The organism is Skermanella rosea, assembly GCF_016806835.2.
GTDB classification, from domain to species: Bacteria; Pseudomonadota; Alphaproteobacteria; order Azospirillales; family Azospirillaceae; genus Skermanella; species Skermanella rosea.
Genome location: NZ_CP086111.1, coordinates 2,821,254 through 2,876,772 on the forward strand (window position 1 = coordinate 2,821,254; position 55,519 = coordinate 2,876,772).

General features: G+C 67.2%; 55 protein-coding genes, 1 pseudogene and 2 CRISPR repeat arrays (2 of these 58 only partly in view). Of the genes and pseudogenes, 35 read left to right on the forward strand and 21 right to left on the reverse strand.

Annotation, left to right across the window (positions count from 1 at the left end):
* Positions 1–88 carry the 5' end (the start) of a DUF5335 family protein gene (locus JL101_RS12995; protein WP_203095456.1) on the reverse strand. The gene continues 230 nt to the left of window position 1, outside the view, so 88 of the gene's 318 nt are visible here — the first part of the coding sequence; it begins with the start codon at positions 86–88; its stop codon lies off the left edge, out of view.
* Positions 89–443: 355 nt separating this feature from the next.
* On the opposite strand from JL101_RS12995, the gene JL101_RS13000 reads away from it, so the two are divergent.
* Complete coding sequence (locus tag JL101_RS13000; protein WP_203095457.1) at positions 444–2,402, forward strand: site-specific integrase; 1,959 nt, start codon at positions 444–446, stop codon at positions 2,400–2,402.
* 252 nt (positions 2,403–2,654) lie between these two features.
* Here JL101_RS13000 and JL101_RS13005 read toward each other — a convergent pair whose 3' ends face one another.
* Entirely contained in the window at positions 2,655–3,275 is a 621-nt protein-coding gene (locus JL101_RS13005) for a GIY-YIG nuclease family protein (RefSeq protein ID WP_203095458.1), read from the reverse strand.
* A 389-nt stretch (positions 3,276–3,664) separates the two neighbouring features.
* Here JL101_RS13005 and JL101_RS13010 point away from each other — a divergent pair, with 389 nt between their 5' ends.
* From JL101_RS13010 to JL101_RS13025, 4 genes are read left to right on the forward strand one after another with little or no spacing between them, the layout of a single operon-like run.
* On the forward strand, positions 3,665–3,892 hold the full coding sequence (locus tag JL101_RS13010) for an NnrS family protein (protein WP_228435432.1): 228 nt from the start codon (positions 3,665–3,667) through the stop codon (positions 3,890–3,892).
* Positions 3,893–3,908: 16 nt separating this feature from the next.
* Complete coding sequence (locus JL101_RS13015) at positions 3,909–5,036, forward strand: MFS transporter (RefSeq protein ID WP_323374728.1); 1,128 nt, start codon at positions 3,909–3,911, stop codon at positions 5,034–5,036.
* 26 nt (positions 5,037–5,062) lie between these two features.
* Entirely contained in the window at positions 5,063–5,308 is a 246-nt protein-coding gene (locus JL101_RS13020) for a type II toxin-antitoxin system Phd/YefM family antitoxin (RefSeq protein ID WP_203095460.1), read from the forward strand.
* Positions 5,305–5,694: a type II toxin-antitoxin system VapC family toxin gene (locus tag JL101_RS13025; protein ID WP_228435433.1), complete on the forward strand. Its 390-nt coding sequence runs from the start codon at positions 5,305–5,307 to the stop codon at positions 5,692–5,694. The genes JL101_RS13020 and JL101_RS13025 overlap by 4 nt, the downstream gene beginning before the upstream one ends.
* Before the next feature lie 69 nt (positions 5,695–5,763).
* On the opposite strand, the gene JL101_RS13030 is transcribed toward JL101_RS13025, so the two are convergent.
* The 4 genes from JL101_RS13030 to JL101_RS13045 all read right to left on the reverse strand — a co-directional run bounded on the left by JL101_RS13030 (position 5,764) and on the right by JL101_RS13045 (position 8,966).
* Complete coding sequence (locus JL101_RS13030; protein ID WP_203095461.1) at positions 5,764–6,096, reverse strand: metal-sulfur cluster assembly factor; 333 nt, start codon at positions 6,094–6,096, stop codon at positions 5,764–5,766.
* Positions 6,093–7,400 carry a hypothetical protein gene (locus JL101_RS13035; RefSeq protein WP_203095462.1) on the reverse strand — a complete coding sequence of 436 codons (1,308 nt, stop codon included), beginning with the start codon at positions 7,398–7,400 and terminating at the stop codon, positions 6,093–6,095. Before JL101_RS13035 ends, JL101_RS13030 begins: the two co-directional genes overlap by 4 nt.
* Positions 7,397–8,227, reverse strand: a complete 831-nt coding sequence (locus tag JL101_RS13040; protein WP_203095463.1) for a DUF2249 domain-containing protein — start codon at positions 8,225–8,227, stop codon at positions 7,397–7,399. Before JL101_RS13040 ends, JL101_RS13035 begins: the two co-directional genes overlap by 4 nt.
* A 106-nt stretch (positions 8,228–8,333) precedes the next feature.
* Positions 8,334–8,966, reverse strand: a complete 633-nt coding sequence (locus tag JL101_RS13045; RefSeq protein ID WP_203095464.1) for an NnrU family protein — start codon at positions 8,964–8,966, stop codon at positions 8,334–8,336.
* 141 nt (positions 8,967–9,107) lie between these two features.
* On the opposite strand from JL101_RS13045, the gene JL101_RS13050 reads away from it, so the two are divergent.
* Complete coding sequence (locus JL101_RS13050) at positions 9,108–9,374, forward strand: hypothetical protein (protein WP_203095465.1); 267 nt, start codon at positions 9,108–9,110, stop codon at positions 9,372–9,374.
* 4 nt (positions 9,375–9,378) lie between these two features.
* The gene (mog, locus tag JL101_RS13055) at positions 9,379–9,915 is read left to right on the forward strand and encodes a molybdopterin adenylyltransferase (protein WP_203095466.1); all 537 of its coding nucleotides are present in this window, start codon (positions 9,379–9,381) and stop codon (positions 9,913–9,915) included.
* 12 nt (positions 9,916–9,927) lie between these two features.
* On the opposite strand, the gene JL101_RS13060 is transcribed toward mog, so the two are convergent.
* The 4 genes from JL101_RS13060 to JL101_RS13075 are packed head-to-tail and all read right to left on the reverse strand — an operon-like array spanning position 9,928 to position 14,524.
* Positions 9,928–11,865: a nitric oxide reductase activation protein NorD gene (locus JL101_RS13060; RefSeq protein WP_203095467.1), complete on the reverse strand. Its 1,938-nt coding sequence runs from the start codon at positions 11,863–11,865 to the stop codon at positions 9,928–9,930.
* A gap of 7 nt (positions 11,866–11,872) precedes the next feature.
* The gene (locus JL101_RS13065; protein WP_203095468.1) at positions 11,873–12,679 is read right to left on the reverse strand and encodes a CbbQ/NirQ/NorQ/GpvN family protein; all 807 of its coding nucleotides are present in this window, start codon (positions 12,677–12,679) and stop codon (positions 11,873–11,875) included.
* A 28-nt stretch (positions 12,680–12,707) separates the two neighbouring features.
* Positions 12,708–14,057: a cbb3-type cytochrome c oxidase subunit I gene (locus tag JL101_RS13070; RefSeq protein ID WP_203095469.1), complete on the reverse strand. Its 1,350-nt coding sequence runs from the start codon at positions 14,055–14,057 to the stop codon at positions 12,708–12,710.
* Between the two features lie 14 nt (positions 14,058–14,071).
* The gene (locus JL101_RS13075; protein ID WP_203095470.1) at positions 14,072–14,524 is read right to left on the reverse strand and encodes a c-type cytochrome; all 453 of its coding nucleotides are present in this window, start codon (positions 14,522–14,524) and stop codon (positions 14,072–14,074) included.
* A gap of 211 nt (positions 14,525–14,735) precedes the next feature.
* Between JL101_RS13075 and JL101_RS13080 the strand changes: the two genes are divergently transcribed.
* Both JL101_RS13080 and JL101_RS13085 read left to right on the forward strand, forming a co-directional pair.
* Positions 14,736–15,428: a Crp/Fnr family transcriptional regulator gene (locus tag JL101_RS13080; protein ID WP_203095471.1), complete on the forward strand. Its 693-nt coding sequence runs from the start codon at positions 14,736–14,738 to the stop codon at positions 15,426–15,428.
* 151 nt (positions 15,429–15,579) lie between these two features.
* Complete coding sequence (locus JL101_RS13085; RefSeq protein WP_203095472.1) at positions 15,580–16,278, forward strand: cyclic nucleotide-binding domain-containing protein; 699 nt, start codon at positions 15,580–15,582, stop codon at positions 16,276–16,278.
* On the opposite strand, the gene ubiV is transcribed toward JL101_RS13085, so the two are convergent.
* The 5 genes from ubiV to JL101_RS13110 all read right to left on the reverse strand — a co-directional run bounded on the left by ubiV (position 16,265) and on the right by JL101_RS13110 (position 21,229).
* Positions 16,265–17,167 carry a ubiquinone anaerobic biosynthesis protein UbiV gene (ubiV, locus tag JL101_RS13090; protein WP_407697427.1) on the reverse strand — a complete coding sequence of 301 codons (903 nt, stop codon included), beginning with the start codon at positions 17,165–17,167 and terminating at the stop codon, positions 16,265–16,267. The genes JL101_RS13085 and ubiV overlap by 14 nt on opposite strands.
* Positions 17,164–18,153, reverse strand: coding sequence for a ubiquinone anaerobic biosynthesis protein UbiU (ubiU, locus tag JL101_RS13095; protein WP_203095474.1), 990 nt, complete (start codon positions 18,151–18,153; stop codon positions 17,164–17,166). Before ubiU ends, ubiV begins: the two co-directional genes overlap by 4 nt.
* Before the next feature lies 1 nt (position 18,154).
* Entirely contained in the window at positions 18,155–18,760 is a 606-nt protein-coding gene (gene ubiT / locus JL101_RS13100; protein WP_203095475.1) for a ubiquinone anaerobic biosynthesis accessory factor UbiT, read from the reverse strand.
* A 124-nt stretch (positions 18,761–18,884) separates the two neighbouring features.
* A complete protein-coding gene (locus tag JL101_RS13105; RefSeq protein ID WP_203095476.1) occupies positions 18,885–20,927 on the reverse strand; it encodes a methyl-accepting chemotaxis protein in 2,043 nt (680 codons plus the stop codon).
* Entirely contained in the window at positions 20,924–21,229 is a 306-nt protein-coding gene (locus JL101_RS13110; protein WP_203095477.1) for a hypothetical protein, read from the reverse strand. Before JL101_RS13110 ends, JL101_RS13105 begins: the two co-directional genes overlap by 4 nt.
* Before the next feature lie 165 nt (positions 21,230–21,394).
* Here JL101_RS13110 and JL101_RS13115 point away from each other — a divergent pair, with 165 nt between their 5' ends.
* From JL101_RS13115 to JL101_RS13165, 11 genes are all read left to right on the forward strand, one after another.
* A complete protein-coding gene (locus JL101_RS13115) occupies positions 21,395–23,041 on the forward strand; it encodes a nitrite reductase (RefSeq protein ID WP_203095478.1) in 1,647 nt (548 codons plus the stop codon).
* 84 nt (positions 23,042–23,125) lie between these two features.
* Positions 23,126–23,890 (forward strand): uroporphyrinogen-III C-methyltransferase, encoded by a 765-nt coding sequence (cobA, locus tag JL101_RS13120; RefSeq protein ID WP_228435434.1) that lies wholly within the window; start codon positions 23,126–23,128, stop codon positions 23,888–23,890.
* The gene (locus JL101_RS13125) at positions 23,883–24,206 is read left to right on the forward strand and encodes a c-type cytochrome (protein WP_203095480.1); all 324 of its coding nucleotides are present in this window, start codon (positions 23,883–23,885) and stop codon (positions 24,204–24,206) included. The genes cobA and JL101_RS13125 overlap by 8 nt, the downstream gene beginning before the upstream one ends.
* A complete protein-coding gene (locus JL101_RS13130; RefSeq protein WP_323374730.1) occupies positions 24,203–25,369 on the forward strand; it encodes a cytochrome D1 domain-containing protein in 1,167 nt (388 codons plus the stop codon). The genes JL101_RS13125 and JL101_RS13130 overlap by 4 nt, the downstream gene beginning before the upstream one ends.
* A 12-nt stretch (positions 25,370–25,381) precedes the next feature.
* The gene (locus tag JL101_RS13135) at positions 25,382–25,828 is read left to right on the forward strand and encodes an AsnC family transcriptional regulator (protein ID WP_203095481.1); all 447 of its coding nucleotides are present in this window, start codon (positions 25,382–25,384) and stop codon (positions 25,826–25,828) included.
* The gene (gene ahbB, locus JL101_RS13140) at positions 25,819–26,322 is read left to right on the forward strand and encodes a siroheme decarboxylase subunit beta (protein WP_203095482.1); all 504 of its coding nucleotides are present in this window, start codon (positions 25,819–25,821) and stop codon (positions 26,320–26,322) included. The genes JL101_RS13135 and ahbB (JL101_RS13140) overlap by 10 nt, the downstream gene beginning before the upstream one ends.
* A 4-nt stretch (positions 26,323–26,326) precedes the next feature.
* Positions 26,327–26,770, forward strand: a complete 444-nt coding sequence (locus tag JL101_RS13145; RefSeq protein WP_203095483.1) for an Lrp/AsnC family transcriptional regulator — start codon at positions 26,327–26,329, stop codon at positions 26,768–26,770.
* Positions 26,767–27,267, forward strand: coding sequence for a siroheme decarboxylase subunit beta (gene ahbB / locus JL101_RS13150; RefSeq protein WP_203095484.1), 501 nt, complete (start codon positions 26,767–26,769; stop codon positions 27,265–27,267). The genes JL101_RS13145 and ahbB (JL101_RS13150) overlap by 4 nt, the downstream gene beginning before the upstream one ends.
* A 14-nt stretch (positions 27,268–27,281) precedes the next feature.
* Entirely contained in the window at positions 27,282–28,481 is a 1,200-nt protein-coding gene (gene nirJ, locus JL101_RS13155) for a heme d1 biosynthesis radical SAM protein NirJ (RefSeq protein WP_203095485.1), read from the forward strand.
* Complete coding sequence (locus JL101_RS13160) at positions 28,471–30,027, forward strand: cytochrome D1 domain-containing protein (protein WP_203095486.1); 1,557 nt, start codon at positions 28,471–28,473, stop codon at positions 30,025–30,027. The genes nirJ and JL101_RS13160 overlap by 11 nt, the downstream gene beginning before the upstream one ends.
* Entirely contained in the window at positions 29,984–30,793 is an 810-nt protein-coding gene (locus JL101_RS13165; RefSeq protein ID WP_203095487.1) for a CbiX/SirB N-terminal domain-containing protein, read from the forward strand. Before JL101_RS13160 ends, JL101_RS13165 begins: the two co-directional genes overlap by 44 nt.
* Before the next feature lie 43 nt (positions 30,794–30,836).
* Here the strand turns inward: JL101_RS13165 and JL101_RS13170 are convergent, their stop codons facing one another.
* Positions 30,837–31,724: a ferritin-like domain-containing protein gene (locus JL101_RS13170; protein ID WP_228435435.1), complete on the reverse strand. Its 888-nt coding sequence runs from the start codon at positions 31,722–31,724 to the stop codon at positions 30,837–30,839.
* A gap of 234 nt (positions 31,725–31,958) precedes the next feature.
* On the opposite strand from JL101_RS13170, the gene JL101_RS13175 reads away from it, so the two are divergent.
* Genes JL101_RS13175 through JL101_RS13205 form a run of 7 tightly spaced genes read left to right on the forward strand, consistent with a single transcriptional unit; the run spans position 31,959 to position 40,730 of the window.
* Entirely contained in the window at positions 31,959–34,082 is a 2,124-nt protein-coding gene (locus JL101_RS13175) for a NosR/NirI family protein (protein ID WP_228435436.1), read from the forward strand.
* Between the two features lie 12 nt (positions 34,083–34,094).
* Positions 34,095–36,038 carry a TAT-dependent nitrous-oxide reductase gene (gene nosZ, locus JL101_RS13180; protein WP_203095490.1) on the forward strand — a complete coding sequence of 648 codons (1,944 nt, stop codon included), beginning with the start codon at positions 34,095–34,097 and terminating at the stop codon, positions 36,036–36,038.
* Positions 36,039–36,048: 10 nt separating this feature from the next.
* Positions 36,049–37,407 carry a nitrous oxide reductase family maturation protein NosD gene (locus tag JL101_RS13185; protein ID WP_203095491.1) on the forward strand — a complete coding sequence of 453 codons (1,359 nt, stop codon included), beginning with the start codon at positions 36,049–36,051 and terminating at the stop codon, positions 37,405–37,407.
* Positions 37,404–38,342 carry an ABC transporter ATP-binding protein gene (locus tag JL101_RS13190; RefSeq protein WP_203095492.1) on the forward strand — a complete coding sequence of 313 codons (939 nt, stop codon included), beginning with the start codon at positions 37,404–37,406 and terminating at the stop codon, positions 38,340–38,342. The genes JL101_RS13185 and JL101_RS13190 overlap by 4 nt, the downstream gene beginning before the upstream one ends.
* Complete coding sequence (locus JL101_RS13195; protein WP_203095493.1) at positions 38,339–39,169, forward strand: ABC transporter permease subunit; 831 nt, start codon at positions 38,339–38,341, stop codon at positions 39,167–39,169. The genes JL101_RS13190 and JL101_RS13195 overlap by 4 nt, the downstream gene beginning before the upstream one ends.
* On the forward strand, positions 39,169–39,750 hold the full coding sequence (locus JL101_RS13200; protein ID WP_203095494.1) for a nitrous oxide reductase accessory protein NosL: 582 nt from the start codon (positions 39,169–39,171) through the stop codon (positions 39,748–39,750). Before JL101_RS13195 ends, JL101_RS13200 begins: the two co-directional genes overlap by 1 nt.
* On the forward strand, positions 39,747–40,730 hold the full coding sequence (locus JL101_RS13205; RefSeq protein ID WP_203095495.1) for an FAD:protein FMN transferase: 984 nt from the start codon (positions 39,747–39,749) through the stop codon (positions 40,728–40,730). Before JL101_RS13200 ends, JL101_RS13205 begins: the two co-directional genes overlap by 4 nt.
* A gap of 90 nt (positions 40,731–40,820) precedes the next feature.
* On the opposite strand, the gene JL101_RS13210 is transcribed toward JL101_RS13205, so the two are convergent.
* Positions 40,821–41,009: a hypothetical protein gene (locus JL101_RS13210; RefSeq protein ID WP_203095496.1), complete on the reverse strand. Its 189-nt coding sequence runs from the start codon at positions 41,007–41,009 to the stop codon at positions 40,821–40,823.
* Positions 41,010–41,285: 276 nt separating this feature from the next.
* Between JL101_RS13210 and tnpC the strand changes: the two are divergent.
* The 3 genes and pseudogenes from tnpC to JL101_RS36505 all read left to right on the forward strand — a co-directional run bounded on the left by tnpC (position 41,286) and on the right by JL101_RS36505 (position 44,902).
* Positions 41,286–42,618 (forward strand): annotated as a pseudogene (tnpC, locus tag JL101_RS13215) (IS66 family transposase).
* Positions 42,619–43,030: 412 nt separating this feature from the next.
* Positions 43,031–44,287, forward strand: coding sequence for a tyrosine-type recombinase/integrase (locus JL101_RS13220; RefSeq protein ID WP_228435437.1), 1,257 nt, complete (start codon positions 43,031–43,033; stop codon positions 44,285–44,287).
* 483 nt (positions 44,288–44,770) lie between these two features.
* Positions 44,771–44,902, forward strand: a complete 132-nt coding sequence (locus tag JL101_RS36505) for a hypothetical protein (protein ID WP_267133558.1) — start codon at positions 44,771–44,773, stop codon at positions 44,900–44,902.
* 283 nt (positions 44,903–45,185) lie between these two features.
* Here the strand turns inward: JL101_RS36505 and JL101_RS13225 are convergent, their stop codons facing one another.
* Positions 45,186–45,824 (reverse strand): hypothetical protein, encoded by a 639-nt coding sequence (locus JL101_RS13225; RefSeq protein ID WP_203095498.1) that lies wholly within the window; start codon positions 45,822–45,824, stop codon positions 45,186–45,188.
* Between the two features lie 1,523 nt (positions 45,825–47,347).
* On the opposite strand from JL101_RS13225, the gene JL101_RS13230 reads away from it, so the two are divergent.
* From JL101_RS13230 to JL101_RS13250, 5 genes are all read left to right on the forward strand, one after another.
* The gene (locus JL101_RS13230; RefSeq protein ID WP_203095499.1) at positions 47,348–48,079 is read left to right on the forward strand and encodes a hypothetical protein; all 732 of its coding nucleotides are present in this window, start codon (positions 47,348–47,350) and stop codon (positions 48,077–48,079) included.
* A gap of 501 nt (positions 48,080–48,580) precedes the next feature.
* Positions 48,581–49,105: a hypothetical protein gene (locus JL101_RS13235; protein ID WP_203095500.1), complete on the forward strand. Its 525-nt coding sequence runs from the start codon at positions 48,581–48,583 to the stop codon at positions 49,103–49,105.
* Positions 49,102–49,470, forward strand: a complete 369-nt coding sequence (locus JL101_RS13240; protein WP_203095501.1) for a hypothetical protein — start codon at positions 49,102–49,104, stop codon at positions 49,468–49,470. Before JL101_RS13235 ends, JL101_RS13240 begins: the two co-directional genes overlap by 4 nt.
* The gene (locus tag JL101_RS13245; protein WP_203095502.1) at positions 49,467–51,788 is read left to right on the forward strand and encodes an AAA family ATPase; all 2,322 of its coding nucleotides are present in this window, start codon (positions 49,467–49,469) and stop codon (positions 51,786–51,788) included. Before JL101_RS13240 ends, JL101_RS13245 begins: the two co-directional genes overlap by 4 nt.
* Before the next feature lie 608 nt (positions 51,789–52,396).
* Positions 52,397–52,744, forward strand: coding sequence for a hypothetical protein (locus tag JL101_RS13250; RefSeq protein ID WP_203095503.1), 348 nt, complete (start codon positions 52,397–52,399; stop codon positions 52,742–52,744).
* A gap of 19 nt (positions 52,745–52,763) precedes the next feature.
* Positions 52,764–53,221: a CRISPR direct-repeat array (repeat unit 29 nt; unit sequence GGGTCTATCCCCGCCTGCACGGGGGAGCC).
* A 91-nt stretch (positions 53,222–53,312) separates the two neighbouring features.
* A CRISPR array of direct repeats spans positions 53,313–53,890; the repeat unit is 29 nt; unit sequence GGGTCTATCCCCGCCTGCACGGGGGAGCC.
* Between the two features lie 64 nt (positions 53,891–53,954).
* Here the strand turns inward: JL101_RS13250 and cas2e are convergent.
* The 3 genes in view from cas2e to cas6e are tightly spaced (at most 11 nt apart) and all read right to left on the reverse strand, a layout consistent with a single transcriptional unit that may run on beyond the window.
* A complete protein-coding gene (gene cas2e / locus JL101_RS13255; RefSeq protein ID WP_203095504.1) occupies positions 53,955–54,248 on the reverse strand; it encodes a type I-E CRISPR-associated endoribonuclease Cas2e in 294 nt (97 codons plus the stop codon).
* On the reverse strand, positions 54,220–55,104 hold the full coding sequence (cas1e, locus tag JL101_RS13260; protein ID WP_203095505.1) for a type I-E CRISPR-associated endonuclease Cas1e: 885 nt from the start codon (positions 55,102–55,104) through the stop codon (positions 54,220–54,222). Before cas1e ends, cas2e begins: the two co-directional genes overlap by 29 nt.
* Positions 55,105–55,115: 11 nt before the next feature.
* On the reverse strand, positions 55,116–55,519 hold the 3' portion of the coding sequence (gene cas6e, locus JL101_RS13265) for a type I-E CRISPR-associated protein Cas6/Cse3/CasE (protein WP_203095506.1). It continues 385 nt past the right edge of the window; 404 of the gene's 789 nt are visible here — the last part of the coding sequence; the start codon falls outside the window, past its right edge — the gene reads right to left on this strand; its stop codon occupies positions 55,116–55,118.

The following is a 55,519-nucleotide window of genomic DNA, read 5'->3' on the forward strand; positions in this document are numbered from 1 at the left end:
GGACCGTTGCCTTCCGGCCATGCAGCGCACCGCCGTTGGTGTCGAAGTACCGGCGCCACTCCACCTGCTCGATCTTCTTCGTGGCCATAGTCCCGACCTCCCTCCTTCCCGCACCTCCCGGTGCCAGATCCCGGGCCGGTAACCATAGGCGAACTACGATTTCCGTGCGTTGATGCAGGTTAAGTCCCAGGGACGGAAGGGGCTCGATCGGCGACGGCGGAACGCCACCGCAATTTTCTCGGTGGGGCAGTTGACGAGCTGTGTCATGGGAAAGTGGCGGATAGGGTGGGACTCTCCGCCACTTCGCCCCGCAGAACCGCCGGAATCCCTGCAAATCCGCGGCCCGCCGGGCGGCCGCCCCGCTGGACTGGTACACACGGCCGGTACACACCGGGGCTCCGGCCCGGCACCGGCCGCCGGCAGGGGAGCGGTTTTCGAAAGCGATGGGACGACCGACTTATCTGACGCGCCGCGGCGCACGGTACTACATCCGCGTCCGGGTACCCCGCGACCTCGCGGCACGGCTCGGCCGGGCTGAACTCAAGCGCGCCCTCGGCACCGCCGAGCGCGCGACGGCCGTCGCCAGGATGCAGGTCGCGGGGCACCTCGCCCGCAACCTGTTCGCCGTCCTCCGTGCCCACCCGATGCTGCCGCAGACCGACATCGACAACTTGGCCCGCGCGTTCTACGCCGCGCGGCTCGACGAGGACCGGCGGTCACGCTGGGCCTTCGGGCGGAGCCACGGCGTCGACGACGGCGTGCCCTACCCGGTGGACTGGGACCAGGTCCTGCGGCGGCGCCGGGCACAGCTGGCGATCGGCGACTACCGCGAGATCAGGGTGAACGCCGAGGACCTGCTGGCGCGGCACGGGCTGGCGGAGGCCGCCGACCAGGACGACATGGACGCCGTCTGCGAAACCCTGATGCGCGCCGAGATCGAGGCCGCGGCCCGCTGCGCCGAGCGCAGCCGCGCCGTGTTTCACGGCGAGCCGGCCGATCCGCTGTTCCGGGGACAGCCCCTCCCGGGCGCCGGCCCGGCTCCCGTCCCCGCGTCCGCGGCGGCGCCCCCGCCGGCCGGACCGGTGACCACGGATCCCGCCCCTGCCGTTTCGGCCGGTGCCGCGCCCGCGCCGCGCCGTCCCGAGCAGGCGCCCGACCACGCCGACGAGAGCCCCGTCGCCTACGTCGAGCGGATCATCCGGGAGAAAGACCTGAAACCGAAAACCGCCGAGAAGTACAGGGTCGCGGCGCGGACGCTCGAAGACATGTGCGGCGCAAAGAAGATGTGGCAGTACACGATTCGCGACGCCATCCTGTACAAGGACCGCATGCAGGAGGTCCCCGCCCGGGCCACCTCGATGCGCGGTCCCGAGACCAGGGCGTTGCGCGGGGCGCGCCGCGCCAATGCCCGACTTCCCGCGGACCAGCAGGTACCCGTCCCGGAACACGCGAGGCCAAGCATGCGGCAGGCGCGCGAGGACAACCTGCGGCGACCCGAGCCTGAGCGGCTGCCGGTCCTCAAGCGCGAAACGATCAACGACGGCTACATCACCTTCCTGCGCCAGCTGTGGGACTTCGCCGTCGGCAACCGCGGAGCCGAAGTGAACATCTTCAAGGATGTCAGGGTGGTTTCCAAAAAAACTGCGCGGGCGCGCGGGAACCGGCGGAAAAGGCGACCGTTCAGCATCGCCGAAGTCAATCTCATCCTGTCCATGCCCCTGTTCACCGGCTCCCGGTCCGCGGCGCGTCCCAACATGCCGGGGATTTACCGCGACACGGGATGGCGGTTCTGGCTTCCTTTGCTGATGCTGTTCACCGGGATGCGGCCGGAGGAAGCCGGGCAGCTGCTGGTCACCGACCTCAAGGAGCAGAACGGCTGGCCCTGCCTCCACGTCACCACCGTCGATACGCTCAACGAATCCGACTCGGATTTCGACGACCGGCCCGACGACAAGCACATCAAGACACCGGCCGCTGATCGATTGATCCCGCTGCATCCGGTTCTGATCGACTGCGGCTTCGTGCATCACGTCCAGGCAGCGCGGGCGCGCGGCGACGCCCGGATCTTTTCGGACTGGCGGAAGGGCTCGGACGGGACCTACTCGGGCACCTCGTCGAAGTTCTTCAATCGTGAACACGGGTTCCTCGATCGGGCCAAAGTCAAGACGGCGGTGACGGCGCTCTACTCGCTGCGGCACACCTTCAAGGATGCGATCAGGCGCGCGGGCCTCAATGACCAGGAGCAGGACCTGCTCATGGGACCCGCCAGCGAGGGGGTGCGCGGGATCTACGGCTCCCGGGAGCTCTACCCCGCCCTGGTCGGGAAGCTCAAGGCCGTCGCGTACGAGGGGGTCGATTTTACGCCGCTGCGCCTTCGGTGTTGCCAGGAGATGATTGTCTGACAGGGCGGCGAATCCTAGTCCCCCAACCAGTTTCCTTCCCAAAGCCTTGTTTTCCCAGCACTCCCGGCCGGCACCAGCACCGGATCGTTTGCTGTGCCGCTGGCGACGCCCCGTTCCGCGGAGCGGACCATGGCACCTGCCGTCGCTTTTCGGCAGCGGCATGCACCGCCCGGGACGGGTGATTGGCGAGGTAATCGCCCGTGCCGGGCGATCAATCTGACGGTGCCGTTCCTCAGGATTCTTGGAAGGTCCCTAGGAAACGATGCGGTCGTACAGGCTTCTGACCTCATCACGCGTGGTAATGAACCATTCCGCGCCGGCTCCGGTGACATGCCTGCCTTTGAAGCGGAGGATATGGTGCAACGCCCTTTCCAGGGCTCTGCAATCGTGGGTCCTGATCGTCAGCATCAGGCGCGGCCGGTCAGGCGTGCCGGTGCCGATCTGGGCAGTAACGCGCGCGGTCACGTCGGAAACCGTGCTCCCGATCTTGAGGCGGTCCGGTGCGCATCGATAGCCGTAGGCATAGACGAACTCCGCGCCTTCGCCGATCTCGACGACATCGGTGACGTCGATGTTCCTGGCCAGAGACGCCACGGCCTGATCGTCGCTTTCGCCGGTCTCAGGTTCGAGATCGAGCGCGACAGGATCGAACTTGAGCACCTCTCTCGGGATTTCCGCACCCTGGGTAACCTCGTCCTCCGAGAAACCGGCCTTCGGGGCGTGCGCCAGGACCTCCGCCATGAGCCTGACGGCCCGCAGGCGCTGGCTGTCGTCGTCTGCGGTATAGAACAGGGCCCTCCCCCTGCTGAACTTTGCGCGCTGACCTGCAAGCTTGTTGGCCAATGTTTGAAAGTCTCCCTGGTAGATCTTCACTCCGGAGCGGCCACTCCTGTATCGTCCCCCGATTCCCCGTAAGTTTGTCACATCTGACAGTCCTTTGATCAGATCAAGAGGCATTATCGCTGGAACCGTATCTCTCTGACAGCAGTGACGATGATCTGCCTGGATGCCGGTCGTGTCGGAGCCTCCGCCCGCCGACCAGATTCCCATGACCATGCCCTTGCGAGTTGCTGTCAACGCGGACTTGGCCGGCGGTTCCCTTGACCGTGGTCAAGCCGAGGCGGGCACGGGGAAGAGATCATGATCTCATGCGGCGGCTTCGAGTTCAGGATTTTCGGCATAGTCGTTTCCGGCTTCGGCGGCTCTAGCGATCGCTCCAGGCGCCTCGTCCTCTTCTCCCTCGGCTTCCGTCCCTCCTTTTTTTGGCCGCCGGCCTGACGGTGTCCTGGATTCCCTTGTGGATCGGCATCTGGCACGGGCACCTCGATCTTCCCGGAAGGCTCGCTCCGTCGGCCTGGCACGCCCACGAGATGCTGTTCGGCTTCACCTCGGCGGTCGAGCTGGCCGAAGGCGTGACGATGGCCTCCGTCCATGCGCCCGCCGATGTCCCGGTCTCCCGCGGCCCGCTCCCCCACGGCCGCACCGCCTGAAACGAGGATCCCCATCATGACAGACCAAACCGCGGTCCGGACTCCGGGCCACGTGCTCACCGACTGGCGTCCGGAGGACGCCTCCTTCTGGGCGGAAAGCGGCAAGCGGGCCGCCCGGCGCAACCTGTGGATCTCGATCCCGGCCCTGCTGCTGTCCTTCGCCGTCTGGATGGTTTGGAGCGTCGTCGTCGTGAACCTCCCGGCCATCGGCTTCGCCTTCGACACCGGCCAGCTCTTCTGGCTGGCGGCCCTGCCGGGCCTGTCCGGCGCCACGCTTCGGCTGTTCTACAGCTTCATGGTGCCGATCTTCGGCGGCCGCGCCTGGACCACGCTGAGCACCGCCAGCCTGCTGCTGCCGGCCCTCGGCATCGGCATCGCGGTCCAGGACCCGGCGACGCCCTACTCCGTCTTCCTGGTGCTGGCGCTGCTGTGCGGCTTCGGCGGAGGAAACTTCGCCTCCAGCATGTCCAACATCAGCTTCTTCTTCCCGAAGGCGCAGAAGGGCATGGCGCTGGGGCTGAACGCCGGCCTGGGCAACCTGGGCGTCAGCGTCGTGCAGTTCGTCGTGCCGCTGGTGATCACAGCTCCCCGACAAGTCCGTCGGGTTCTGGGGCTTCCTCGCGATGTTCATGGTCCTGTTCGCGGCGTCCGGGGTCGGCAACTCCTCAACCTTCCAGATGATCCCGGCGATCTTCCTGACGCTGCGCCGGCGCGCCAACGGCACGGACGGCGTGGCGGCGGTCAAGGCGGCGGCGGAAGCGTCGCGCGAGGCGGCGGCGGTCCTGGGCTTCACCTCGGCTATCGCGGCCTTCGGCGCCTTCTTCATTCCCAAGCTGTTCGGCACCTCGATCTCGCTGACCGGCAGCCCGGTCCTGGCGCTGGAGATCTTCATCGCCTTCTATCTGAGCTGCATCGTCTGCACCTGGTGGTTCTACACCCGCCAGGGCGCGGAGGTGCGGTGCTGAGGCGGGGACGCAAACGCGACCGGAGCGGCGGGGTCCGGGGTTCTGCCGCGCGCCTCGATCCGCAGTTCGGTTTCGGGGCGCCGATGAGAACCGGCCATGCCCCCGCCGAAGGGATGGCGCGGTGCGATCTGAAACGCCGCGATCCCGATTGCATGACGCACCGGCCTGAACTAAACTAAGGCAACTAAGTTCAACGGGCACCATCATGCGCACCGTCAACATCCATGAGGCGAAGACACACCTGTCACGGCTGGTCGAGCAAGTGACGCGGGGTGAGTCATTCGTGATCGCGAAAGCCGGAAAGCCACTGGCGAAGGTAGTCCCCCTGGAAGCCGGCGATCTCGCTGTTACCCCGCGGGTCGGCTTCATGGCGGGAGAGATCACGGTGCCGGACGACTTCGATCGAATGGGCCGGGACCGGATCGAGGAAATGTTCGAGGACGGGGCGTGACCCTGTTGCTGCTCGATACCCATCTCTTGCTTTGGGCGGCGGGACATCCGGGGAAGCTGTCGGCCGAGGCGCGAGGCCTGATCGAGGACTCCGGCAATATCCTGGCCTTCAGCGCAGCGTCCCTTTGGGAAATCGTCATCAAGGGCGGCTTGGGTCGAGACGATTTCCAGGTCGAACCGCGGCGTTTGCGACGTGGCCTGCTTGATGCCGGCTACCGCGAGATCGCCATCACCGGTGAACATGCCCTCGCGGTTCGCCGCTTGCCGCCACTGCACAAGGATCCATTCGATCGAATGCTGATCGCCCAAGCTGACACGGAAGGCGCAACTCTCCTGACCGCCGACCGCATGGTTGCTCAGTATCCGGGAGCGATCAGGGTCGTCTGAGCAGGAAAGCATGGGCAGGCGCAAGCTTTCAGCACAAAGCGGAGGCATGACGGCGCCCGGCCCTCGCCGTCAGCATCCCCCGGCCAACCGGCGCCGGCCGTCCTCCGTGATCCGGTGGGGGGTCCAGGGCGGCTCGAAGGTCAGTTCGATCCGGGCCGGGCGGCCGGGCGCCGCGATGCCGGCCAGGGCCGCTTCCGCCTGCTCCACGATCAGCCCGCCCATGGGACAGCTCGGATGGGTCAGGCTGAGCAGCACCAGCAGGCCGTCCGCCGTGTCCTCGACCCCGTAGACGAGGCCCATCTCGACGATGCTGAGATCGGTTTCGGGATCGAACACCCGGTCCAATGCCTGCCATGCGGCGGCGACCGGGGTGTCGGATGAAGTCGGGATGTCGGTGCTCATGAGCCGGCCTTTCCGGAACTGGTCCTGGCGATCGGGGCGGAGGCCCGGGCGCGCGGCAGGTCGCCGATGCGCAGGTACAGGTCGATCGCGTAGAGGATGAAGGCGCCCGCCCCCGCCGCCCCGGCCAGCGCCCCCGTCCGGATCGCAACTTCCAGGTCGAGCACGATGCCCGCCCCGACGCCGGCGAGAGCCGCGGCGTGGAGGGCCGCCTGGACATGCAGGACCGGACCGGCGCCGAGTTCCGACACCTTGGGGATGCGCCGGCCGGCGCGGGCGGCGTGGATCGCAGCCAGGAAGGGCAGGATGCGCTGGAGCATGCCGAGCACGAGGCTCAGCAGCCACCCGCCCACCAGCGTCAGCGTGAAGAGCGCCGGACCCCAGGCCGGAAGCAGGTCGAGCCCCAGCAGCAGGCCCAGCACCAGGCTGGCGGGAAGCAGGGCCCAGGACAGCCGGATCAGCAGGAACGACGACCCCAGATCGCGCCGCGTCCGCCGGCGCATCAGGCCGGCCATGCCGTGGACATGCAGGCAAGCCGCGACGAGACCGATGGCGGCCGCGGCGGCGAAGAACCCCGCGCCGGCCAGCAGCAGCCCCGCGACGGCAAGCCCGAGCACGAGGTTGACCCGGCCTTCGGGCTGCGGCCCGACCAGGGCGAACATGGGCACCAGCACCTGGACGAAGCCGGCGGCCAGCAGGCCTAGGAAGCCGTAGCAGGCGACGGCGAGATGGATCGCCGCGACGGTCCGGTGATCGTCCAGGTAGCCGTGCGCGAAATCGCCGAGCAGCGCCAGGCCCAGCACCGCCAGCGCCGCGACGCAGGCCAGCGACGCCCAGAGGTGGCGCACGACCGGCCGGACCTGCGGCCTGGAGCAATCGGCGCGCCGCAGCGCCATGCCGACCACCACGGCGAACACCGCCAGCGCCAGGGCGACGGCGCTTCCGCCGATCCCCAGCAGCAGGAGATCGCCCGTCGCCATGCCCCAGCCCAGCGCCGCGACCCCCGGCAGCAGCAGCCAGCCCGCCAGCCGGCACGGCCAAACGGCGGGCAGGTCGGCCTGGATCGCCACCGGCAGCAACTGGAACCCGGCGCCCATCGCGGCGGCGGTCAGCACGCCGAGCGTCATCAGGTGAAGGCCCGCGACCTCCAGGCCCAGCCCGCCGTTGGCTCCCGCGAGGACCGGTGCCGCGGCGGCGATCGCGGTCCACCCGACGAGGTGGAACAGCAACGCCGCCGCCAGGAAACGGAACGGGATCGAGGCCGGGAGCAGCCGGGACCCCGGTGCGAGCCCGCCCGGCGCGATCACGACTCCTCCCGCGCCAGCGTGACCCGGACCTCGCCCTCCAGGTGCTCGACCGTCAGGCAGGACCAGCCGCGCTCGGCCAGCATGGGGAAGAGGAATACCGGTTCGCGGTCATGGTGCAGGACGAGGCGCTCGGCGGTGCCCGCGTCGATCAGGTCGAGCACCCGCGTCATGGGCTCCGGCGGCTGGAGACCGCGCACGTCCAGGTGGGTGCCGTCCGCCGCCTGCCACGGCTCCGGCCCCCGGCGCGGCTGCGGCACCGACGGCTGCGCCTCGTTTTCGAGCCCGGCCGGTTCCTCGCGGCGCCAGCAGATGCGCCAGTGCCCCGCGCCCAGTTGCCGGCCTAGAGAGGTGAAGCCCTTGCCGGCGAGCACCCGGCGCAGCGGGGCCGGGTCGAACGGCGCGTCCACCACCATGAAGCCCCCGGGCGGTACCCGCGCCGCGGTCGACATGACGTGGGCGAAGGGATCCTGGCCGGACGCCAGCAGCGGCCGCACGTCCAGGTGGGGAGCGGACCGGCGCTCGGCCTGCTCGAACCAGTCTCCGTCCGGTGCGGCGGGATCGGCATCGCCGGAAGTGTCGGGACGGCCGATCTCGGCTGCGGACAGCCGGCCCTCGAGCACGGCACAGAGGATGTCGAACGGCACCTCCGCGATGCGGGCCGCCTCGCCCAACCGGATCTGGCCGGCCATGGCGTTCCTGTGCTCCGGCTCCAGCAGGACGGCGAAGACGGGGTTGAGCCCGGCCAGCCGGCCTATCGCCTCGCCGTCCCCGGCGATCACTTCGGCCAGCAGCATGTCGGTGGTAAGGGGGAAGGACGTCACGCTCATCGTCAACTCCGGGTGATCTCGCCGCCATCATGCGGCATCGGCGCCGGCGTCCCTTGACAGCGGTCAAGCGCCCGGCGTTTTCATCGGCGGCGGGCGCCCGGAGATGTCAGAGATAGGCCAGCGGGTCGGGGCCGATCACCACGGGATGTAGCAGCAGCAGCGCCACCCAAAGAACGACGGCCAAGAGCGGCCGTGCCCAGCCGATCTCGCTCCAGGCGAGCCTCTCGCGCCCCAGCAGGATGCCGGCGAAGGGCACGATGCCGGCCCGGCGCCGCGCGGAGCCGGCGGCATGCCAGTTCCTGCCCAGGGAGAACTGGGCGATGGCGCCCATGCCGGCGAAGACGACCACCTGCCGCGCCTCTCCCAGCGACGCCAGGTGAAGCAGCGCCCAGAGAAGGACCGAGAGGCTTCCGGGAACCGCGGTGATCCGGTAGATGCCGGCAGGCTCCGCCGTTCGGGCCGGAGTCGTCAGCCTGCCGACCAGCAGGAAAAGAGCGGCCGACATCGCCGCGACCGTGAAGACCTTCACCCCGGCCGGCGGAACGTAAAGCCACGCGTCCACGCCCGCGGCGGCGTAGCTCCGGACCAGCAGCGCGAGCGCCGCCAGAGAAACCGCCGAGTAGGCCGTGAGAAACACTGGGCGACCCAGCGCCGCGACGAGGGAAGAGCGGACCCCGGGCAGGCCGGGGACCACGTGGCTGCCGACCAAGAGCAGGGTGGAAAGGATCAGGAGTTCCATTGCGCTTTTTCCAGGTGACGGAACCGAGCCCCGTTATCTACCCGCGCCGGCGTCCGGAGCGCATGACCGAAGTCAAGTCGCGCCCGCTCGCCCTGTGGTCGAGTGGCCATCTCATCGACCGATTCAATGGGAAAGAACTTCATGACCTCACGCGACGACACCACCCGGATCATCAGCATCGACCGCAAGGGCCGGGCGACCATCGCCCGCAGCGACGCCGTTCCCGGCCCGTCCGCCGACGGCACCGCCGTCTTCGAGATCCTCAACTGCCCGCCGGCGGCCGATGACGCCGATGTGGCGGCCCTCGCCCAGGGGATCGTCCCGCCGCTGGGGATCTACTCGATCGATTACGCGCACCTCGCCGCCCGCCGGGGCGGCGCGTGCTGCGGCGGATGCTGCGGCGGCTGAACCCATGACCGCCTCCTCCATTCCCATCGGCATCCTCACCGTGTCGGACCGTGCCAGCCGGGGCGTCTACGAGGATCTGGGCGGCCCCGCGATCGAGCGGGAGCTGGCGCGCCTGCTGGTCACGCCCTGGCGCGCGGTCAGGCGCCTCGTCCCCGACGAGCGGCCGGAGATCGAGGGCAGGCTCGTCGAGCTGTGCGATGCCGAGGGCTGCTCCCTGGTGGTCACCACCGGGGGCACCGGCCCCGCCCCGCGCGACGTGACCCCGGAAGCGACGGAGGCGGTCTGCCAGCGGATGATGCCCGGTTTCGGGGAGCTGATGCGCGCCGTCAGCCTGCGGGTCGTGCCGACCGCGATCCTGTCGCGGCAGACCGCCGGCATCCGGGAGCGCAGCCTGATCGTCAACCTGCCGGGCAAGCCCTCGGCCATCGCCGACTGCCTGGAAGCGGTGTTTCCGGCCGTCCCCTACTGCATCGACCTGATCGGCGGTCCCCGGCTGGAAACCGATCCGGCGGTCTGCAAGGCCTTCCGCCCGAAAGCCTGACCCGGCACGGCCTCAGCCGCAGGAGATCTGGCGGTAGATCGCGGGCAGCATCGACGGCAGCCGGGCCACGTGGGGGAAGATCGCGAAGGAGCCCTGGCCGAACAGGTAAGGGAAATAGTCCCGCGCCTGTTCGTCGACCGTCACCCCGAACACCTTCAGCCCGGCGCGGCGGGCCTCGCGGATCGCCATGCGGGTGTCCTCGATCGCGTAGCGGCCCTCGTAATGGTCCATGTCGTTGGGCTTGCCGTCCGAGAGCAGCAGGAGCAGCCGGTGATGGTGCGGACGCTCGGCCAGCCGTTTCGCCACGTGGCGCACGGCGGCGCCGATCCGGGTATAGTGGCCGGGCTTCAGCGCGCCGATGCGCCGGTCCACCAGGTCGCCCATAGGTTCGTCGAAGTCCTTGACCGTGCGGACATGCACCTGCTCGCGCCGGCGCGACGTGAAGGTGAAGATGCCGTGCTCGTCCTGGCACGCGGCCAGTCCGTGGCTGAGCGCCAGCAGCGCCTCCTTCTCCACGTCCAGGACGCGGTGACCGTCGATCCAGCCGTCGGTGGACAGCGAAACGTCCACCAGCACCGCCACCGAGAGGTCGCGCGCCAACGGTCGCACCGCGGTGTAGAGCCGGTCGCTGCCGGGACCGCCCGCCCGGCGGTCGGCGACCGACCGGACCAGGGATGACAGGTCCAGCTCGTCGCCGTCGGGCTGGGCGGAGAGGCGCTGGCGGCGGGGCCGCAGGGCCTCGAACTGGCGCCGCACCAGGCGGATGCGGCGCCGCGCCGCGGCGTCGGGCCGCCACGTCTCCGGCGCGTCCGGGTCGCCCGCCGGGGCCGGCCCGGCGATCACCCGGCAATGGCCGGGCAGCAGCACGCCGCGGACATGGTCCCATTCCGGGTAGGTCAGGCCGGAGTCCAGAGACGACGGATCGACCGCTTCCGCCGCCAGGTCAAGTTCCATGCGCAGCTTGGTCGCGGCGCGCCGGTCGTGCTCGCCGACGCTCAGCTCGTCCAGGTCCTCGGCCGCCTTGCGGGCCCCGTCCTCATCGTCGTCCTCGACCGCGCGGTTGATGTTCACCATCTCGGACAGGCCGATGATCTTCTCGAATCGGTTGAGCATCAGCGGATCGTTGCGCCGGGTCTGGTCGCTGTCGCGCCGGGCGGCGCGCCGGCGCTTGCCGTCGGCGGGCGACGCAGGGTCGCCACCCTCGCCGTCCTGCCGGGCGGCGCGCGGCGTCGCGGCCCGGGGAGGCACCGTCTCGCCCCAAAGCGGAACGGGCAGGAAGCGCCGGTAGCCGCGCCCGGCCGTCCACTCCTCCAGCGGTACCGTCGGGTCGAGGATGCGGGCGATCGCGTAGCACCCGCCCTGCCCGGCCGCCGGCCCGCCCAGCAGCGCCGTCACGGCGGAGTCGACAGCAGCCTCCGGTGGCGGCAGCCGGCGCACCGGGCGGGCATCCAGCATGGCCCGGCACAGCCGCCCGTGCAGCTTCCCCAGGCCGGGCCAGGCGGCGAGCGCGAACGAGGTCGTGGCGGCCGCGGCGCGCAGCCGGGCGACATCGGCTTGCAGGGGATCCTCCGGGACGGGCACCGGCTCGGCGCAGGCGAACCAGACGACCAGCCACTCGTACAGCGCCTCGTTGTCGGCGCGGTCGGGGAAGCAGTCGATCCGGGCCGGCAGTTCCAGGGTCGCCCCGTCGAACCGGGCCATGTCCACCTTCTCCGTGCCCAGGCCGATCCGCTGAAGCAGGCCGAGCCGATGGCCGGAGGCGGCAGGCCCGCAAGCCGCCAGGCGGACTCCGCCGGCGCCGCCCAGCGCCCGGAACATCAAGCCCAGGCCGGCCCGGATCCCGTCCAGCTCGACGGCGGCATCGGCATGGCGGCGGTAGCTGCCGGAGCCGCCGACCAGCCGGTGCCATGCCTGGCCGACCGTTTCTTCCGGTTCGAAGAGAGAAACCATGGCGCCCTCAGCCGAGCGTGATGTCGACGACCCGCAGCAGCGCCCTGCGGATATCGGGATCGTCGGTCAGCGGCTCGATCAGCGCCGCCAGGACCGCGCGCTCCAGGCGCATGCCCGACGATATCAGGGTGGCGCAATAGACCAGCAGGCGGGTCGAGACGCCCTCCTCCAGGTCCTGCCCCTTGAGCTCGCGCAGCGCCCCGGCGAGGCGGACCAGCGGCCGGCAGCGATCGACCGCCAAGCCGCTCTCCCGCGACACGATCTCCGCCTCGCGCTCCGGCGGGGGAAAGTCGAACTCCACCGCGAGGAAACGCTGCCGGGTGCTCGGCTTCAGGCTCTTCAGGATGTTCTGGTAGCCCGGATTGTACGAGACCACCAGCATGAAGCCGGGCGGCGCCTGGAGGGTCTCGCCGGTACGCTCCAGCGGCAGGACGCGGCGATCGTCGGTCAGGGGATGCAGCACCACGGTGACGTCCTTGCGCGCCTCGACCACCTCGTCCAAGTAGCAGATGGCACCCTCGCGGACGGCCCGGGTCAGCGGGCCGTCGACCCACACCGTGTCGCCGCCCTTCAGCAGGTAGCGGCCCGTCAGGTCGGCGGCGGTCAGGTCGTCGTGGCAGGAGACGGTGTGGAGCGGGCGGCCCAGGCGGGCCGCCATATGGGCCACGAACCGCGTCTTGCCGCACCCGGTCGGCCCCTTCAGGAGAAGGGGCAGGTTGTGGGCATGGGCATGGGCGAAAAGCTCGCACTCGTCGCCGGTGGCCTCGTAGTATGGGATGTCGGCCACGATGTCGGCGGACAGGCTGTCGGGCATGGTCGCAACTCCTGGGGCGGCCTCGGGGTCATTCGGCGGGTTGCAGGGAGCGCGGCCGTCCGGCCGGGCTCTCCCGGCGGACCGGGCCGAACATCGAGTAGACGAACATCAGCGCCGCGATCAGAACCACCACGCCGGAGCCGAGGCGCATCCAGTAGAACAGGGCGAGCTGGTCCTGGACCTCCATGTAGCCCATGCCGAGCACGCGCTGCAGATGGACCTGCACGACGCCGGCGAAGGTCAGCGAGAAGGTCATGAAGGCCATGGCCGAGGTCATCAGCCAGAAGCTCCACACGTTGAGCACCTGGTGATAGGGCTGGCGGTTGCGCAGGTAAGGCATGGCGTAAGACATGATCGCCAGGTTCAGCATCACGTAGGCGCCGAAGAAGGCGAGATGGCCGTGGGCCGCGGTCACCTGGGTGCCGTGGGTGTAGTAGTTGATCGGCGCCAGGGTGTGCAGGAAGCCCCAGACGCCGGCGCCGAAGAACGCCATGACGGCGCAGCCCAGCGCCCACAGCAGCGCCGCCCGGTTCGGGTGGTCGCGCCCGCCCTTCCACACCATGGCGAAGGCGAACACGACCATGGCGAAGAAGGGCGCCACCTCCAGCGTCGAGAACAGGCTGCCGATCCACTGCCAGTAGCCCGGCGTGCCGATCCAGTAATAGTGGTGGCCGGTGCCCAGCAGGCCGCTGAACAGCGCCAGGCCGACGATGGCGTAAAGCCACTTCTCGACCACCTCGCGGTCGACGCCGGTCAGCTTGATCATCATGAAGGCCAGGACCGAGGCCATCACCAGTTCCCACACCCCCTCGACCCAGAGATGGACGATGTACCACCAGTACATCTTGTCCAGCGCCAGGTTGCTGGGATTGTAGAAGGCGAACAGGAAGAAGACCGCGATGCCCCACAGGCCCAGCATCAGCACGTTGGTGACGGCGGTGCGCCGGCCCCTGAGCACGGTCATGGACAGGTTGAACAGGTAGATCAGGGCGACCACGACGATGGCCATCTTGATCCACAGCGGCTGTTCCAGGAACTCCCGCCCCTCGTGGATGCCGAACAGGTAGCTGCCCACCGCGGCCAGCGCGCCGAACATGAACAGGCCGAACTGGACATAGGCCAGCGCCGGGCTGAACAGCTCCGTCTCGGCCTCCTCCGGCACCAGGTAGTAGCCGGCGCCGAAGAAGCCCATCAGCAGCCAGACGATCAGCGCGTTGGTGTGGATCATGCGGATGATGTTGAAGGGCAGCAGCTCCGACAGGGTATTGGGCAGGACATAGACCAGCCCGCCCAGCGTCCCGACCAGGACCTGCACGACGAAGAGAAGCAGGGCGCCGGCGAAATAGACGTGGGCGACCTTCTGGGATTGGTATCTCATGGCGGGAGCTCTCCTCAGCCTGCCTTGTTGGGCGGCCAGCCCTGGGTATTGATCGTGCCGGTCCAGCGCAGGAAGTCGGAGAGATCCCGGATCTCCTGGTCGGTCAGGTGGAACTGCGGCATCTGGCGCCGGCCCTCGATGCCGGTCGGCTGGGCCTCCATCCAGGCCTTCAGGGTGTCGAAGGCGGCCTCCGGGTCGCCCTGGACCTCCCAGCGATGCATGACGTTGCCCAGCTCGGGCGCGAAATAGGCGCCCTCGCCCAGGATGGTGTGGCAGTTGATGCAGGAGTTCTTCTCCCACACCGCCTTGCCGCGGGCGACGCCGTCGGTCAGGGTTTCGGCATCGGTCCCGGTATCGAGGATGTAGCCGTGGCTCATCGCCGTCAGTCCGACGAAGACCAGGAAAAAGAAGGCCGAGCCGCCGTAGAAGATGTTGCGTGCCGCGGCCTTGGTCAGGCGCTCGCTCATGGCTTGCCGCGTCCGACGTGTGTCATGGGAAGTCTCCTCGGGTTTGCCGCCGCGTTCCGGAGCCGGTCCCGGGGTTCTGTCCGGGAAACGTCGGGGTGCGGCGGCGAATGGCGTGACCACAAACTTGACCGCGCCGGTCGGAGATTCCTTGACCGAGGTCAAGCGGTGCGCATTTGCCGGGCCTTACCGTCCGCCCATGAGCGATTCACCCTTGCTTGCCGCCTTTCGGCAAAACCCGCTGCTCTCCGGCCTGGGGGTCGCCGAGCACGCCGCCCTGGCCTCCCTCGGGACGGTCGATACCTTTCCCGTCGGCACCGTCCTTTATGCGCGCGGCGATCCGGCCAGCCGCCTGTTCCTGGTGGTCGAGGGCACGGTCGGGCTGGAGATGCCCGACGACGGGGGGGCCATGATCCCGCTGGACATGCTGGCCCCGGGAGACTGCGCCGGGGAGGAGTCGCTCGCCGTTTCCGCCTGCTACGATACGGTGGCCCGGGCGGTGACCGACGCCGTCGCCTTCTCGATCGACAGCCGCCGCCTGGTCAGGGTGCTTGAGCAGCGGTTCGATCTGGTTCTCGGGATGCTGGTCGGCATGTCAGCCCGGCTGCGCGGCATCGTCCAGGAGATCACCGCGCTCAAGATGGCATCCACGGCGGAGCGCCTGGGCGCCTTCCTGCTGGAACTGACCGACCAGGGCGGCCCTCCGGCCGGGGCCGGGCCGGTCACGGTCACGCTGCCGCTTTCCAAGCAGATGCTCGCCCGGAAGCTGGGGATGAAGCCCGAAAGCCTGTCGCGCGCCTTCGGCAAGCTGAGGCGGCTCGGCGTCCGCAGCGACGGCAGGTCACGGGTGATCCTGTCCGACCCCGAGAGGCTGCGCGACTTCTGCAAGTCCGACTCGTTCCACTGACCCCTGCTTTCCCGCCCCGCCACCGGAGACCACCGCCATGGCCTGTTGCCCCGTCGGATGCACCGTCCCACGCCCCGCCTGCGCCGCCCGATCCGATGGCCGCCGGACGCGCCATACCAGATGGACCGGTCGATCCCTGGATCCCGCTGGCGTGGCCGCCCTGCCGCTCTTCCAGCGGCTCGATGCGCATGTCCTGACTGACCTGCTGTCGGGCAGCACCGTGGCCAGGATGCCGGCGCGGACCGTCCTGTTCGCCGCCGGCGACGAAGCCGACTGCTTCTATGTCGTGCTGGAAGGCAAGGTGAAGCTGTTCGCCCTCAACGAGGGGGGAGAGGACAGCGTGGTGGAGGTGTTCGAGCCTGTCTCCTCCTTCGCGGAAGCCGCCATGTTCGCCAGCGGCAGCTTCCCGCTATCGGCGGAGGTGCTGGAGGAGGCCACCCTCGCCCGCATCCCCGCTGCACCATTCCTGCGCAAGCTCCGGCAGGACCGCGGGGTCGCCTTCACCATGCTGTCCAACCTGTCGCTCTGGCATCGCCGGCTGATGCGGGAGAAGGCGGCCCTCAAGCTGAAGACGCCGGTGCAGCGGGTCGGCGGGTTCCTGCTGTCGCTGACACCGGCGGACACCGGACCGGCGGTCGTCAGCCTGCCCTTCCGCAAGAACCTGGTGGCGAGCCGCCTGGGAATCGAGCCGGAAAGCTTCTCCCGCGTCCTCGCGCGCCTGCGCTCGCATGGGGTCGACACGGCGGGAATGGAGATCAGGATCGCGGAGGTGGCAGCGCTCCGAGACCTGTGCGGGGGCCGTGACGCCGGAACCGCCGCGACGAATCCGGCGTCGGTCAGGACAGGGTGAAGCCCGGCTTCGCGTGGTGGAAGCCGTTCTCCAGCGCCGCAGGGGCCACCATGCCGGCAAGCTCGGCGGTGACGGCGCCCGGATCGGAGCGACCCGCGAGCACGGCGCGGAACAGATCCGCGACCCGCACCATGTCCACCGAATGCGGCGATAGCCGGAACCGGCCGACTCCGGCGCGCCCGAGTCCGTCCAGCTCGGCGACCAGCGCCACATAGCCGTGGGACAGCGTCTGGGTGCCGTTGACCGCCAGGAACTTCTCGCCGTCCAAGGTGCGGACCTCCATGCCGTCGGCGTCCCTGCCGCAGACGAACTGGCAGCCGTCCTTGTGCAACCCATGGGCTCGGGCATGGTAGCAGCGCGCCGAGATGGCCAGAGGCGATCGCCCGAACGCCTGCACCTCGAGCGCCACGCCAAATTCGGCCGCGGCTTCACCCAGCGCCCGGACCGCCGTCGCCGACAGCTCGGGGGCCAGGCAAACCCGACGGGCGCCGCGCCGGACCAACCAGGCCAGGGTGGCCTCGTTGTAAACATTGACCAGCGGTCCGACCGCATGGGGGCGCCCGGCCAGCAGCGCGACGGCGCCCATATCGTTCGCCTCGACCATCACCGGGGCGCCGGCGACCAGATCGGCGGTGGCCCGGCGGTCCCGCTCGTCGGCGATCAGCGCCTGCGTGGCCAGCAGAATCTCCTTTCCCGCGGCGGCCAGCCGGTCGATCACGGCGGGCAGGTGGTCCGCGACGAAACCGGTCTGCTTGCCGCAGACCACCTCGCCCAGTATCACCGTGTCGACATCCGCCTCGTCGGCGATGCGGAAATGGAAGTCCCGCCAGGTTTCGGCCGGCCAGTTGAACAGAACCGGCCCGAGGGTGAGTTTGGGTTCCAAAATCATCTCCACCTCTTGTCATAGGCGCCGGTCGTGGCGCTCCCCCCCTCTGTCAAGGCGGCGAGCGAGGCCGCCGGAGTCGCGGCGCGTCCCCGCTCGAACGCGTCCAGCGCCGCGCGGTGGCTCGCCACCACTTGCGCAATGTAGGCGCGGCCGCGCTGCCGGCCTTCGATCTTGAGCCCGAGCACGCCGGCATCGCGCAGGTCGGGAAGCAGCGCCAGCGCGTTGAGGCTGGTGGGCTCCTCGAACAGGTACGAGGTGGAGCCGGCCGCGCGGAACCGCCCCTTGCACAGGGTGGGATAGCCGGCCTGCTCGTCCGCCGCGAACCGGTTGATCGTGAAGGGTCCGAGGCGCGACACCATCTCCGCGCCGCGGGTTTCGTAGCGGACGCTCGACGCCGGCGAACAGACACCGTTGAGGTTCGGGCTCTCGCCCGTGGCATAGGACGACAGCGAGCAGCGCCCCTCCGCCATCGGGCACATGCCGCCGAACACGAAGACCTCGGTTTCCACGCCCAGCGCGCCGTTCAACCGCTTGATCTCCGGCACGGTGAGGACCCTGGGAAGCACCACGCGCCGGATCCCGAATTCGCGCTGATACAACCCGATGGCGTCGGCGTTGGCAGCCGATGCCTGGACCGAGAGGTGCAGCCGCAGGCCGGAATGCTGCCGCGCCGCATAGTCGAGCAGCCCGATGTCGGCGAGGATCACGGCGTCGGCGCCGATTCGGGCCGCGTCGTCCACCGCCTGCCGCCAGGGTCCCGGGGCGCCGGCCCGGGGATAGGTGTTGATCGCGACGAACACCTTGACGCCGCGCGCGTGAGCCATGCGGACGGCGTCGCGCGCCTCGTCCCGGCTGAAGTTCAGACCGGGGAAATTGCGGGCGTTCGTCTCGTCGCGGAACCCGAGATAGACCGCGTCGGCGCCCGCCTCGACAGCGGCCCGCAGGGCGCCGGGCGTGCCGGCCGGGCAGATCAGTTCGAACCCCGCCATGTCAGCCCCGTCCCACGCGCAGGCCGGCACGCAACAGGTCCTCGATCAGCGGCACCGCGCGCCGCGCCAGCATCGCTCCCGGGCGCAGGATCGGCGCCAGATGGCCGGAAAGCGCGAGAAGATCCTCCATCAGGTCGATCTCCGCACCGTCCAGGGTGTTGCGCACGGCGAGCACCAGCGCGGTATCGCCCTCGACCGCGAGTCGGCGGCCGAAGAACAGGGCGTCCCCGTCGGTGTGGCCCTGAAGCAGGTCCAGCAGCAGTTGGAACCGGCCGCGGATCACCGCCTGCGCCGGTGCGCCGCGCCCGGTCAGCCCGAGCCGGGGGCGCGGCCCGACACGGAGGAGGAATGCCTGCGGAAGATCCACCGGATCGATCAGCAGCTCCGCGGGCGTCAGTTCGCAAAGCCGCCGGAACGCCTCTGGATGACGCCGCCCGAGGACGGCGATCAGCCGGTCGAATGCTGCCTGGACCAGCCAGTGCGGGAGGGGTCCGCTGGCGATCAGGGCGGCGCGGGCGAGCGCAGCCGACGCATCGGCGGTTCCTGCCGGCTCCAGGGCGGGGTCGAGCGAACCCGATGCCGACCGTGAGGAGGTATGTATGGACATGGGTTGCGGGTGTCTCCGTCGTGGAAAGGCGGGCACCCTGAAGGCAACATGGCCCGGCGGCCTTGACTCCGGTTAAGTGGCGGTCGCCGGGCGGGTCCGATGCGCCCGGCTCCCCGCCAGGCCGTCACGCGGCCCGGATGCCCGCGAGGAAGCGCTCGATGTTGCGGCGCAGGTCGCCGGCTTGGCTGCCGAGGACCCCGGCCGCCGCGAGCACTTGGGCGGCAGCGCTGCCGGTTTCGGCGGCGGCCCGCGTGACCCCGCCGAGGTTGCCGGAAACCTGGCGGGTACCCACGGCCGCCTGACCGACGTTCCGGCTGATCTCGGACGTGGTCGCGTTCTGCTCCTCCACCGCCGCCGAGATGGCCGCGCAGACCCCGTTGATCGTCCCGATGGTCGCCGTCACGGTCCGGATCGCCGACACCGCCTCCTCCGTGGCGTTCTGCATTGCGGAGATCTGGGTCGATATCTCCTCCGTCGCCGTCGCGGTCTGGCTGGCAAGGCTCTTCACCTCCGCGGCGACGACGGCGAAGCCCTTGCCGGCATCACCCGCACGGGCCGCTTCGATGGTGGCGTTGAGCGCCAGCAGGTTGGTCTGACCCGCGATATCCTGGATGAGCTGGGTCACGGTGCCGATCCGGGCGGCGGCGTCCGCGAGCATGCGGACGGTGCCGTCCGTACGCTCGGCATCGCCGACGGCCCGCTCGGCGATTTCGGTGGACATCGAAACCTGGCGCGCGATCTCCGAGATGGAGCAGCTCATCTCCTCGGCCGCGGAGGCGACCGTCTGGACGTTCACCGAGGTCTGCTCCGCCGCCGCGGCCGAGGCGGCGATCTGCCCTTCCGTCCTTGCCGCGGTCGCCGACATGCCCTGCGCGGTGGCGTCGAGCTGCGCCGCGGCGCTGCCCAGCGCCTCCAGGATGCCGGCGACGGTGCCGCCGAACTCGTCGATCAGGCTCTCCATCGTGGCTGCGCGCCGCTGCTTGGCGGCCTGCTCGTCGGCCTGCGCCGCGGCGAGCCGGTCGGCCTCGACGGCGTTCCGCTTGAAGACCTCCAAGGCTCCGGCCATGGTGCCGATCTCGTCATGCCGGTCCAGCCCTTGAATCACGACGGACCGGTCGCCGCCGGCCAGCCGGCGCATCACCTCCGTCATGCCCGCCATCGGGCGCGCGAACCGCTGGCGGACGACAAGGATCGCGCCGCAGGACACCAGTGCCGCCACGGCGAGAATGGCGGCATTGAGGAGCAGCATGGAGAAAGAACCGCTCGAACTGTCGGCCAGCCTGCTTTCGAGCACCTCGGAGGTCGCCTGCTGTAAAGCCAGGATGGCGTCGATTCCCTTCGTGGAAGCCGCGATCCAGCTCTCCGCCGAAACCCGATAGCTCCCGTCCCGGCCAGCCGCCAGGACTTCAGACCGGAGTTGCTGGAAGCGGATCAGGAATTCGGCTTCCACAGAGGCCAGCGGCGCCTTCAGCGACTCGCTGCGGGCCGCCGGCACGGAGAGGCTGTCCCACGCGAATTCGATCCGGCCGCGGTTGAAGGCGATCGTCCGGGTCTCGTCGGCGGTCAGCGGCCTGCCGGCGGCGATGGCAGCCCCGATGGCGGCTCGCTCCCGGCCGGCATACTCGCTCATTACCCATGCGAAATGCCGGATCTGCTGAAGTTCCGCGGCCGTCACGTCCGATCGGTTGACGTCCTGGCCCGCGGCCAGGCGAAGTCGCTGCGATGCCTCGATCAAGTCCGTGGCGGTCGGGATCCAGCGCCTTGAAAGATCGGGATCGCGCGCGGCCAGCGGAACCGCCAGGGCGGCATCGACTTCGCGACGGGCCGACGACAATGCCTGCCGGCTACTGTCCACATCTGCGACCAGGTCGGCTTTCCGCCGGAAATCCGGCAGCACCGCCAAGGCCGCCAGAGCCTGTTCCAAGGCTTCGTCCGCGGCCAGGCGCCGTTCAGCGATGGCCCTCGTGGCGTCGGCTCCCGCCGGTGCCGGAGCCGCCAGTGCCGAGTTGGTCCGGCCGCGTTCGAGCGCGAGGGCGCCTGCCGCGTCCAGCAGGGCGGAAACCATCGGGTTCGCCGCCCGCGCGTCTTCGGCCTGCTGGCGCAGACGCCACGCATCCAGGGACTGACGCCCCGCCGATATGAGGGACAACAAGGAAAGGATGATCACGACAAGGTATATCGTAGCCTTGATTGAAAGGCTGAAGCGAAGCATGGGGAGATGTCCGTTGTTTCAAACGGGGCGAGCAGGGCAAGGATTGGCCCCGATCCCACAATAATTCCATCAGCGTTAAGTTCCGTTTGTAAATAACCGGTAAATTTTTTTGCGTTATTACTATTGTCGTACCTGATCATACAAATATCATGCTCGGGCATTGCCCCGCGCTGCTTCGGCAGCGGCAGTTCCCGGACGAACGGGCGAGTCAAAGTTGCGACATGCCCTGCGGTTTCCAGTCTCTTGATCCTGATCAAGATGGCTCCGCGCCCGGCGGGCCATGGTGGCGGCGCACCGGGAAGATTCTCACCGGCGCACTGCGAAATAACCAAAGTCAAGTCCGCCCGGACGTGCGGGTGATAGCTGATACGGCGACTTCGTCCATGGGAAAACACCCGATGAAAAAGCTTGGATTATCCAGTATGGCCCTGGGCATGGCATTGCTCGCCTCGTCCGCCCTGGTCGGCATCACCGTTTCCTCCGCCAGAGCCGAGGAAGCGGCCGCCAATGCAGCCGTCCCCACCCTGTCGCCCGCCGAGTTCGAGGAGGGCAAGCAGATCTATTTCGAACGGTGCGCGGGCTGCCACGGCGTGCTGCGCAAGGGAGCGACCGGCAAGCCGCTGACCACCGACAAGACCCGCGAACTGGGTTACGAATACCTGCGCGACTTCATCACCTACGGATCGGCGGCCGGCATGCCGAACTGGGGCACGTCGAACGAACTGACCGAACGCCAGATCGACATCATGGCGCGCTACGTGCTCAACGAGCCGCCGCAGCCCCCGGAGTGGGGCATGGCGGAGATGCGTGACAGCTGGAAGCTCCACGTGCCGGTGGACAAGCGCCCGACCAAGCAGATGAACGGCCTGGACCTCGACAACCTGTTCTCGGTCACGCTGCGCGACAGCGGCGAGATCGCGCTGATCGACGGCGCCTCCAAGCAGATCGTCAAGATCATCAAGACCGGATACGCGGTCCATATCTCCCGCATGTCGGCCTCGGGGCGCTATCTCTACGCGATCGGCCGCGACGGCAAGATCGACCTGATCGACCTGTGGATGCCGGAGCCGACCACGGTCGCGGAACTGAAGATCGGCATCGAGGCGAGGTCGGTCGAAACCTCCAAGTTCCACGGCTGGGAAGACAGGTTGGCCATCGCCGGCTCCTACTGGCCGCCGCAATACGTCATAATGGATGGGCCGACGCTCGAACCGGTCAAGATCGTCTCAACCCGGGGCATGACCGTCGACACCCAGGAGTACCATCCGGAGCCGCGCGTCGCCTCGATCGTGGCCAGCCACTTCAATCCGGAATTCGTCGTCAACATCAAGGAAACAGGCCAGATCCTGATGGTCAACTATGAGGACGTGCAGAACCTCAAGGTGACCACCATCGGGGCCGAGCGTTTCCTGCACGACGGCGGCTTCGACAGCACCGGCCGCTACTTCCTGGTCGCCGCCAATGCCCGGCACAAGGTCGCCGTGGTCGATACCAAGCTGGACCGGCTCGCGGCCCTGGTGGATACCGGCGGGCTCACGCCGCATCCCGGGCGTGGCGCCAACTTCGTCCATCCCAAGTTCGGGCCGGTCTGGGCGACCAGCCACCTGGGCGACGAAACCATCTCGTTCATCGGCACCGATCCGGAGAAGCACCCGGAGAACGCCTGGAAGATCGTGGACACCGTCCGCGGCCAGGGCGGCGGATCGCTGTTCATCAAGACCCATCCCAAGTCCAGCAATCTCTGGGTCGACACGCCGCTGAACCCGGACGAGGAGATCCACGGATCGGTCGCCGTGTTCGACATCAAGGACCTGGGGAAAGGCTACGCCGTCCTGCCGATCGCCGAATGGTCCGGCATCAAGGAGGGTGCCCGCCGCATCGTCCAGGGCGAGTACAACAAGGCCGGCGACGAGGTCTGGTTCTCGGTCTGGAACGCGAAGGACCAGGAGTCGGCCATCGTGGTCGTGGACGACAAGTCCCGCACCCTGAAGCACGTGATCAAGGACAAGCGCCTGATCACCCCGACCGGCAAGTTCAACGCGTACAACACCAAGATGGACGTGTACTGACCGGCAGGCCCCACGGGGGCGGGCATCCGCCCGCCCCATCCGTCCAGCACCGCCCTCTTCCAGCCGATGGGGACATTTCCGACCATGCCCATGCCTCGCGTCCATCTCGTGGGGGCCGGCCCCGGCGACCCGGACCTGCTCACGGTCAAGGCCCTGCGCCTGATCCAGGCGGCCGAGGTCGTCGTCTATGATCGCCTGGTCCCCCGGAAGATCCTCGACATGATTCCGCCGTCCGCCCGCCGGATCTTCGTCGGCAAGGCGCCGCGCAACCACAGCCTTCCGCAGGAGGACATCAACCTGCTGCTGGTCGATCTGGCCCGCGGGGGAAAGCGGGTCGTGAGGCTGAAAGGGGGCGATCCCTTCATCTTCGGGCGGGGAAGCGAGGAAGCCCTGACCTTGGCCGCACACGGCGTCCCGTTCGAGGTCGTGCCCGGCGTCACCGCCGCGGCCGGCTGCGGCGCCTATGCCGGCATCCCGCTGACCCATCGCGGCCTCGCCACGGGCGTGCGCTTCGTGACCGGGCATTGCCGGAACGACGGCGAGCCGGACCACGACTGGCGCGGCATGGCCGACCCCGACACGACGCTGGTCTTCTACATGGCGCTCGCGAACCTGGGGATGATCCGCCGCGAGCTTGTCGCCGCCGGGCTCGATCCCGCGACCCCCGCGGCCGCCGTTTCCGGCGGAACCACCGATGCCCAGCGAAGCGTCGTCGCGACCCTGGGCACCCTGCCCGAGATCCTGGCCCGGCAGCCGCCGGCCCCGCCCTGCCTGATCATCATCGGCCGCGTCGTCGCCCTCGCCCCGGAACTCGCCTGGTTCGGCGAACGGGAACTGGCCGATGCCTAGGCTGTCCGCCGCCTGCGTCGCCCTGGCCCTGCTCCTGGCGGCGCCCGCGCTGGCCGACCGGCCGGCCGCCGCCCGGCAGGAGATGCTTCGCCACATCGTCCGGCAGGATTGCGGATCGTGCCACGGCATGACGCTGAACGGCGGCCTCGGATCGCCGCTCCTGCCGCAGACGCTCGACGGCGTTGCCGCCGAGAGCCTCGCCGACATCATCCTGAACGGCATTCCCGGCACGCCGATGCCGCCCTGGGCCGGTCTGCTCGACGCCGACGATGCCCGCTGGATCGCCGTCGAACTCAAGAAGGGATTCCCGCCATGAAGCGCCTGGCCGTTTCCGCGCTGGCGGCGCTGCTGCTCGGCGCCTGCGCCGGTCCCGAACCGCGCGTCCCCGAACTCCGCGGTACCGGCGATCTCGGCGTCGTGGTCGAGCGGGCATCGGGCCGCGTGGCGCTGGTCGAGCACAGCCACGACACCGTGCTGGGCCGCGTCGAAGGACTGGGCGATCTCAGCCATGCCGCGATCGTCTTTTCCCGGGACGAACGGTACGCCTACGTCTTCGGCCGCGACGGCGGACTGACCAAGGTCGATCTGCTGACCGGGACGATCGCCGGCCGGATCGTCCAGGCCGGCAACAGCATCGGCGGGGCGATCTCGGAGGACGGCAGGCTGGTCGCGGTCGCCAACTACGAGCCGGGCGGCGTGCGCGTCTTCGATGCCGGGACGCTCGCCCCGGTCGCCGACATCCCGACGGGCTCCAAGGTGGTCGGCCTGGAGGACGCGCCGGGCAACCGGTTCGCGTTCAGCCTCTACGACTCGGGAGAGATCTGGCTCGCCGACCTGGGCGACCCGGCGAGTCCCCGGATCACCCGGTTCGCCGGCATCGGGCGGCAGCCCTACGACGCGCTGGTAACGCCGGACGGCCGCTACTACATCGCCGGCCTGTTCGGCGAGGACGGCCTCGCCATGCTCGACCTGTGGAACCCGGAGGCCGGGGTCCGCCGGGTGCTGCAGGGCTACGGCCGGGGCGAGGCCGCCCTGCCGGTCTACAAGATGCCGCACCTGGAAGGCTGGGCGGTCGCCGACGGGCGCGCGTTCATCCCCGCGGTCGGTCGGCACGAGGTGCTAGTGGTCGATCTCGCCACCTGGACCGAGGTCGGCCGGATCCCCGTGCACGGGCAGCCAGTGTTCGTCATGGCCCGCCCCGACGGGCGGCAGGTCTGGGTGAATTTCGCGCTGCCGGACAATGGCGTCGTCCAGGTGATCGATGTTCGGTCGCAGGCGGTGGTCCACCGGCTCGACCCCGGCCCCGGCGTGCTGCACCTGGAATTCACCCCGCGCGGCGAACGGGTCTGGCTGTCGGTCCGCGATGCCGATCAGGTCCAGGTCTACGACACCCGCACCTTCGAACGCGTGTCGACCCTGCCGGCCGAGAAGCCCAGCGGCATCTTCTTCACCACCCGCGCCCACCGCATCGGCCTTTAGGACACGCGTATCATGGATGCCCTGGATCAGCGGCTGCTCGACGAATTCCAACGCGATTTCGGCCTGACACCCCGCCCCTATGCCGATATCGGCGCCCGGCTCGGCCTGGACGAGGCAGAGGTCATCGACCGGCTGCGCCGCCTGACCGGCGCCGGCGCGATACGCCGGATCGGCCCCGTCTTCCGACCCAACCGGGTCGGCGCCAGCACCCTGGCGGCGCTGGCGGTGCCGCCCGACCGCCTGGAGGAGATCGCGGCCGTCGTCGGCGGCTACGCCGAGGTCAACCACAACTACGCGCGCGAACACCACCTGAACCTGTGGTTCGTGGTGACCGCACCGGACGCCGGGCGCGTCGGCGAGGTGCTGGAGGAGATCGCCCGGAGCACCGGGCTGACGCCCCTCGATCTGCCGCTGGAACGGGATTTTCACGTGGACCTGGGATTTCGGCTATGGAACTGAACGAAACCGACCGCCGGCTGATCGGCGCCCTTCGCCGGGGCCTGCCGTTGGTCGAGCATCCGTACGCGGCGCTGGGCGCGGAACTGGGGCTTGACGAGGGGGCCGTCATCGCCCGCCTCCAGCGCTTCATGGAACGGGGGCTGATCTCCCGCTTCGGCGTCGTCGTCGATCACGCGGCGCTCGGCTTCGACGGCAACGCGATGGTCGTCTGGGATATCCCGGACGCCGACGTGGAGGGGGTCGGCCGCATGTTCGCAGGCCTGTCCTGGGTAAGCCTGTGCTACCGCCGCCCCCGCCGCCTGCCGCACTGGCGATACAACCTGTTCACCATGATCCACGCCCGACAACGCGCCTTCGTCGAGGACCGGGTCGGCGTGATGACCGTCCTGGCTGACTCGGTGGTCCAGGCGTCGGCGATCCTGCACACCACCCGGCGTTTCAAGCAGACCGCCGCGTGCTACGGCACTGCCCCTGCCGCCGCTGGGGAGGCGTGATTCCATGGACGGTACCGACCGCCGCCTGATCGACCGCCTGCAGGACGGATTTCCGCTGGACGACCGGCCTTTCCAGGCGATCGCAGCGGAACTCGGCCTGGACGAGGACGACGTGATACTACGGGTGCGGCGCCTGCGCGAAACCGGCGTGCTGACCCGCTTCGGCCCCCTGTTCCATGCCGAGCGCATGGGCGGCGCGCTGCTGCTGGCCGCCCTCAAGGTGCCCCCGGAGGATTTCGAGCGGGTCGCGGCCGAGGTCAACGCCCTGCCCCAGGTGGCGCACAACTACGCCCGCGACCACGCCTTCAACATGTGGTTCGTGCTGGCCACCGAGACGCCCGAGGGTATCTCCGACGCCATCGCGGAGATCGAGCGGCGCACCGGCCTGACCGTCCATCCCATGCCCAAGCTGGCCGAATACTTCGTCGGCCTGAGGTTCGCCGCATGACCCGCCTTCGCCAAACCGCCGGTCTCGACGACCTGGACCGCCGCCTGGTCCTGGAAACGCAGGAAGGCCTGCCGCTGGAGCGGCGCCCTTACGCGGTGCTCGGCGAGCGACTCGGCATTTCCGGCGAGGAGGTCCGCGAACGGCTCGCCCGGCTGATCGACGGCGGCCAGATCCGCCGGATCGCCGCCGTGCCCAACCATTACCGGCTCGGCTACACCCACAACGGCATGACCGTGTGGGAGGTGCCCGAGGACCGGATCGACGATGCCGGGGCGCAGGTCGGCGCGCTGCCCTTCGTCAGCCACTGCTACCACCGGCGGCCGTCGCCGCCGGACTGGCCCTACACCCTGTTCGCCATGGTCCATGGCCGCAGCCGGGACGAGGTCGAAGCCCAGGTCGCGACGATCGCGGCCCTGCTCGGCCCCGCGAGCCGGGGGCATCAGGTGCTCTACAGCACCCGGATCCTTAAGAAGAGCGGCCTGCGTCTGTCGGCGTGAGGAGAAAAGAAAGCATGTTCCGTCTCAGCCAGTTCATCGCCCGGCTGCGATCCGACGCCGCGGTCCGGGAGCGGGTTCCCGCTCCCGATGGCCGGGGCGTCCGTCCCGTGGTCATCTGGAACCTGGTGCGCCGCTGCAACCTGACCTGCCTGCATTGCTACGCCCACTCGGCCGACCACCAGTTTCCCGGCGAGCTGACGACCGCCCAGGCACTGGAGGTTCTGGACGACCTGAAGGGTTACGGCGTGCCGGCGCTGATCCTGTCCGGCGGCGAGCCCCTGCTGCGGACGGACCTGTTCGAGCTGGCGGCCCATGCCCGCCCGATGGGAATGCACCTGGCGCTGTCCACCAACGGCACCCTGATCGACGATGCCATGGTCGGGCCGATCGCCGGCGCAGGGTTCGACTATGTCGGCATCAGCCTGGACGGGCTGGGGGCGACCCACGACCGGTTCCGCCGCCGGCAGGGCGCGTTCGAGGCGTCCCTGCGCGGAATCCGCCTGTGCCGGGATGCCGGGCTGAAGGTCGGCGTCCGGTTCACCCTGACCCGCGACAATGCCGCGGACCTGCCGGGCCTGCTGGATCTGACGGCGCGCGAGGGGATCGACAAGTTCTACCTGTCGCACCTGAACTTCGCCGGTCGGGGCAACACCAACCGGGGCAGCGCCGCCATGCGCGAGACCACGCGGCGGGCCATGGACCTGCTGTTCGAACGGGCGCTTGCGGATGCGGAAGCCGGCTCCAGGCGGGAATACGTCACCGGCAACAACGACGCCGACGGCGTCTATTTCCTGCATTGGGCGTCCCGCCGCTTTCCCGGGCGGACGGCGGACGTGCGCGCGGCGCTGGAACGCTGGGGGGGCAACGCGACCGGGATCGGCGTCGCCAACATCGACAGCCTGGGCAACGTCCATCCCGACACGATGTGGGCGACCCATACGCTGGGCAACGTCAAGGAACGCCCGTTCAGCGAGATCTGGGCGGGAGCGGACCGGGAAGACCCGATCATGGCGGGCCTGCGGAGCCGGCCGCGCGCGGTCGGCGGCCGGTGCGGCACCTGCGGCCATCTGGCGATCTGCAACGGCAACACGCGGACCCGCGCGCTTCGCACCTCCGGCGACGTCTGGGGCGAGGATCCCGGCTGCTACCTGACCGGGGGCGAGATCGGCACGCCCGCCCCGAACCCACCGCAGGAGATGCGACATGCGTCGTGATATCGCCGCCGCGGTCCTTGCCCTCGCGCTCGCCGCGCCCCCGGTCCTGGCCGCCGATCCGGCCGCCCTCTACACCCGGCACTGCGCCGCCTGCCATGGCGGCGACCGTCTGGGCGCGCTCGGCCCCGCCCTGATCCCGGAGGCGCTGGGCCGGATGAAGCGCGATGCCGCCGTGGGCGTGATCGCGGCGGGCCGCGCCGCGACCCAGATGCCGGCCTTCGCCGACCAGCTCTCCACGGAGGAGATCGCGGCCCTGGCGGACTTCATCCAGCAGCCCCTGCCGGCGGTCCCGTCCTGGGAACTGGATGATGTCCGGGCAACCCACGACATCGTCAATCCGCCGGCCACCCTGCCCGACCGTCCGGTGTTCGACGCCGATCCGATGAACCTGTTCACCGTGGTCGAGGCCGGCGACCATCACGTCACCATCCTGGACGGCGACCGCTTCGTCCCGCTGGCCCGGTTCCAGAGCCGGTTCGCGCTGCATGGCGGCGCCAAGTACTCGCCCGACGGCCGGTTCGTCTATCTCGCGTCGCGCGACGGCTGGGTCACCCAGTACGACATGTGGAGCCTCCGGATCGTCGCCGAGGTGCGAGCCGGCCTGAACACCCGCAACATCGCGGTGTCGGAGGACGGGCGCTTCGTCATGGCCGGCAACATGCTGCCCCACAACCTGGTGGTGCTGGACGCCCGCGACCTGACTCCGCTGAAGGTGATCCCCGTCGCCGACGGCAAGGGTAGGACCTCGCGGGTCAGCGCGGTCTATACCGCCCCGCCGCGCAAGAGCTTCATCGTGGCCCTGAAGGACATTCCCGAGATCTGGGAGATTTCCACTTCGGAGACGTCGCGCCCGGTCTTCGGCGGCTTCGTCCACAGCCACGAGGCCGGCATGGTGGAGGCGGTCGGCGTGCAGCAGGGCCTGTTCGCCACCCGCCGCATCGCGCTTGCCGACACGCTGGACGATTTCTTCTTCGATCCCTCCTACACGAACCTGCTGGGAGCCTCGCGCGACGGCGCCGGCGCCCAGGTGGTCAACCTGAATGTCGGCCGCCCCATCGCCGCCGTTCCGCTGCCCGGCATGCCGCACCTGGGATCGGGCATCGCCTGGCGGTCGGAAGACCGGACCCTGATCGCCACGCCGCACCTGAAGGAGTCCGCGATCAGCATCATCGACGCGGCGACCTGGAAGACGGTCAAGCGGATCGACACGCTGGGTCCCGGCTTCTTCATGCGCAGCCACGAGAACACGCCTTATGCCTGGACCGACGCGTCGCTCAGCCCGCGCCGGGACACGATCCAGATCATCGACAAGAGGACGCAGGAGATCGTCCGGACGCTGACGCCGGCGCCCGGCCGGACCGCCTCGCACGTCGAGTTCACCCGCGACGGCCGGCACGCGCTGGTCAGCCTGTGGGAGGACGACGGCGCGCTGATCGTGTTCGACGCCGCGACCTTCGAGGAAGTCACCCGCCTGCCCATGCGCAAGCCATCGGGGAAATACAATGTCTGGAACAAGATACGCTTTTCAGAGGGCACCAGCCACTGATCCCGGCGCCGGGCCGGGTAACGGCCGGGCGCTGCTGCTGTTCGCCCACGGCACGTCGGACGGAGCCGGGGCCGAGATCGCCGACCGCCTGGCGGCCGAGTTGACGCACCGGGACCTGTTCGACGAGGTGGCGGTCTGCTTCTCCTTGCAGGATCCGCGTCCGGCGGAAATCCTGGCGCGCCTGTCGTCGCCCCGGATCTTCGTCGTGCCGCTGCTGGCCTGTGACGGGCGAATCACCCGCGACGTTCTGCCGGGCCTGATCGGGCTGGCGGACGGACGGGAACGGGTGACCCTGTGCCCGCCGGTCGGCCAGCATCCGGGGATAGCCGGGATCGTCGCCGGCATGGCGGGCGCCGCCGCGGAAGCCGCCGGGTTCGTCCCCGGGGCCACGACGGTCCTGATCGCGGGGCACGGCCACCGCCATGACCCGACTTCCGCCGGCGCCGCCCGCCGGTTGGCGGAGCAGGTGCGCGCCGACGGGTCATGGGGGGCGGTCGACTGCGTGTTCCTCTCCGAAACGCCGACGGCCCGGCACTGGCGGACGGTGTCGTCCACCCCGGACACGATCGTCGTGCCCTACTTCATCTCGGGCGGCCGGCACGAGGCGGTCGATCTGCCGTCCCTCGTCAAGGCCGGCGAAAGCGACGTCTCCGACGGTCGCCGGGTGGTCTTGACGCCCGCCGTCGGGCGGGCGCCGCAACTCGCTTTCCTCGTCCTCGACGAGGTTTTGGAAATGGCGCGGAACCGGGCGCCGGAGATGGCATGACGGAGCCAAACGGCACCGTTCCGATCCGGCACGATCCGACCCGTCAGCGCGATCTCTCGGCGAGCCGGACCGCATGTCCGACGACGATGCCGAGAAGGCGTTGCGCCTCCAGCAGGACGGCTTCGTCCCTGGTGCGTTCGGCGATGTCGGAGAAGGTTTCGGCCATCTTCTCCAGCGCCGCCGCCGAACGCAGGTTCCGCCCTTGGCCGAGGACCGGATCGACCGGCACCGGGGCCGGTCCGGGGCCCGTGATCAGAGGCGTCAGATCGTCGGCGATTCCGGCAAGCGTGCCGGCGTCGTCCGTCTTTCCGGCACGATCGAGCGCCGATGCGGCGGCCCGCAGGATACCGACCGTCTCACCCGCCAGCGCGGAGGCCAGGGACGCCAGAGCGGCGAGATCCTCGACCCGCACCGCCGCATCGCCGCTTTCCCGGCGGGACGCCCTCCAGGCCTTCCGGCGCTGACGCCGCAGTTTCGCGGCGTGGTCCAGCTCCTCCATCGCCAAGGCCCGGGCCTGCTCCCTCACCGCTTGGTCGGTCGCCGCGGAGACGATATAGCTGTAGAAGGCGAACGCGCGTTCCTCGTTCAGCACGGCCAGCGACAAGGCGCGATACGGCGTAAGATCGCTGCGTCCGGCCAGTTCCTCCCAGGAGGCGGCGATCTCCGGCGGTAGCCGCCAGACGAAAGGCGCGCTGTCGGGCACATGGCCGATCCGCTCGGCAGAGACGGACGCCACCGCCTCCACATGTCGGCGCTCCTCCTCCATCAGCGCCCGGAAGGTTGCCGCGGTCTCCACGGCGCCGCGTCCATCCATCATCCCTGCCAGTTCACGGTAGCGCAGCACGGCCTCCCGCTCGAGCGCGAGGGCGATGCCGAGCAGGTCGGCCGATGAGGTGACCGGGGCGACCGGTTCCTGGCATAGCAAATTCACGCCCCCGCTCCATTTCATGATCGGTTCAAGGTGCCGGACCATAAACTGAAAAAACCGACATCTATTTGACCTCAATCAAGTCCGCCGTGACCAACAGAGCCTCTTATGAACCGACAAGAGATTCATGCCGTTGACACTATCGGCACGGTCTCTTGATAAATGTCAATTTCTCTGGCACGGATCATGGCGTTCTCATCGTGGCGAATACTTGGGCTGAGGAACGGAATCGTCGCAATGCTGGTGGTTTCCATCATCAGCTCCGTCTCGACGGTCGCTCAAGCCGCGGTGCCGTTGCTGGGCCAGTATCTCTCCAGGGCCGAGCCGGCCGAGCTGTTCGCCGGAGCCGACAGGTTCGGGCCGATCCAGGACGGGGTTCCCGTCGCCCCGGTCCTTCAGGGCGACAAGCTGCTGGGCTACGCCTATCTCAACTCCGACTTCGTCAATACGACCGGATATTCCGGGCGGCCGATCCATGTGCTGGTCGGGCTTGGAACCGATGCTCGAGTCGCGGGGGCCAAGCTGGTGGATCACCATGAGCCGATCGTCCTGATCGGCATCCCGGCCGAACGCATAGACCGGTTCATATCCGGCTACATCGGCCGGAGCGTGGTCGAACTCGCGGGCCAGACGTCGTCGAGCCCGCCGGTGGACATCGTCTCCGGGGCCACCGTCACGGTCATGGTGATCGGCGACAGCATCGTCCGGTCGGGCCGGAAAGTGGCGCAGGCCCTGGGTTTGGCCGGCGCCGGTGCCGTCGCCGCGAAACCGCGGCGCGCGCTGGAGCCTGGCCGGGGCGAGGTCGAGGACTGGCCGACTCTGGTGGGTGACGGTTCGGTCCGGCGGCTGGCGCTGACGGTCGGCGACGTCAACGCCGCCTTCGAGCGGAGCGGCAAGCCGGAAGCCGTCGCACGGCCCGAGCCGGGCGCTCCGGACGAGACCTTCATCGACCTTTACGCGACCCTGGTTTCCATCCCGGCCATTGGGCGCAGCCTGCTGGGAGAGGCCGAATACCAGTCGCTCGCCCGGAAGCTCAAGCCGGGACAGCACGCGCTCCTGGTCGCCGGACAGGGCCGCTACTCGTTCAAGGGCTCGGGCTATGTGCGGGGCGGCATCTTCGACCGGATCGAGCTCGTCCAGGGCGACACCGGAGTCAGGTTCCGCGACCGCACCCACTTGAGGCTGGGCGGCGTCGCGGCCGCCGGGGCTCCCGACTTTCCCGAAGTCGGCCTGTTCATGATCCCCGAAGGGACGGAGTTCGACCCGGCCGAGCCGTGGCGGCTGTCGCTGCTGGTGCAGCGGGCCACCGGCGCGCTGGAGAAGGCCTTCGTGTCGTTCGACCTCGGCTACCAGCCTCCCGACAAATACCTGGGCGACCCGATCGCCGCGGCGCCCGCTCCGGCCGCGGCCGCAGCCGCCGCTCCCGCCCGGGAGGATGAACCGCCCCCGGAAACGCCGCTGTGGCAAAGGATCTGGCAGGGCCGGCTGCTCGATATCGCCGTCGCGCTGAGCGCCATCGGCATCCTTACCGGCCTCTTCTTCTTCCAGGACAGCCTGGTCCGCCGCCCGGCCCTCTACCAGCGGGTCCGCATCACCTTCCTCCTGTTCACCCTGGTGTGGTTGGGCTGGTACGCCAAGGCGCAGCTGTCGGTCGTCAACGTCTTCACCTTCGCCGACGCGCTCCGAACGGAGTTCCGGTGGGACTATTTCCTGATGGACCCGCTGGTCTTCATCCTGTGGTGCTCCGTCGCGGCCTCGATCCTGTTCTGGGGGCGCGGCGCCTTCTGCGGCTGGCTTTGCCCCTTCGGGGCTCTCCAGGAGCTTCTGTACAAGGTCGGCCAGGTGCTCCACCTGCCCAAGGTGAAGGTGCCGTTCGGCCTGCATCAGCGGCTGTGGCCGATCAAGTACATCATCTTCCTCGCCCTGTTCGGCCTGTCGATGTACTCGCTGTCGGCGGCGGAACGGGGTGCCGAGGTCGAGCCGTTCAAGACGGCGATCATCCTGCACTTCGTCCGGGACTGGTGGTTCGTCCTGTTCGCCGCGGCGCTGCTGGCGGCCGGGCTGTTCATCGAGCGCTTCTTCTGCCGATACCTGTGCCCGCTGGGCGCGGCACTCGCCATTCCCGGCCGGATGCGGATGTTCGACTGGCTGCGCCGCTACAAGGAATGCGGCAGCCCGTGCCAGCGCTGCGCCAACGAGTGCCCGGTCCAGGCGATCCACCCGGAAGGCCATATCAATCCCAACGAATGCATCCAGTGCATGCACTGCCAGGTGCTCTACCACCATGACCAGAAATGCCCGGTCATGATCCAACGGCGTCTGAAGCGCGAAAAGCGCGCCGCCGGATCTTCGCTAGCCTGATGGAGTTGAACGATGCGTGATGAGAACGAGAAACCGACGGGCATCGACCGCCGCCACCTGTTGGGCGGCACCGCCAAGGTCGCCGCGCTGGCGGGCCTGACCGGCGCCCTCGGCGGCGCCGCGGTGACGACGGCCGGCGGCTCCGTCTTCGGTTCCGGGACCGCCCTTGCGGCATCCGGCGGGACGAAGCAGAGCGCCGAGGTGAAGCCCGGCGACCTCGACGAGTATTATGTCTTCCACAGCGGCGGGCATTCCGGCGAGGTGCGCATCATGGGCGCGCCCTCCATGCGCGAGCTGATGCGCATCCCGGTCTTCACCCGGTGCAGCGCCACCGGCTGGGGACAGACCAACGAGAGCCGGAAAATCTTGACCGAGGGGCTGACCGACGAGACCCGCGAGTTCCTGAAGACGCGCGGCGGCGTCTACCAGAACGGCGACCTGCACCACCCGCACATGTCGTTCACCGACGGCACCTACGACGGGCGCTACATCTTCTGCAACGACAAGGCCAACACCCGCGTCGCCCGCATCCGCGCCGACATCATGAAGCCGGACAAGATCATCGAGATCCCGAACGCCTCGGCGATCCACGGCCTGCGGCTCCAGAAATATCCGCGCACCGGCTATGTGTTCGCCAACGGCGAGCAGCGCGTGCCCACGCCCAACATCGGCAAGATCCTGGACGAGCCGACCAAGTACCGCTCGCACTTCACCGCGATCGACGGCGACACGATGAAGGTGGCGTGGCAGGTCTGGGTGGACGGCAACCTGGACAACACGGACGCCGATTACCAGGGCAAATACGTCTTCTCGACCTGCTACAACTCCGAGGAGGGCGTCACCACCGCCGAGATGACCGCCAAGGAGCAGGACTGGCTGGTCGTCTTCAACATCAAGCGGATCGAACAGGCGGTGAAGGACGGCAAGGTCGAGGTGATCAACGGCGTTCCGATCGTCGACGGGCGGCACGGCAATCCCTATACCCGGTACATCCCGATCCCCAACAGCCCGCACGGCGTCAACACCGCTCCCGACGGCATCCACGTGACGGTCAACGGCAAGCTGTCGCCGACCGTGACCGTGCTGGACGTGCGCCGGCTCGACGATCTGTTCGACGACAGGATCAAGCCGCGCGACGTGGTGGTGGCGGAGCCGCAGCTGGGCCTCGGGCCTCTCCACACCGCCTATGACGGACGCGGCAACGCCTACACCACCCTGTTCCTGGACAGCCAGGTGGTGAAATGGAACATCGCCAAGGCGATCCGGGCCTTCAAGGGGGAGAAGGTCGATCCCATCGTCCAGAAGCTGGACGTCCATTACCAGCCCGGCCACCTGCACTCCTCCATGGGGCAGACCAAGGAAGCCGACGGCAAGTGGCTCATGGTGCTGAACAAGTTCTCCAAGGACCGCTTCCTGAACGTGGGTCCGCTGAAGCCGGAGAACGACCAGCTGATCGACATTTCGGGCGACGAGATGAAGATCGTCCATGACGGCCCGACCTTTGCCGAGCCCCATGACACGCTGATCGTGCATCGCTCCAAGGTCAACCCGGTCAACGCCTACCGGCGCGACGACCCGATGTTCGCCGACGCCGTCAGGCAGGCGAAGGCGGACGGCGTCGATCCCGAATACGACAGCAAGGTGATCCGCGACGGCAACAAGGTCCGGGTCTACATGACGGCGCTGGCCCCGGCCTTCGGGTTGGAGGAGTTCACCGTCAAGCAGGGCGACGAGGTCACCGTCTACGTCACCAACATGGACGACGTGGACGACCTGACCCACGGCTTCTCGCTGACCGGCTACGGCATCGCCATGGAGATAGCTCCGCAGGCGACGGCTTCGGTGACCTTCACGGCCGACCGGCCCGGCGTGCACTGGTACTATTGCCAGTGGTTCTGCCACGCGCTCCACATGGAGATGGGCGGCCGCATGCTGGTCGAGCCGCGCGCGGTCTGAGGACTGGATCATGTCACGGACCGGAATACTGATCCTCGCGGCGGCTTTCCTGGCCGTGACGCCCGCCAGGGCGGCGACGGTGACGGTGCCGCCGGGCGGGCTGGCCGACGCCCTCGGCGCGGCGGACTCCGGCGACACGCTGGTACTGGCCCCGGGTATCCACCCGGGGCCGGTCACCGTCGCCGTGCCGGTCACGCTCGAAGGGCAGCCGGGAGCGGTGATCGACGGCGGCGGCCGGCGGAGTTCGATCACCGTCGAGTCCCCCGGCGTCACGCTGCGCCGGCTGACCGTCCGCAACTCCGGACTCAGCCTGTTCGACCAGGATTCCGGGATCTTCCTGGGCAAGGGAGCGGCCGGCGCGGTGGTCGAGGACAACGAACTGATCGACAACCTGATCGGCATCTATGTCTGGGGAGCGCCGGACGTGCTGGTGCGCGGCAACCGCGTCCGGGGGCGGACCGACCTGCGGCGCAGCGAGCGCGGCAACGGCATCCAGCTCTGGAACGCGCCGGGGACGAAGGTGGTCGGCAACACCGTGTCGGCGGGTCGCGACGGCATCTTCGTCACCACCAGCAAACGGAACGAGTTCCGCGACAACCGGTTCGAGAACGTCCGCTTCGCGGTCCACTACATGTACACCAACGACAGCGAGGTCAGCGGCAACGTCTCCGTCGGCAACGACGTCGGCTACGCCATCATGTTCTCGCAGAACCTCGTGGTCCGGGACAACCAGTCGCGCGGCGACCGCGACCACGGGCTTCTGCTCAACTACACGACCCGGTCCCGCATCGAGGGCAACGTCATCGCCGGCCGGTTCGCCACGCCGCCCACGGCGGCCACCGACGATGATGATCCGGATGCCGACATCCCGCGCGAGGTCGGCGGGCTGGCCGAGAGGGACCGGACCGGCACCTGGAAATGCGTCTTCATCTACAACACGAGCAAGAACGTGCTGCGCGGCAACCGGTTCGAGGACTGCGAGATCGGCGTCCACTTCACCGCGGGGTCGGAGCGCAACACGATCACCGGCAACGCCTTCGTCAACAACCGCACGCAGGTCAAGTATGTCGGCACCCGTTCCCTGGACTGGTCCGACAAGGGGCGGGGCAACTACTGGAGCGACAACCCCGCCTTCGACCTCGACGGCGACGGCATCTCCGACGAGGCCTACCGCCCCAACGACATCGTGGACCAGGTCATGTGGTCCTTTCCGGCGGCCAAGCTGCTGATCAACAGCCCCGGCATCCAGGTGATCCGCTGGGCGCAGTCGCAATTTCCGGCGCTGCACCCCGGCGGCGTGATGGACAGCGCCCCGCTGATGAAGCCGCCGGAACCGTCCCCCAGCCCCGAAGGGAGGCCGCAATCGTGAACCAGGCCCAACCGACCATCGAAGTCCGCGGCGTCTCCAAGCGGTATGGCGGCCAGTACGCCGTCCGGGAAGTCAGCGCCACCCTGGGTGCCGGCGAGTGCGTGGCCCTGGTCGGCCACAACGGCGCCGGAAAGAGCTCGCTGATCAAGCTGCTGCTCGGCCTGACCACCCCGACGGAAGGCGCCGTACGGGTGCTGGGCGAAGATCCCGCCGGACACGCCGCCCCCCGGATCCGCCGCCGGATCGGCTACCTGCCGGAGAACGTCGCGTTCCACCCCGCCATGACCGGCTGGGAATGCCTGGACTTCTACGCCCGGCTGAAGCAGGTGCCGGCCGGCGGCAACGACGCGCTGCTGGACCGCGTCGGCCTGGAGCTCGCCGCCCGCGACCGCCGGGTCGGGACCTATTCCAAGGGGATGCGGCAGCGGCTGGGGCTCGCCCAGGCGCTGCTGGGCGACCCGAAACTGCTGTTCCTGGACGAGCCGACGACCGGCCTCGACCCGGCGCTTCGCCAGGGCTTCTACCGGATCATCGGCGACCTGCGCGACGCCGGCACCACCGTCCTGCTGTGCAGCCACGCGCTGACCGAACTGGAGGGGCAGGCCGACCGCGTGATCGTGATGAACAGGGGCCGCAAGGTCGCGGAGGGCTCGCTCGCCACCCTGCGCACCCTGGCCCAGCTGCCGGTCCGCATCCGGCTGACCGTGCCGGACGCCGCTCCCACGGCGTTCGAGGGCGAACTGGCCGCCGTCTTCGGCGGCGCGGCAAGGCGTCTGGCCGGCGACATGGTCGAGCTGACCTGCGCCAACGACGACAAGCTGGACATGGTCCGCCGCGTCGTCCGGCTGGGGACGCCGCCGGACGACATCGAGATCGTCCAGCCCAGCCTGGACGAGATGTACGCCCACTTCCTGAGGCAGGAGGCCGCCCAATGAACACCATCGCGACCATCGCGGCGAAGGAGGTGCGCGAGGCGCTGAGGAACCGCTGGGTCGTGGCGATGACGCTGCTGATGGCGGCTCTGGCCCTGACGCTCAGCTTCCTGGGCAGCGCGCCGGCCGGCACGGTGGGGGCCGGACCGCTGGAGGTCACGATCGTCAGCCTTGCCAGCCTGACGATCTTCCTGCTGCCGCTGATCGCCCTGCTCCTGTCGTTCGACGCGATCGTCGGCGAGATCGACCGGGGCACCATGGCGCTGCTGCTGGCCTATCCGGTCGCCCGCTGGCAGGTGATGCTGGGCAAGTTCATTGGCCATGCGGCAGTCATCGCCTTCGCCACCACGCTGGGCTACGGTGCGGCCGGAGTGGCGCTGGCCGCCGGCGGAGCGGAGATCGAGCCCGAGAGCTGGCTGGCCTTCGCCGCCATGATCGGCAGCAGCGTCATGCTGGGAGCTGCGTTCACGTCGCTCGGATATCTCGCCAGCACGCTGGTGCGCGACCGGGCCACGGCGGCCGGCATCGCGGTGGGCATCTGGCTCGGCTTCGTGCTGATCTACGACATGGGCCTGCTCGGCCTGCTGGTCGCGGACCAGGGCAGAACCATCAAGGCCGACATGGTCACCTGGCTGCTGCTGGCCAATCCGGCCGACACCTTCCGCCTGTTCAACCTGGCCGGCTTCGACAACGTGAGCCGGTTCGCCGGGACCGCCGGGCTCGCGGGCCATCTCCAGTTCGGCGCCACGGCCCTTCTCGGGGTGCTCGCCGCCTGGATCGTCGCCCCTCTGGCGCTGGCGGCGCTCGTCTTCTCCAGAAAGCAGATCTGATGCGCAACCTGCTGACCGCCGCCCTGCTGGGCTTCGCCCTCCTGCTGCCGCTGGCCGGCTGCAAGGACGAAGAGACCACGGCCGCTCCACCCCCGCCGCAGGCGATCACCGCGGATGCGACCGGCCACTACTGCGGCATGAACATGCTCGACCATCCCGGCCCCAAGGGCCAAATCATCCTTGAGGGAAAGTCGACGCCGATCTGGCTTTCCTCCGTGCGCGACACCTTCGCGTACACCATGCTGCCGGAAGAATCCCACGAATACCGGGCGATCTACGTCACCGACCTGACCAAGGCCGCGGACCCGTCCCGGCCGGACCTGGATCTCTGGACCGAAGCCCGAAACGCATGGTTCGTGGTGGGCAGCGGGTTCCGCGGCGGCATGGGCGCCGCCGAGCCCCTGCCTTTCGCCGAGGAAACGGCGGCGCGAAACTTCGCGGCCGCCCACGGCGGGAGCGTGAAGCGCTTCTCCGAAGTATCGGACGACACCATCCTGGCGTCGCCGGAGGAAACCGACGATCCCGGCGAAGGCGGCAAGCACGACGGTAGGCACGGCCCCCATTCGCGGAGCATGCCATGACGCGGCGCCCGACCCGGCGGCGTTTTCTCGCCATCACCGCGGCGTCGGCCGGACTGATGCTGCTGCCCCCCTCGATCGCGCCTGCAGAAGGAGCCCCGCTGCGCGTCTGGCGCGGCACCGCGCTGGGCGCGGACGCTTGCCTGCAACTCAGCCATCCCGATCCGGCCGAGGCCGAACGCCTGATCCGCCTGTGCCTGGACGAGGTGGCGCGGCTTGAGCGTGTCTTCAGCCTCTACCGCCCCGATTCCGCCCTGGTCCGTCTCAATCGGGCCGGTGAACTGGCCGATCCGCCGCTGGACCTGGTGCGGCTGCTGAACGATGCGCTCCGCTTCAGCAGGCTGACAGACGGGATGTTCGACGTGACCGTCCAGCCCCTGTGGCGGCTCTATGCCGAGCATTTCGGCCGGCCCGGCGCTGATCCCGGCGGTCCGCCGGCCTTCGTGGTCGCAGCGGCCAAGTCTCTGGTCGATTACCGTGCACTGAACGTTCAGGAAAGCGGGATCTGGTTCACCAAGACGGGTATGGAAGTCACCTTGAACGGGATCGCTCAGGGCTACATCACCGACCGGATCGCTGATCGGCTGCGGGCCGAAGGCATGACCAACGTCCTGGTGGACATGGGCGAAGTGAAGGCTCTGGGTCGACATCCCGATGGTCGGCGCTGGGTCGTGGGCTTGCCCGACGGCGAAGCGGACAACCGTATCGCCGACACGATGGAATTGACGGATCAGGCCATTGCGACTTCGTCCGTGAGGGGGACCCGGTTCGATTTCGCGGGCCGCTTTGGTCATATCTTCGATCCGCGTACCGGACGATGCGCCGATCAAGTGCTTTCCGCGACCGTGACAGCGGACAATGCGACGGCTGCGGACGCGCTGTCGACGGCGCTGACCGCAACCTCCTCGGAGCATGCGCTACGCTTGATGGGCAATGTAGCCGGTGCTGAGGCAAGGATCTGGCCGGCAGATGGAAATTCATGATCTTCCGGGGACAAATCGACCCGTTTTGCCCGCACACCGCTAACTCCTTGATCGGATAGGTCTTGGCGCGTCATGCCGAGAGCGTCAGAGTTAGCCGCGGCGCTGTGCCTCCAGCGCGCTATAGGCGGCTTCGCGGGTGATCAGGACTCGTCCGCTGGGAGTGCGGATCTTGGCGATGTCACGACCGAGCCGACGGCCAAGGCTGCGCACGGATATGTGGAGCAGATGTGCGAGTTCGGCACGACTAAAGGAGTGTTGAAGTTGGTCAGGAACAGACATGGCGCGTTTCCGATGGACTGGTGATAGCGCCGATCTAGGCCCCAGGAGGGAGCACTCAACCAAAAATCTTCGCTAAAGTGTGCTCTGGTGTTCAGGGGAGCACATTTCCTGAAAATCCAAAGCTATTATGAAAAAGGGGACGTTACAAAGTCCTTTCTTGACTAAGTAAGCGCTCAGTGCCCGTGATTTTTGAGCATGAGGGGAGCACCCCCGTAACTGCTCACGGGGTTGGCAAAAAGGGTTGCGCGGAGGTTCGGAATATGGGTCCACTTCGGGATGGAGAAGCCGCCGCGCTATCGCCTGAGTGAGGCTGAGAAGGACGCCCTGCTGGTCGAGCAGGCGGCGCTGATCGAGCGTCTGGCGGCGCGGGTTGCCGAACTGGAAGCGCTGGTCGGGAAGCCGCGGAAGACGTCGGCCAATTCGCACATTCCACCGTCGCAGGACGGCCCTGGCGGTGCGTCGCGCAAGGCGGATGCCAAGCGCCGGCGCAAGCCGCGGCCGTCGCGCCCCGGAGTGTCGCGCCCGCTGGCCGGCGACCCGGACCGGACCGAGCGTCGCCTGGCCGAGGCCTGCCCGCATTGCGGGACGGCGGTGCCGGCACCGTTAAGACCACATCGACCTTCCGGTGATCCGCCCGGTGGTGACGCGGGTCGAGCTGTTCGGCGGCCGGTGCGGCGATTGCGGGCGGCGCTACCGGGCCGCCCCGCCCGCCGCCATGCCGCCGGGCACCCCGTTCGGACCGGGCATCCGGGCGCTGCTGGCCTATCTGCACCACAGCCATCATGTCGGCTTCGAGCGGCTGTCGCGGATGCTGGAGGAGGTGTTCGGGCTGACGATCTCCGAGGGCGCCATCGCCCATGCGTTGCGCCGCATGGGCACGGCGTTCGACACGGCCTGCGCGGCGATCAAGGCCAAACTCCTGGGCGCCCCGGTGATCGCCTCGGATGAGGCCCGGGTCAACGGCGTGACCCACTGGCAGTGGGTGTTCCATTCCGAGAAGGCCGTGCTGCACACCATCGCGCTCGGCCGGGGCCGCGCGGTGCCCGCCGGGATCCTGGGGGGCATCGGCCCGAGGTGTGGATCTCCGACCGCTACGCCGGGCAGCAGGAACTGGGACGGGTCCATCAGGTCTGCCTGGCCCGCGTCTTGCGCGACGTGCAGTACGCCATCGACTGCGGCGACACCGTGGTCGCACCCAGGATCCGCGATCACTTGGCACTGGGCCATCCGCGTCGGCAAGCGAAGACCGGGCCTGAAGGACGGCACGCTGGCCGCCTACGCCGCCAAGGCCGAGCGGGGCCTCGATGCCCTGGTCGGCGTCCCCGCCGCCCATCCGGCCGGACGCGAACTGCAGCGCCTGGTCAAGACCTGGCGGGGCAAGTTCTTCGTCTTCCTCGCCGATCGCCGCGTGCCGCCGACCAACAACGCCAGCGAGCAGGAAATCCGCCCGTCCGTGGTCTTCCGCAAGGTCACCAACGGCTTCCGATCCGACTGGGGGCCCGGCATCCACGCAGGCTATCGCTCCGTCACCGGAACGGCCCGCCGGCAAGGTCAATCCGCCTGGACCACCATCCGCGACCCCGTCGGCGGAACCTTCGCCGTCGCCTGACGGCTCAGAAAGCGCCGCAGGATTGAGCAACTATACGACAACATCATGAATGAAAAAAACAATCGGGTATGTGAGACGGCACTTCCGCACTCGGCTCCCCCCGATCGACTGGGCTGACGGATGGGCCACATCCGTGGTACACATGCCCTGGTGGGACGGCACCCGCGTGCCGCGGACTGCCTGGGTTTCCCGGTCGGGGGAAAGTGGCGGATAGGGTGTCCGCCTAACTGCTGTTCCTCGCTGTCCGTAAACGTCTCAAAAACCCTATCTATCTCAACCCGCTGACGCCGGAATGTCTCACCTTGTTCGCCAATAACCCCTGCAATCCGCCATACTTGGATGGTACAAAGGATGGGACAAGGTTCCGAACATGTTCCAGAGATGACAGGGCGAAGCAAGTATGGCACGTACGATGGGGCGGCTGACGGCGATGGCGGTGACGCGGGCGACGAAGCCGGGCATGTATGCTGATGGCGGGGGATTGTACCTCCGGGTCGGGCCGAACGGCGCGAAGTCATGGGTGTTCCGCTTCCGGGTTGACGGCAAGCGCCGCGACATGGGGCTCGGGCCGCTTCATGCCGTTACCCTGGCCATCGCGCGCGAAAAGGCCACTGCCTGCCGAACTGAACGGTTCGACGGGCGCGACCCACTGGAAAGCCGTCAAGCCAGCAGGCTGGCCGAGAAGCTGGCTGCTTCAAAGGCCATGACCTTCCGGCAATGTGCCGCCGGCTACATCGATGCCCATCGATCGGGATGGAAGAACGAGAAGCATGCCGCCCAATGGGGCTCGACCCTGGAGGCTTATGCTTATCCGATCTTCGGCGACCTGCCGGTTCAGGCGGTTGATACCGCGCTGGTGATGAAGGCGCTGGAGCCGATCTGGAGGACGAAGACCGAGACTGCAAGCCGGCTACGTGGCCGTGTAGAGGCGGTGCTGGACTGGGCGACCGCGCGGGAGTTCCGGCGGGGTGACAATCCAGCTCGATGGCGCGGCCACCTGGATCACCTCCTCCCCTTGCGTGCCAAGGTCCAGAAGGTCCAGCACCATCCGGCGCTGCCCTATACCGAGATCGGCGCCTTCATGACGTCTCTGCGGTCCCAGCAGGGCCATGCGGCGCGGGCGCTGGAGTTCCTGATCCTGACGGCCGGCAGGACCGGCGAGGTGATCGGCGCGCGGTGGAGCGAGATCGATCTGATGGAGGGCGTATGGATCGTTCCGGCAAGTCGGATGAAGGCCGGCAGGGAACACCGCGTTCCGCTCTCGGCGCCCGCGATCAAGCTGATCCGGGAACAACAGGCGGCAGCGGAGCTGGTCGAGGGGCGACTGGATGGGTTCGTGTTCCCCGGCGGGCGTCCCGGCAAGGGGCTGTCGAACATGGCTCTCCTGAAGCTGCTGGGGCGCATGAAGCGGGATGACCTGACCGCCCATGGTTTCCGCTCGACGTTCCGGGATTGGGCGGCCGAGCAGACGCATTTCCCACGGGACGTCGCGGAAATGGCCCTGGCGCATACCGTTTCGGACAAGGTAGAGGCCGCATACCGGCGGGGTGACCTGTTCGGTAAGCGGCGAAAGCTGATGGAAGCATGGGCGACGTATTGCGGAACCATGCCGGCGATGAAGGGCGAAGTCGTTTCACTGAACCAGGGTCGAAATGGAACAAGATCATGAATGCGTTACCCACCTGTCGCCCCCTCGGGAGGGTCTGCGCGTTGGCCTTCGGAGGAACCATACCCCCTGCCGCCGAACCTGGCCGATCTGGCGGCCGACCCCGGCGAACTATGGCCCGACGATATCGTTCCCGAAGGTGAAGGGGAGGTCCCGCTGTTCGACGCGTGGCTCCAGGCAGCGGATGTCCGGCCGAACTGGTCGAAGCACTCGCCCCGGCCAGATCACCCGCCACACCGATCGGCCTGTACGAGGCGGATGATGGCATGACGGCAGGAGGGTGCCTTTCCTGATCGATGGGACGGGATGGGGGCAGATGGTAGGTACCCGGTACCTGCCACATCGCGATCATGGGTCCCATCTTCGCCATCTAAGGACCTGATTGAGCTGGCATCGGTCTACCCTAAGCGATTACGCAGCCATTCTCGGCTCACCCTATGGCACCCTGATAGGATGGCTATTGAACCAATGAAGGAGTGATAACCTGTGATCGAACTGACGGTCATTATCATCCTGTCAAACCTCGTTATTGTAGCGACTTTGATTTATCAAGGCTACAACGGCCCTGCCGCGTTGCTGGGCTTGACGGTGGGGCTGCTGGCATTGTCGCTGCTGTAAAGCGCCGACCGCCTCAAAGCTTTCGATAGCAAGCAAAAAACGCGAGCATGATCAGGGCACCGGCGAGGTGACCGAGTGATGGCCTCAGCGGCAGAAGCCGCGCGCTTAGAGTCGAGGGACACTGATTTTCGGGCCGCCCCGAGGCTTTCTTGGCGGCCTCCAGCAGACTGCGTGCCGGTATCCAGCGGATCGGGACCAATGTGGAACCATACACATCTGACTTGCGAGAAACAGGTGGGCAGAGGGAACGATATAGCCGAAGTGTTTGAGATTAGGCTCATGTTTATGACACACCAAATACAAAAAACTTCAAACGGTCCGGAAATAGGTGCATGTAGTCATATAGAGCATAATATAATGCAGTCAACAACAACGTGCCAACAACACTGGTAAACGCAGCCCGAGCTCCAACTCCAATTATCCCATAGAATCTAGATGTTGGTTTTGCTCTATGCACTGCAACATCTATAATATGCAGTAAAATTTTTCTTCTTTCATAACCAAGCTTTTTTTGTTCATCAGTTAAGAACATCAATTCGCGAAGAGAGGAGCCAATGACCCAAGCAAAATAGAACAATGATCCATACGTCGAGACTATCAAAGAGCTGAATTTTACATATTCCCTAGGTTCTTCCGTAAAATTAGTAAGTCCTCCATATCCTAATGAAATAATTACACCCATATATATAGCCCTGAAAATAATCAGAAGTACGTTATTTCTTTCCCATGCTAATCCAAGCCAGACCCCACAAGATATAAAACATACAGATGTTAATGAAACAGCTAAACCCAAGCTGAGCGAGCCCATATCATATTGTCTGGCTAATATTATCGCAACTAAGCTTGGTATCATTACTGTTTCTTCATGAGGCGGCCCATATTTTTTTAGAAAATTTATGAAATTTCTCAGTTTTTGCACCATAAACCTCCAGCAAGTTACATTCTGGATACTGGTTTTTATTTCCTCTTTTTATCAAGTGTCTCAAAAGAATATAAGCAGATACGTATAGGTTAATACTGAAGTTTCTCATTTTATTGCATCAAGCAGTTATTGCCACCAGGACTGCCGCGACTGCCCTAGCTCGGGCAGCGCTCTCTCTGGTTCCGCTTCCAAATAACCTCTGTTGACGTGCAACGCGGCACGCCGATCGATCAGCTCCCTGATCTAGTCGAACATGGTCGTGACGTCGCCCGCCATGCATACCTGATCGGCTTTGGCATGATCGATCTCGGTGTGCCTCTGAGACGCAACACGCGCGACATTCCACTCCTCGATGGTCACGCTTGATCGGCATTGCCCCGGCCCGCGAAGGCCATCACCAAGCGGGCCAGTTTCGATGACACAATATCTATCGTGGGAGCGCCAGGTAAGCCCCTGACCTATGCCGATCTCCGGGTCGCAGAAGTGGGTATAGAAATTAAGGTCCTTCTCCACACTCAGCCGTCAGAACGCCTATAGCGGCCTTCTAGCGGCCCGCATGACATCGATCAGCTTCCAGTTGCTGCCGTCTCCATATCCATCCTCGCTCGGCGTTCGCGCACCGCGGCCTCGTCCGCGGCCCGGGCCACGCGGCCGGCTGACAATTCCCAGGCGAATGCCGCGTCGAGCAGGCGTGCCATTTCCGGCTCGGTCTCGCGCCAGACCCGGCAAGCTGTCGGTGTCCATTGACCAGGATTGCGGCCCACCTTGCTTGCTGATCCGCAGCCAGCAGGCCGGGGAAGTCACTCATCTATGCTCTACCCTTTCCCAGATCCGGCCCAACACCCGCAAGCAAGCGATTGTCCGCTCCCCGATTTCCAGGCCGTGGAGGTGGGTGTAGGCATCGGTGCCACCTTCCCCTAGTCGGACGGTCAGAAGGCATCCAGCGGCCTTCCAGCGGCCCGCATGACGCCCGATCGGCCCAGACGTGCCCCGCCTTCGACGTCACGGGTCCCATCCAGCCGCCCAAATGTCCCCTTTCGGCTCCTAGGTCAAGGCGTCCCCCCTTCAACCGGCGCCATCTTCAGATCGCGCAGCCCCAACTCCAACGCCTTCTCGTAGGCATCCTGGTCTTCCCCGGCTCAAGTCATCGATGTCGTGGTTATCCCGCAACCTGCCGGGGTCTATAGGTCGATCGTCTCTATCATGGTGTCGTCGAGCGGGATCGGGAACAGGACCAGCTGCTTGCGGGTCCGCTCCGTCGCCGCTTCCCTCTACGGCATCACGTCTGGGGTAGTGGCGCAATGGCCAGGCATGTCGGCTAGGAGGAGGTAGGTGCCGGCCATCCCATCATCGAGGCGGCGGGTCCCATCTTACCCGCCAATCACCATCCCCGTCATCGACGTCCAAACTTCCCGGACCACTCCCTACAGAGCCATCCTGGTAGGTCCTGGTATGTTTCCGAAGCCTTCCATCCGGGGAGATGACGGGCTAAATGGCGGGTTCCTCAAACCCGGAGACCGGACATGCCTGCCGATGATGAAAACAATGCCGGCTCCTCTATCCAAGTCGACGAAACCGGCTGGCGTCGAGCACTTCAGCAAACCGACTCTCGGCGCCTTCCGCCGGAAGAGCTTCGGCGGTACGAGTCCGAGGCCAAGGTCATCCGCGCCCGTACAGACGAACTAGATGAGGGGGATGATGAGAACCTAGCTGACCGCGCCGCCATTCTGGAGGCATGCGCAACCCGTTACTACCTGCACCGGACCGAAACAATGTCGCCGAAGGGGGCGGATAGCCGCGCCGAAGCCATTCGGATAATGGAAGAAGCCAAAGTTTTTCTCGAAGCTGTGGATCATATGAGCGACATCACCTTAGATCGCCTGGATGAGCTGGGCGGGGAGGTTGGTGCATCCTATCGAGCGGTCATCAGGACGCTGGACGCGGCCAAGCAGCTCATCGGTCCTGCCCCGGCCGGGAGGCCATCTCATAAACACTTGGATAAATTCGTCGCGAAGCTCGCCAAGACCATTTACGTCCTCTACGACATCGAACTCAGGGTCTACTTCACTGATGCCGGACATCCCATTCCGGCTGTTTCAGAATTTCTGTGGAAGCTGGTCAAGCACTTCGATCCGGGGGTGGACGAGGGAAGCCTGCGTACTGCCATGAGGCGAACCAAAAAGAAGTGTAATGCCATGAGGCGGGCCAGAGAGAAGTTCGAAGCGGCTCGTCGACTGACAGAAAACCCCTCTTGAAGTATTAGGATTTCTGTCAGCGACAGATGGCGAGATCATGAGCAACATGGTGTAAATGATTGTCCATCGAGGTTCTCGATGGAGTCACATCATGAAGAATACTTCCTGCGCTTCGACTGTCCCGGAACAGGACATAACATTCGCCAATCAGCCCTGGAGGCGTGCGTTTTACTCGATCGAACAGATCAAGACACTCACCTCCATCTCCCGCACCACGATCTACCGTGAAGCCCAGGCCGGTCGCCTGAAGTTATCGAAGCTCGCTGGCCGGACCGGTGCCATGGACGAGGACTTCATGGCCTGGCTCTCACTGGGCGAGGAGATCAAGCGGACGCTGTCCGGCGCCATCGAGTCCCCCAGTCGCGGGCGCGCTTCCCCTCGCCCTCGGAGACCTGACGGACGCCATCCGACATCCCCACCACGGCGAGGTTCGCCGGCTGGCGAGGTCAGTGCCGCACGTATTCAGCAACCACCCCTCTGCCTTTCGCCCGGGGTAAAGGCATGACCGGCGCTGGGTATGTCAGGACCGACCAGATCAAGGAAGCGGTCGTCGGCCATGAACTCGACGTGCTGAACGCCATCGGCATCGGCTGGCACGGCGGTCGCGGTCACATCGACTGCCCCTATCTCGATCATGGCGGCAAGGATGACTGGCGCTGGGATACCGGCAAGGCGCGCGCCTTCTGCACCTGCATCGGCCAACGACCCGATGAGGGCGGATCGCACAGCATCTTCGACGTCGTGCTGGTCCGCGAAGGCGTCGATTTCGAGGCAGCCAAGATCCGTTTTGCCGAGATCATCGGCCGCGCCCACCTGATCGAGGAAGGCGGTAGCGGTCCGCGCGGTCAGATGCAGGATGCCGTATGTCTGCTGTCGGCGCCGGTGGAGGACCGGGACGACACGTTGCCGCTAAAGTATCTCGCCGCGCTGCCGCTCGGGATTGATCCAGCAGCGGCGCCGACTCCCCGCATGTGCGCCGTGGGAAGCAAGGGCGTCGCGGGGTCGAACGAAGGCGTCGAGGCATGAAGCGACTGTCAAAGCGGGCAACATCCCGGCGCGATCACCAGGCGGCTTCCAAGGACGATGCCGCATGGTTCAAGGCCAATCCGGACCGCAGCCATCGCCTGCGCCGTCCCTATGACGTCGAACTGCGGGAAACAATGGCTCCCGCCGCAACACCCGCGTCGGCAATACCCTACGTCGTCGCTCGGCAGGTCTGTCCAGGATTTCGGCTTCGGATGCTCATCTGGTCCGACATCGAAGTCCCCGATACCGAAGCCATCGGACACGCCCTATTCGATCTATCTACCAAACAGACGCCGGGTCAGCCTTTGCCGATGGCGAAGGTCGCGGCACTTCAACTCGAATATGCCCGCGGAGGTCGTGCATGACCGCCGCCCACACTGGGTCTGCCTGCGACCCTAACTTCGACTGGCCGGGCAAGGCGGATGGCAAGCCAATGCCGGTTCCCGATCCTGATGTCATGCTCGAACACCTCGAACTGCTGTTCGGCGGCGATCGATGCGTCGGCATGCTCGATGGGCTGATCGAGATCAGCCATACCGACAAGGACGGTCGGCTCGTCCACGCCAAGCTGTTCGGGCTGGACGAGCTGGAGGATGCGGCCGAGCATGCGGCGAAGGTCAATGCCGAGGTGGGGGTCAACACCTATGTCGGCATGGCGGTGCGCAAGCACGACACCCCGCGGGATCAACGTCCAAAGAAGGTGCATGTCGAGGGGCTGACCGCCGGCTTCGTGGATTGGGACGCCGAGGGCGAGGGCGACAGCGAGGCAGTCCGGCAGAAGTGCGCTTTCCTGCCGCCGAACTTCATCGTCGTCACCGGCAAGTACCCCTGGACCCGATCGCAAGGCATGTGGGTGCTGGATGAACCCCTGATGGGTGTCGAGGCGATCGAGGGGCTATTGCGCCCGATGGCTTATGCACTCAACGGCGACAAGGCGGTGGTGAATGCCGACCGGGTAATGCGCCTGGCAGGGTCGGTCGCGTGGCCGCATAAGGCGGGCCGGATCAGGGAAATGACCCGGCTGGTCACAAAGTTCGACAAAGACGGCGACAAGCCGCGGCCGTCCTACTACCCGCAGGGGCAGGTTCTCCGCGCCTTCCAGGCGGCACACGCGGCGCAAGCGGAGGCCGAGCGAGCATCTGCCGGGCCGGAGGCATCGTCTGCCGGTACCGCGTCGAGTGCCGGCTATGAAGACAAGAACCCGTTCACCGGCCGTTTCGACCCTGCGGCGCTAATCGCCAAGATCCGGGCGGGACAGTGGCACGACGGCATGCTGAAGCTGACCGCGCACATGGTCGGCATGGGGTGGCCGGACTGGCTGATCGAGCTGGCGCTGGATCAGTTCGATGACAAGACGACGCCCCACAAAGAACGGCCGATGGATCTCGTCCGTCAGGCACGAGAAAAATACAACAAGCCGAACCCGCCGGACCCGGCGGCGGATTTTGATTTCAGCCAGTCGCCGCCGGCACCCCTCTCGCTGGCGTCGGCGGCCGACATCGTGATCGAGGAGCTGGAGCGGCGCCCCTGGCTATTCGGTGGGTGGCTGATGAAGGGCATCATATCGATGATGGTGGGGCCAGGCGGGCAGGGGAAGTCCATGCTGTCGATCCATGCGGCCCTGGCGTTCGCCGCCGGCATGACGTGGGCCGGGCAGAAGCCAATGGAACAAGGAGGGGCGTGGATCTGGAACAACGAGGACGACCTGACCGAGCTGAAGCGGCGCGTCGGCGGCACGGCGAAGCACATGGGGATCGATCTTAGGAAGCTGGATGGCAAGCTGTTCCTGGGTTCCGGGGTGAAGAACAAGCACAACCCCGATGCCCGCCGGCTGGTGCTGGCCCGGGAAGGGGAGCATGGCGATGTCGTCGCCATGCCGGACGTGCAGACCGTTATCCAGATCATCAAGGACAACGGGATCAAGCTGCTGGTGATCGACCCGATGGTGTCGATCCATTACGTCAACGAGAACGACAACGGCGCGATGCAGAAGGTCATGGATATCCTGCTGACGGTCGCGACCGAGGGCGATTGCTCGATCCTGCTAATCCACCATACCGCCAAGCCCGGAGCGAACGTCCAGCAGGCGGGCAACCAGTACATATCGCGCGGCGCCACGTCGGTTCCCGGGGCGGCCCGGCTGCTGCTGACGGTCACGCAGATGACCGAGGACGACGCGAAGTTCATGATGGGCGAGGAATACGACGAGCGGGAGCGCGAGCGATGCATCCGGGTCGATACCGGCAAGGCGAACATGCTGCCCCCAGGCAAGGACACGACGTTCCTCCGCAAGGTGTCGATCGGGCTGGGTAACGGGAGCGGAACGCGCCTGGAGGATGACGCTGACGCGATCGGCGGGCTGGAGGTGGCCGACTTCACGGAGGCGCAGCAGGAGGTGAAGATGCGCCGCCAGGAATGGCAGGACCGGCTGCTGGACATGGTGCACAACGCCATGAGCATCGTTCCGGCTGGGGGCGAGATGCGTCTGAAGGAACTTGTCGCCCGCATCGGCATACGGACGAGCGAGTTCGGAAAGGAGCGGGCACTACGTGATCATGTCAGCGCCACGGTCCCGATGGCGTCCACGGGAGGCGTTCGAGTGGGCGATTTCATGTACTACCGGAGGCAGGATGGGGCGCATGAGAAGGCCACAATCTACGTTTGCAAAAGAGACGTAGTTTAGGGCTGTGCAGCTATGCAGGTCTATGCAGACGGGTGCCTGCATAGGCTGCAAAGCTGCAAACATGCGGGTTTCAGAGGTCGATGGCATTCTATGCAAAACACAACCTGCATAGGTCATTTTCTCAGGGCGAAAAAGTCAACGAAATCAACCGTATGCAGCTATGCAGCCTATGCACCCCCTACGGGGGGAACCTCCCTCTGCATAGCGGCGGGGGTTCGCCCGCATAGGGGCACCGGAAGGGTTGAGGACAAACAAGTCAGCGGGACAAAACGACGGCAGGGAGATTTCGTTGAATGAAAGATCAGGTCGGCGGCTGGCACCGTCGGCCTGATCGCCCAACTCCTAACCTGGACAGGCGGAAGTTCGTTTGACGAAAAGGTTGCGCTGGGCGGGGGCATCTTGATGCGGAGCGATGACGTGATCCACTTGATCCTGGCCGGAGGGGTGCGGTGGCAGTCGATTATGGAATGGGATGCGGGCGTGTGTCGTGGCCGGTCCGCGATCTGATTGTAACCGCACACTAGGGGGCGTGCCTGGGGCGTAAAACCATCGATAAGGCTCTGGATGTTGTACAATAACTTCATCACATGAGATCAGGAATTTTACAGATGAAATGGGTAAAAGGAGTTTCCGGCAATCCCGGCGGGCGGCCGAAGCTGGAAGTGAACATCCGGAACCTGGCCCAGCAGAACAGCATGGAGGCGCTGGAGACGCTGGTCGAGGTTATGCGGACCGGAAAGCCGGGAGAGCGGCTTATCGCGGCGAATGCGATCCTGGATCGGGCTTACGGCAGGCCGACCCAGTCGGTCGAGATGTCCGGTTCCCGCGAAACCCTGGTTGATCTTCTAGTCAGTTTGAATACCTCGTCTACTGCCAACGCCTCCCCGACCGCCAGCATGATCACGGATACAGGTAGGCGGGACAGCACTGATGCTGAGTCGTTTACGGCGCCCTGATCGGCGCAATTCCACTGGAGTGTCTATCCCCACCTGCACGGGGGAGCCCTGCGCGAGAGCATCGGCCAGTGGATGGACTCGGGGTCTATCCCCGCCTGCACGGGGGAGCCCCCCGACACCTTCGCCATAAGCGCCGCCATGCGGGTCTATCCCCGCCTGCACGGGGGAGCCGGGTGATTGCTCCGGTCCGTCGCGGCTGTATAGGGTCTATCCCCGCCTGCACGGGGGAGCCTCGGTGGCCGAGTGCATCATGACGGCGGCCACGGGTCTATCCCCGCCTGCACGGGGGAGCCCGGACGAGGATCTCGATCCAGAACGGGTGCCAGGGTCTATCCCCGCCTGCACGGGGGAGCCTCATTTCCCTCAGGGTCGTTTTGTCGTACAGGGGGTCTATCCCCGCCTGCACGGGGGAGCCCCGTCGAGTGCCAAGTCGATGATGCCAGCAACGGGTCTATCCCCGCCTGCACGGGGGAGCCGACAGCATCGTCGTGAAGATGGAGATGGACGTGGGTCTATCCCGCCTGCACGGGGGAGCCGTGGTGCCGGTGGCGTTGTGGATGTGGACGGCGGGTCTATCCCCGCCTGCACGGGGGAGCCGCCAGCTTCCGCAGCTCGCTTTCGCCCCGACCGGGTCTATCCCCGCCTGCACGGGGGAGCCAAGTCATCCCGGTCGCCGGTCGAGGAGTTGACGGGTCTATCCCCGCCTGCACGGGGGAGCCTTGGGCCACCGCGCCCAGCCGCCGAAGAACCAGGGTCTATCCCCGCCTGCACGGGGGAGCCGCGACCGCCCGCGACGTCATGGTAGAAGCTATGGGTCTATCCCCGCCTGCACGGGGGAGCCTTCACCATCCTGTCAGGGAAGTCGCACATGCCGGGTCTATCCCCGCCTGCACGGGGGAGCCCGCAAGCCATCGGGAAGCACGATCCGCTCCCCGGGTCTATCCCCGCCTGCACGGGGGAGCCCTGCACACATCTGGTCAACACCAATCATCCGGGGGTCTATCCCCGCCTGCACGGGGGAGCCTGATATGCCTGTCGCAGCAGGTCGGTATTCTGCGGTCTATCCCCGCCTGCACGGGGGAGCCCAGGACAGGTATGCCGACATCGCCGGCAAGAACGGTCTATCCCCGCCTGCACGGGGGAGCCTCTGCCAAGTAAGTACCTGCTTTTGTTCATTTGTCAAAGAATCTTATGGTGTACTTTACTGCAATCAATCACGCTTTGCGAGCATCAATCCGTCATAATCGGTCAGCCGGACCGGAGGAGTTCCCAGGACCAAGACGGCCTGCCGACCCGGAGCTTTTGAGTCGCGCCATGTCATCACAATGGATCCCCGGCCAATCTCCGAATACCAGTCGGTCATCACCGCCCAAACGCGCTCGCGCACGGCGGCGCTGAGGGTCGGGGCGGTGTAGACGCCGGGCGCTATTTCCAGCATCACGGAGACTAGGAAGCCTCGGAAACGGTCGGGCACGTCACGGGTGACCACCACGGTCATCGGCATCGAACAGCTCCTTGATCCGGTCGATCATGGTGGGGATTACGGCCCCGTCGCGGAAGGTGCGGCCGGCCAGCCGGCGAACATGCCGCTCGATCGACTGTTCCGGCCGCCGCTGCGCCTCCCCCACGGCCCGGAAGGCGATCGGCAGGGTCACGTGGTCCCGGAACAAGTCGGCAATATCCAGGATAAAGGCATTGGCCGAGTCCTCGTGGATGAAGCCGAGCTGCGGCAAGGTCGCAGTCGCAGCCACGGCAATCGCCGCCGCCGCCTCGACGGCAGTCGCGGCATGGTTGATGGCCTGATTGGGAAGATCGGCGGCATCGGGCGCAGCCCGATCGTACCTCCGGCCCTGCCACTTGACACCGTAGCGGTTCGCCAGCAGGCGATAAGTCTCCTTCATCCGGGCGCCTTCGATGCCGCGCAGCACCGCGATATCCTGGTGCGGCAGCACTTCGCCCAGGCGCCAGGCATAGAGCCGCCGGGCAATCGAAAGGCGCGCGCCGTCCTCGTCGGCCCAGACACGCGCCTGCCGCCGGGCGAGACGACTGTCGTCCGGCCCCAGCGGCAGTGCCGTATAGCAGCGCACGCCGTCGTCCCCAACGGCAATAAGCCCGGTACCGTGGCGGGCCGCCAGCCGCAAGGCATCATGCGTTACCGATGTACCGGGACCGATCAGGATCATCGAGATCGCCTGGTAAGGCAGGGCATAGTCACCGCTTTCGAGCCCGTCCATCCCGGTGGTCCGGAAGCGCAGGGTGCCATCCTCGACATAGAGGTTGCCCCGCGACAGCCAGATCAGCCCATGGCGGTCGGCGTGGGGAACGCGGGCGGTTTCGAGACCGAGGCGACCTTTCAGCATGGCCGACCCGTTCAGCCGCTCCCGGCCGGGCGCAGCAGCAGCATTCCGAAGCCGAAGGATCGGTGTCTTCCAATGCCGCGCGCTAGCAGCTGACGGAACGCGGTCGGATCATCGACCCGCAGGGTCCCCGAAAACACGACATCCGGCCGCGCGAAGTTGCGAGGCGCGCGATCCGGCTCGTCTTCGGTCGGCTGGGTCTTGCGCAGCACCGTACGCAGCCGCCGGGCGGTCACCCGTCCGTCCAGCAGCCCGGCGGCACCGCCACCTTCCAGATGACGGCGCAGCCAGTCCAGGTAGACTGTTTCGCGCACCGGGCGTTCAGCAACCTCCGCCGCGCGGTCACACGCATCCAGCGCCGAAAGGAACGCGTCCACCTCCGCCCCCGGTCGCTTTGCGATGGTGCTCCGGCCGACCC

Excerpts from the sequence above, each read along its gene's own strand:
- JL101_RS13000 (WP_203095457.1), top strand. The coding sequence starts at position 444 with ATGGGACGACCGACTTATCTGACGCGCCGCGGCGCACGGTACTACATC.
- JL101_RS13015 (WP_323374728.1), top strand. The coding sequence starts at position 3,909 with ATGACAGACCAAACCGCGGTCCGGACTCCGGGCCACGTGCTCACCGAC.
- JL101_RS13020 (WP_203095460.1), top strand. The coding sequence starts at position 5,063 with ATGCGCACCGTCAACATCCATGAGGCGAAGACACACCTGTCACGGCTG.
- JL101_RS13030 (WP_203095461.1), bottom strand. The coding sequence starts at position 6,096 with ATGAGCACCGACATCCCGACTTCATCCGACACCCCGGTCGCCGCCGCA.
- JL101_RS13040 (WP_203095463.1), bottom strand. The coding sequence starts at position 8,227 with ATGAGCGTGACGTCCTTCCCCCTTACCACCGACATGCTGCTGGCCGAA.
- JL101_RS13045 (WP_203095464.1), bottom strand. The coding sequence starts at position 8,966 with ATGGAACTCCTGATCCTTTCCACCCTGCTCTTGGTCGGCAGCCACGTG.
- JL101_RS13050 (WP_203095465.1), top strand. The coding sequence starts at position 9,108 with ATGACCTCACGCGACGACACCACCCGGATCATCAGCATCGACCGCAAG.
- mog (WP_203095466.1), top strand. The coding sequence starts at position 9,379 with ATGACCGCCTCCTCCATTCCCATCGGCATCCTCACCGTGTCGGACCGT.
- JL101_RS13060 (WP_203095467.1), bottom strand. The coding sequence starts at position 11,865 with ATGGTTTCTCTCTTCGAACCGGAAGAAACGGTCGGCCAGGCATGGCAC.
- JL101_RS13065 (WP_203095468.1), bottom strand. The coding sequence starts at position 12,679 with ATGCCCGACAGCCTGTCCGCCGACATCGTGGCCGACATCCCATACTAC.
- JL101_RS13070 (WP_203095469.1), bottom strand. The coding sequence starts at position 14,057 with ATGAGATACCAATCCCAGAAGGTCGCCCACGTCTATTTCGCCGGCGCC.
- JL101_RS13075 (WP_203095470.1), bottom strand. The coding sequence starts at position 14,524 with ATGAGCGAGCGCCTGACCAAGGCCGCGGCACGCAACATCTTCTACGGC.
- ubiV (WP_407697427.1), bottom strand. The coding sequence starts at position 17,167 with ATGATTTTGGAACCCAAACTCACCCTCGGGCCGGTTCTGTTCAACTGG.
- ubiU (WP_203095474.1), bottom strand. The coding sequence starts at position 18,153 with ATGGCGGGGTTCGAACTGATCTGCCCGGCCGGCACGCCCGGCGCCCTG.
- ubiT (WP_203095475.1), bottom strand. The coding sequence starts at position 18,760 with ATGTCCATACATACCTCCTCACGGTCGGCATCGGGTTCGCTCGACCCC.
- JL101_RS13115 (WP_203095478.1), top strand. The coding sequence starts at position 21,395 with ATGGCCCTGGGCATGGCATTGCTCGCCTCGTCCGCCCTGGTCGGCATC.
- cobA (WP_228435434.1), top strand. The coding sequence starts at position 23,126 with ATGCCCATGCCTCGCGTCCATCTCGTGGGGGCCGGCCCCGGCGACCCG.
- JL101_RS13125 (WP_203095480.1), top strand. The coding sequence starts at position 23,883 with ATGCCTAGGCTGTCCGCCGCCTGCGTCGCCCTGGCCCTGCTCCTGGCG.
- JL101_RS13130 (WP_323374730.1), top strand. The coding sequence starts at position 24,203 with ATGAAGCGCCTGGCCGTTTCCGCGCTGGCGGCGCTGCTGCTCGGCGCC.
- JL101_RS13135 (WP_203095481.1), top strand. The coding sequence starts at position 25,382 with ATGGATGCCCTGGATCAGCGGCTGCTCGACGAATTCCAACGCGATTTC.
- ahbB (WP_203095482.1), top strand. The coding sequence starts at position 25,819 with ATGGAACTGAACGAAACCGACCGCCGGCTGATCGGCGCCCTTCGCCGG.
- JL101_RS13145 (WP_203095483.1), top strand. The coding sequence starts at position 26,327 with ATGGACGGTACCGACCGCCGCCTGATCGACCGCCTGCAGGACGGATTT.
- ahbB (WP_203095484.1), top strand. The coding sequence starts at position 26,767 with ATGACCCGCCTTCGCCAAACCGCCGGTCTCGACGACCTGGACCGCCGC.
- nirJ (WP_203095485.1), top strand. The coding sequence starts at position 27,282 with ATGTTCCGTCTCAGCCAGTTCATCGCCCGGCTGCGATCCGACGCCGCG.
- JL101_RS13160 (WP_203095486.1), top strand. The coding sequence starts at position 28,471 with ATGCGTCGTGATATCGCCGCCGCGGTCCTTGCCCTCGCGCTCGCCGCG.
- JL101_RS13165 (WP_203095487.1), top strand. The coding sequence starts at position 29,984 with ATGTCTGGAACAAGATACGCTTTTCAGAGGGCACCAGCCACTGATCCC.
- JL101_RS13175 (WP_228435436.1), top strand. The coding sequence starts at position 31,959 with ATGCTGGTGGTTTCCATCATCAGCTCCGTCTCGACGGTCGCTCAAGCC.
- nosZ (WP_203095490.1), top strand. The coding sequence starts at position 34,095 with ATGCGTGATGAGAACGAGAAACCGACGGGCATCGACCGCCGCCACCTG.
- JL101_RS13185 (WP_203095491.1), top strand. The coding sequence starts at position 36,049 with ATGTCACGGACCGGAATACTGATCCTCGCGGCGGCTTTCCTGGCCGTG.
- JL101_RS13195 (WP_203095493.1), top strand. The coding sequence starts at position 38,339 with ATGAACACCATCGCGACCATCGCGGCGAAGGAGGTGCGCGAGGCGCTG.
- JL101_RS13200 (WP_203095494.1), top strand. The coding sequence starts at position 39,169 with ATGCGCAACCTGCTGACCGCCGCCCTGCTGGGCTTCGCCCTCCTGCTG.
- JL101_RS13205 (WP_203095495.1), top strand. The coding sequence starts at position 39,747 with ATGACGCGGCGCCCGACCCGGCGGCGTTTTCTCGCCATCACCGCGGCG.
- JL101_RS13210 (WP_203095496.1), bottom strand. The coding sequence starts at position 41,009 with ATGTCTGTTCCTGACCAACTTCAACACTCCTTTAGTCGTGCCGAACTC.
- JL101_RS13220 (WP_228435437.1), top strand. The coding sequence starts at position 43,031 with ATGGGGCGGCTGACGGCGATGGCGGTGACGCGGGCGACGAAGCCGGGC.
- JL101_RS13225 (WP_203095498.1), bottom strand. The coding sequence starts at position 45,824 with ATGGTGCAAAAACTGAGAAATTTCATAAATTTTCTAAAAAAATATGGG.
- JL101_RS13230 (WP_203095499.1), top strand. The coding sequence starts at position 47,348 with ATGCCTGCCGATGATGAAAACAATGCCGGCTCCTCTATCCAAGTCGAC.
- JL101_RS13235 (WP_203095500.1), top strand. The coding sequence starts at position 48,581 with ATGACCGGCGCTGGGTATGTCAGGACCGACCAGATCAAGGAAGCGGTC.
- JL101_RS13240 (WP_203095501.1), top strand. The coding sequence starts at position 49,102 with ATGAAGCGACTGTCAAAGCGGGCAACATCCCGGCGCGATCACCAGGCG.
- JL101_RS13245 (WP_203095502.1), top strand. The coding sequence starts at position 49,467 with ATGACCGCCGCCCACACTGGGTCTGCCTGCGACCCTAACTTCGACTGG.
- JL101_RS13250 (WP_203095503.1), top strand. The coding sequence starts at position 52,397 with ATGAAATGGGTAAAAGGAGTTTCCGGCAATCCCGGCGGGCGGCCGAAG.
- cas2e (WP_203095504.1), bottom strand. The coding sequence starts at position 54,248 with ATGCCGATGACCGTGGTGGTCACCCGTGACGTGCCCGACCGTTTCCGA.
- cas1e (WP_203095505.1), bottom strand. The coding sequence starts at position 55,104 with ATGCTGAAAGGTCGCCTCGGTCTCGAAACCGCCCGCGTTCCCCACGCC.